The sequence below is a fragment of the Conexibacter sp. W3-3-2 genome (assembly GCF_009707605.1).
GTDB classification, from domain to species: domain Bacteria; phylum Actinomycetota; class Thermoleophilia; order Solirubrobacterales; family Solirubrobacteraceae; genus Paraconexibacter; species Paraconexibacter algicola.
The window spans coordinates 4,720,656-4,775,333 of sequence record NZ_WLYW01000001.1; the positions used below are offsets into that span (position 1 = coordinate 4,720,656).

The following is a 54,678-nucleotide window of genomic DNA, read 5'->3' on the forward strand; positions in this document are numbered from 1 at the left end:
CGGCAACCGGATGGTCATCGCCGGTCTCGCGATGCTGCTCGTGGCGATGAACAGCGCGGTGTTCGTGGTCACGAGCTTCATCCTCGACGGACGGACGCCCGCGGTCCTCGCCGGGACGACCACGGGCGTCTTCGTGCTGCTCTGGTTCGTGCTCGGCCTCGCTCGGGGCCGCGCAGCGGCGGACGACTAGGCCAGGCCCTCGGCCTCGTACTCGCGCAGGAAGCCCTCGAACAGGCGGCGGTGGCCCTCCTCGTCGCGGAGGATCGCGATGACCATGTCCTCGGTGACCGGGTCGTGCTCGCCCGCGAACTCGATGATCTGGTTGTAGTACTCGATGGCGCCGGACTCGGCCTCGATCACGCCCTTGATGACGTGGACGATGTCGGTCTGCTGCTCCGGCGGCTGCAGGAAGCTCTGCTCGGCCGAGAACTCCAGCGAGCCGGGGACGACGCCGTAGAGCTCCTTGATGCGCTTGGCGAACTCCTGGGCGTGGCCGAGCTCCTCCTGGATGTCGCCGCGGAGGCTCTCGATGACCTCCTGCGCGCGGATGCCGTCGGGGTTGGTGGAGTTGGTGATGTAGCTCATCACCGTCTCGATCTCCATCCAGTAGGCCTTCTTCAGCATCTCGACGAGCTGCTCACGGGCCTCGGCCTTGTCGTCGGACAGGATGCCGTGGCCGGCGGTGCGGGTGGCGGGTGTCATGGTGGGGTGGTCCCTCCGGATTCGTGGGGTGCTCCCTCCGTGATACCCGCCTCCCGCCGCGCGGAACGTCGGCGTGCGTCAGCGCACACGCCGGGCGCGCAGGAACGCCAGCAGCGGCCGGTCGGCCTTGCGGCCGTTGCACCGCTCGCAGGCGCCGACGACGTTCGTCCAGCCGTGCGCGCCACCGAGCCCCCGCGTGCTCCGCGAGCGCGGCTCGACGTGGTCGACGGTGCCCGCCGGCACGACGCCGCAGTACGCGCACGGGTCGAGCCGCACGAGCGCGAGCCAGGCGTCGTAGTGGCGCTCGCCGTCCCGGCGCAGCGGCCGACCGCCCGGCATGCCGGGGCCGAGCGGGGTGCCGGCGTCGTCGCGCAGGTAGGTGGTGAGGAGGGCGTCGCGGGTCATCGGGATCGGGGGTCCGGGTCGGGCGGCCGGACCCGAGGGACCCCGGTCGCCCGGGATCCCTCAGATCCGCTCCTGCCACGTGACGGCGGCCTCCGCGACGCGCCGCAGCGCGGCCGCGAGCCGCTGCTCGCCGCCGTGCCTGCGCGCGGCGGCGAGGTCCTGCAGGGCCGCCGCGAGGACGGCGGGGCCGGCCGGGCCGTCGGCCCGGAGCTCGGCGAGCTCCTCGGGAGCCAGGCGACGCGGCTCGCCGCGCACGGCGGCGACCGTCTCGCGCAGCTCGCGATCGGCCCGGGCCGCCCGCGCGTCCGCCTGCTCGGCGGCGCGGCGGGCGGCCGCTGCGTCGGCGAGCGCCTCGCGCACGACCGCGGCCTCCGGGGCCTCGGCCTGCACGACGACGGTCTCCGCCGCGGCTGCGGCGCCGGCGGCCCGCGCCTCCGTGAGCAGCCGGTCGAGGCCCGCACTCTCGTGCAGGGCGTCGTCGAGCTGCGCGCGCAGGTCGCGCCGCTGGGTCCGCAGGTCGGCCACGGTCGCCTCCGCCCGCTCGAGGCGGGACGCGAGGCGTCCGGCGGCCGTCCGAGCCTCCGCCGCGTCCATGCGGGCGCTCGCCAGCTCGTCGCGGAGCGTCGCCACCCGGGCCGCGGCCTTCTCGGCCGCGGTCCGGGCACGGCGCAGCTCCGCGTCGTCGACGACGCGCTCGCGCACGACCTTCGGCGTGCGACGGGCCTCGCGGCGCGCGGCATCCCGCTGGTCGGCGAGGTCCCGGGCGCGCGCCTGCGCACGCTCGAGCTTCGCCTCCAGGGCAGCCACGCTCCGTCCGGCCTCGCGGGCCTCCGCCAGCGCCGCCTCGAGCATCGCGCGGCCCTCCGGGCTGATCACAGCTCGGTCGGCCTGCGCGAGGTCGACGTCGGTACGCCGCTTCGGTCCCGGCTTGGCCGGCTCGAAGCCCGCGGCCCGCACGGCAGCCACCAGGGACCCGCCGAACGGCCGCTTGGCCGCGTTGAGCGCCGGCCACGGCGTGCCGTCGGCACGGCCGGCCCGGTAGCGCTCCACGCGCCACTCCTGGCCGGACCACCTCGCCGAGGACGGGTTCCAGTCGGCCGCACGGGGCGGCTCGCCATAGAGGGCCACCCACTCCTGGATGGCCTGGATGATGGTGTCGCGGTCCCACAGCGCCTTCCGGCCCACCCGGGCCTTCGGCGTCTGCACTCCCGCGAAGCTCGCGGGAGTCATGTGGACCTCCCGGCTAGCTCAGCTGGAGCTGGTTCGGCGACGCGACGATGTCCGTGTCCACGGTCGGGCACACGGGCACGAAGAGCCGACCGCGGAACGCGGCGCTCTTCGAACGCGTGGGGGTGTGCCAGGTGGTGAACATGGTTCGATCAACCTAGGGGAGCGACCCGTCTCCCGCAACCCCTCTTCCACGTCCGCGGACGCGGTTCGCGGTTCGAATCTCGAATGCTCGTCACGTTCCACAAGCCCGATTCCGGCACCCGCTACCGGGCGACCGACCGCACCGCGGACGGGCTGCTCGTCGAGCTCGACGGCGGCGGCTACAACAAGGTCGGGGCCCGGGAGGGCCCGGTCCCGCACGACCTCGCGCACCTGCTCGTCGAGCGCGAACTGCAGCTCGACCAGGGTCTCTGGGGCGTCCTCGAGCGCGGCGGGATGTTCGACCACTGCTTGGTGCTCGAGGGGCGTCGCAAGCCACACGCCGACCGCCGCGCGCTGGAGATCGTGCGCGCCGCCGGCACCGGTCTGGCGCACGCGGAGCTGCTCGTGCGGGCCGTGAGCGACGCGGCGCTGGAGCGACGCCTGCGTGACGTCTCGACGTTCGTGCCCCTGCTCGGCGACCTCGGCGCGCCACCGGGCCTCGACGCCGACCGGCTCGAGCGCGCCGGTCGTGCGCTGCAGGCGGGCGCAGCCCGATGGGCGGCCACGCCGCCGAACGCCACGGTCGCAGAGGAGTGGAACCTCCGCGGTTCGGGTCCGCGGCGCCGCTGAGGGCGTGGCGCACCGCACGCCGCCGACCGCGAGGATCGACGCATGAGCAGCGAGATGAGGATCGAGGTCCGCGGGGACGTGGACGCCCGCGCGATCGAGCAGCTGCGCCGCTGCGCGCAGGCCGGTGACGCCGTCGCCGGCGTGCTGTGCGCCGACGGCCACGTCGGCTACTCGCAGCCGATCGGCGGCGCGATCGCCTACCCGGACCACATCAGCCCCTCGGGCGTCGGCTACGACATCGGCTGCGGCAACAAGGCCGTGCGCACCGATCTCCTGACCGAGGACGTCCGCGCGGACGTGCCGCGCCTGATGGACGAGGTCGCAGCCCGCGTCAGCTTCGGCATGGGCCGCAAGAACGACGAGCCCGTCGACCACCCGGTCCTCGACCAGATCCTCCACGCCGACTTCCGCCCGCAGCGGAAGCTGGTGCAGAGCGCCCGCAACCAGCTGGGCACGGTCGGCGCCGGCAACCACTACGTCGACCTGTTCGCCGGCGACGACGGCCACGTGTGGGTCGGCGTCCACTTCGGCTCCCGCGGGTTCGGGCACAAGACGGCGAGCGGGTTCCTGTCGATGGCGCAGGGCGGCCGCTTCGACGAGCGGGGCCGCGACGGCGAGATGGACTCCCCGCCGGTGCTCTTCCACGTCGATTCGGAGATCGGGCAGTCGTACATCGCGGCGATGGAGCTGGCGGGCGCGTACGCGTACGCGGGCCGCGACGTCGTCGTCGACAAGGTGCTCGAGATCCTCGGTGCGCGCTCCCTGCACGAGGTCCACAACCACCACAACTACGCCTGGCGCGAGGAGCACCACGGCGTGGACTGCTGGGTCGTCCGCAAGGGCTGCACCCCCGCGTTCCCGGGGCAGGAGGGCTTCGTGGGCGCGAGCATGGGCGAGGACGCGGTGATCCTGCGGGGCACCGACGCCGCGGCCGGTGCCGGGCTCCTGCACTCGACGGTCCACGGGGCGGGTCGCGTGATGTCGCGGACGCAGGCAGCGGGCAAGGTCGGGACCCGGGCGGAGTGCAACGCGCGGGACTGCTCGTTCTGGGTGACCTGGGGCGAGTTCCGCCACGAGCGCGACCGGGCGGGCGCGACGAACGACCGGTTCACGCTCTGCCCCGACCACCCGGACGGGCGGATGAGCAAGCGCCGCGGCCGGATCCGCGACGGGCTGATCGACTTCGCCGCGGTCCAGGCGGACCTCGCCACGAAGGGGATCGAGCTCCGCGGCGGCGCCGCCGACGAGGCTCCGGACGCCTACAAGCGCCTCGACGTGGTGCTGCAGGCCCACGCCGACACGGTCGAGATCCTCCATCGCCTGACCCCCATCGGGGTTGCGATGGCGGCGGCGGACACGGTCGACCCGTTCAAGGACTGAACGCCGTGGCGCGTACCCACTAGGGTGCGCGCCATGGCCTTCTCCTGCGCGCCGACCGACGAGTCGTTCCTCACCTCCGCCCCGAAGATCTACCGGGACAGCTTCGCGATCCCGCTGCCCGCCGCCGCGGTCTGGGCCGACCTGACCTCCGACAGCGCGCTGCACTGGTGCAAGGCGCTCACGACGGTGCGCTGGACCTCGCCGCGCCCGCACGGCGTCGGCGCGACGAAGACCGTCAAGGTCCTCGGCCTCATCAGCCTCGACGAGCGCTACATCGCCTGGGACGAGGGCACGCGCAAGGCCTTCGTCGGCGACCGCAGCAACCTGCCGCTGATCAAGCGGATCGCCGAGGACTACGTCGTGACCCCGACCGGCGACTCGAGCTGCCGCTTCGACTGGACGATCGCCGTCGAGCCGACCGCGGCCGGCCGGCCCGGCGGGCCGCTGAACGGCGCGATCTTCGGCAGCCTGTTCAAGGACACGCGCCGGCACTACGGCGCATAGCCGCGTGCACGTGTAGGCATCGGGCGCTGCGCCGGGAAGACTCCCTCCATGCCCCGCGCGATGTGGAGTGGCGCGATCAGCTTCGGGCTGGTCACGGTGCCCGTGAAGATGTACCCGGCCGTCCGTGCCAAGACGGTCCGCTTCAACCAGCTCGACGGCGCGGACAACTCCCGCATCAAGCAGCAGCGGATCAACGCCGCCACCGGCGAGGAGGTCCCGTACGACCGCCTCGTCAAGGGCTACGAGCTGTCCCCGGACCGCTACGTCGTGATCGAGCCGAAGGAGCTCGAGGCGATCCAGCCCGAGAAGACGAAGACGATCGAGATCGAGGACTTCGTCGACCTGGCCGACATCGACCCGGTCCACTTCGACACGCCGTACTACCTCGCGCCCGCGGTCGGGGGCGCCAAGCCCTACAAGCTCCTGCTCGACGCGATGAACGAGACCGGCAAGGTCGCGATCGCCCGGGTCGTGCTGCGCACGAAGGAGGCGCTCGTCGCGATCCGCCCGATGGCGGCCGGCTCGGTCATCGGCTGCTCGACGATGGTCTTCGCCGACGAGGTCGTCCCCGCCGACTCGCTCGAGGAGCTCGAGGCCGCCGGCGAGGTGAAGACGACCAAGCGCGAGCTCGACATCGCCAAGCAGCTGGTCGAGTCCCTCGCCGCCGACTGGGAGCCCGATCGCTACGAGGACAGCTACCGCGAGGAGGTCCTCAAGCTCATCGAGGCGAAGGCCTCCGGCGAGGAGATCGCGGTCGTCGAGACGCCCGAGGAGGCGCCCGAGGAGGTCCCGGACCTCATGGCCGCGCTCAAGGCGTCCCTGGACGCGGTGCGCGGCACCGAGGCACCGGCGAAGCCGAAGGGCCGCGGCGGCAAGGCCGCCGCCAAGCCCGCCGCGAAGAAGAAGACGGCCGCCGAGAGCACCTGAGCAGGGGGTTCGAGCCCGCGGGCGGGTCCCTGCGCGGGCGCGTCCGCAGCCGTCGCCGACGCGCCGCAACGGTGATCGTCGGCCCCCTCGTTGCTACCCTTCGGCGCTCGCTCCGCCTCCGGGCACCCCCGCGTCTACCGGGAGCCTTCTATGACTCTGCATCACCAGCGCCCACCGGCCCAAGGCCTGTACGACCCCGCGAACGAGCACGACGCCTGTGGCGTCGCGATGGTCGCACGCCTGGACAACACGCCCACGCACGAGGTCGTCGACCGCGCCCTGACGGCGCTCGAGAACCTCGAGCACCGCGGAGCGGCCGGGGCGGACGCCAAGACCGGGGACGGCGCCGGGATCCTCGTCCAGATGCCGGACGAGTTCTTCCGCGGCGTCTGCGACTTCGAGCTGCCCGACCTCGGCCAGTACGGCGTCGCCACGTGCTACCTGCCCCGCGACGCGGCGCTGCGCGCCAAGGTCGAGGGCCTGCTGGAGCTCAACGTCCGCGTCGAGGGCCAGATCGTCCTGGGCTGGCGCGAGGTCCCGATCGACGAGGACCACGTCGGCGTCACCGCCAACCAGTCGCGCCCGCACATCGCGCAGCTGTTCATCGCCGCCGGGCCGGGCTTCACGCACGACCAGATGGCGTTCGAGCGCAAGCTCTACGTCATCCGCCGGATCGTCGAGATCGCCGCCGGCCCCGACTTCTACGCGCCCTCGTTCTCCTCGCGCACGTGCGTGTACAAGGGCATGCTGATCTCCGACCAGGTCCGCACGTTCTTCCCGGACCTGCAGGACGAGCGGTTCAAGAGCGCCCTGGCGCTCGTCCACTCGCGCTTCTCGACGAACACGTTCCCGTCCTGGGAGCTCGCGCACCCGTTCCGCGTGATCGCCCACAACGGCGAGATCAACACGCTGATGGGCAACATCAACTGGATGCGCGCCCGCGAGTCGCAGCTCGCCAGCGAGCTGTTCGGCGGCGACCTGCAGAAGGTGCTGCCGGTCGTGCGCGTCGGCGGGTCGGACTCGGCGACGTTCGACAACGTCCTCGAGCTCCTGATGCTCGCCGGCCGCTCGCTGCCGCACGCGATCATGATGATGATCCCGGAGGCCTACGCCGACCGCGACGACCTCCCGGACGACCTCAAGGGCTTCTACGCCTTCCACTCGTGCTTCATGGAGCCGTGGGACGGCCCCGCCGCGGTCTGCTTCACCGACGGCAAGGTCGTCGGCGCGACGCTCGACCGCAACGGCCTGCGTCCCGGCCGCTGGGTCGAGACGACGGACGGCCACGTGATCCTCGGCTCGGAGACGGGCATGCTGCCGGTCGCCCCGGGCGAGGTGAAGCGCCTCGGCCGCCTGCAGCCGGGCAAGCTCTTCCTCGTCGACCTCGAGCGCGGCCGCATCATCGCCGACGAGGAGGTCAAGAAGGAGGTCGCGACCCAGCGCCCGTACGCGGACTGGTTCCAGGAGAACGTCGTCCACTTCGACGACCTGCCGGTGAAGGAGCCGCGCGTCGAGCGCACCGAGCCGCTGCGCGCCCGCCAGCTCGCCTTCGGGTTCAGCCAGGAGGACCTGCGGGTCCTGCTCGCCCCGATGGCCAACAAGGGCGAGGAGCCGATCGGCTCGATGGGCAACGACAACGCGCTCGCGGTCCTCTCCGACCAGCGCCCGCCGCTGTACTCGTACTTCAAGCAGCTGTTCGCGCAGGTCACCAACCCGCCGATCGACCCGATCCGCGAGGCCATCGTCATGTCGCTGGGCACCGGCATCGGCGCGGAGGGCAATCTCCTCACCGAGACGCCGGCGCACGCCCGCCAGATCGCGATGGAGCAGCCGATCCTGCGCAACCACGAGCTCGAGACGCTGAAGCAGATCGAGCACCCGGCGTTCCGCTCGGGGACGATCGACATCACCTGGCCGGTCGCCGAGGGCCCCGAGGGCATGCAGGCGCGGCTCACCAACGCCTGCGACGAGGCCCACGACCTCATCGAGGCCGGCTTCAACATCATCATCCTCAGCGACCGCAACCTCGGCGCCGACCGGGCCGCGATCCCGGCGCTGCTGGCGGTCGCCGCGATCCACCACCATCTCGTGCGCGAGGGCACCCGCCTGCAGGCGGGGCTCGTCCTCGAGTCCGGGGAGCCGCGCGAGGTGCACCACTTCGCGACGCTCATCGGCTTCGGCTGCAGCGCGATCAACCCGTACCTGATGTTCGAGTCGCTGACCGAGCTGCAGGACGAGGGCCAGCTCGCGACCGACACGCTCGAGGAGTCCGAGCGGCACGTCGTCAAGGCGATCGGCAAGGGCCTGCTGAAGACCATCTCCAAGATGGGGATCTCGACGACGCAGTCCTACTGCGGCGCCCAGATCTTCGAGGCCGTCGGTCTCGAGAAGCAGCTCGTCGAGCGGCACTTCACCGGGACCGCGTCGCGGATCGGCGGCGTCGGCCTCGAGGTCCTCGCCCAGGAGGCGCTGGACCGTCACGCCCGCGGCTACGGCTGGGCGGGCACCGAGGACGACGAGGAGCTCCTGCCGGTCGGCGGCGTCTACGCGTGGCGGCGCGACGGCGAGCACCACCAGTGGAACCCGCAGACGATCTCGCTGCTGCAGCACGCGGTCCGCACCGACGACGAGCTCGACGCGCGCGAGAAGTATCGCGAGTACGCGAAGGCGATCAACGAGGACGCCGCCCGCAAGGCGACGCTCCGCGGCCTGCTCACCTTCCGCACCGACGCCGAGGCGATCCCGCTCGAGGAGGTCGAGCCGGTCTCCGAGATCGTGAAGCGGTTCGCGACCGGCGCGATGTCGCTGGGGTCGATCTCCACCGAGTCGCACGAGACGCTCGCGATCGCCATGAACCGGATCGGCGGCAAGTCGAACACCGGGGAGGGCGGGGAGGACCCGCGCCGCTTCACCCGCGACGAGAACGGCGACCTGCGCCGCTCGGCGATCAAGCAGGTGGCGTCCGGCCGCTTCGGCGTGACCGCGCACTACCTCGTCAACGCGGACCAGATCCAGATCAAGATGGCGCAGGGCGCCAAGCCCGGCGAGGGCGGCCAGCTGCCCGGGCACAAGGTCGACAAGTACATCGGCAGCGTCCGGCACACCACGCCCGGCGTCGGCCTGATCTCGCCGCCGCCGCACCACGACATCTACTCGATCGAGGACCTCAAGCAGCTCATCTACGACCTGCGCTGCGCGAACCCGAAGGCGAGCGTGTCGGTCAAGCTCGTCTCCGAGGTCGGGGTCGGCACGGTCGCCGCGGGCGTCGCGAAGGCCAACGCCGACCACGTCGTCATCGCCGGACACGACGGCGGCACCGGTGCGTCGCCGCTGAGCTCGATCGTGTCCGCGGGCACGCCGTGGGAGCTCGGGCTCGCCGAGACGCAGCAGACGCTGCTGCTCAACGACCTGCGCTCGCGGATCACCGTCCAGACCGACGGCCAGCTGAAGACCGGTCGCGACGTCGCGATCGCGGCGCTGCTGGGCGCCGACGAGATGGGCTTCTCGACCGCCCCGCTGATCGCGACGGGCTGCATCATGATGCGCGCCTGCCACCTGAACACCTGTCCGGTGGGCATCGCGACGCAGGACCCGGAGCTGCGCAAGCGGTTCCGCGGCCAGCCGGAGCACGTCGTGAACTTCTTCTTCTTCGTCGCGGAGGAGGTCCGGGAGATCATGGCCTCGCTCGGCGTGCGGACGTTCGACGAGCTGATCGGCCGCAGCGACCTGCTGATGGCCGACGCGGCGATCGACCACTGGAAGGCGCGCGGCATCGACCTCACGCACATCCTGCACCGGCCGGAGCTGCCGGCGGGCACCGCGCTGCACCGCATCGAGGCGCCGCCGTACGCCCTCGGGGACCATCTCGACCACGAGATCCTCGCGGCGATCGGCGACCAGGTCGACGCGGGCGAGGCGTGCGAGCTCGACATCGCGGTCCGCAACGTCAACCGCACCGTCGGCGGCATGCTGTCGTCGAGGATCGCCGAGAAGCACGGCGTCGAGGGGCTGCCCGCGGACACGGTCCAGGTCCGCTTCACGGGCTCCGCCGGCCAGAGCTTCGGCGGCTGGCTCGCCCCGGGCGTGGTGTTCACGCTCTCGGGCGACGCCAACGACTACACCGGCAAGGGCCTGTCCGGCGGCACGCTCGCCGTGCGGCCGCCCGAGGGCGTGACGTTCGCCGCCGAGGAGAACGTCATCGTCGGCAACACCGTGCTGTTCGGCGCCACGAAGGGCAAGGCGTTCTTCCGCGGTCTCGCGGGCGAGCGGTTCTGCGTGCGCAACTCGGGGGCCTCCGCGGTCGTCGAGGGCGTCGGCGACCACGGCTGCGAGTACATGACCGGGGGCCGCGCGGTCGTGCTCGGCCCGACGGGCCGCAACTTCGCGGCGGGCATGAGCGGCGGCCTGGCGTTCGTGTTCGACGAGTTCGGCGGCTTCAAGCACCGGATCAACCCGACGATGGTCGACCAGATCGAGCCGCTGGACGAGGCGGACCGCATCGAGGTCCGCGAGCTCGTCGAGGAGCACCTCGCGCGCACCGGCTCGGCCGTCGCGCGGCGGATCCTCGACGACTGGGACACGCTGAGCACGAAGTTCGTGAAGGTGTTCCCGACCGACTACAAGCGCGTGCTCGCCGAGCTCGCGAAGGAAGAGGCCGCGAACGCGGGCTCGGAGGTGACGGCCTGATGGGCGAGCTGGGAGCGTTCCTGAAGATCGAGCGGTCGGGCGTCAGCTACGACGACCCGGGCGAGCGGCTCGAGCACTACAAGGAGTTCATCACCCCGCGGCCGGTCGAGGAGGTCGCCGAGCAGGGTGCGCGCTGCATGGAGTGCGGCGTCCCGTTCTGCCACAACGGCTGCCCGCTGGGCAACCTGATCCCGGACTGGAACGACCTCGTCTACCGGGGTCGCATGAAGGACGCGATCAAGCAGCTGCACAGCACGAACAACTTCCCGGAGTTCACCGGGCGCCTGTGTCCCGCCCCCTGCGAGGCGGCCTGCGTCATGGAGATCCGGGAGGGTGAGGCGATCACGATCAAGCAGATCGAGAACACGATCATCGACACCGCCTGGGAGAACGGCTGGGTCGTGCCCGAGCCGCCCGAGAAGGAGACCGGGCGGACCGTCGCGGTCGTCGGCGCCGGCCCGGCGGGCCTCGCCGCCGCCCAGCAGCTGCGGCGCGCGGGCCACACCGTCACGCTCTACGAGCGCGACGAGTCGCCCGGCGGCCTGATGCGCTTCGGCGTCCCGGACTTCAAGATCGAGAAGGGCGTCATCGAGCGGCGCGTCGAGCAGCTGGTGGCCGAGGGCGTGCAGCTGCGCTGCGGCGTCGAGGTCGGCACCGACGTCACGCTCGAGCAGCTGCGCGCCGAGCACGACGCGGTCGTCCTGTCGATCGGCTCGCGCGTCCCGCGCGACCTGCCGGTCGAGGGCCGCGAGCTCGACGGCATCCACTCGGCGATGGAGTACCTGTACGTCCGCAACCGCTGGGTCGCGGCCACGCAGCCCGACCAGCCGTCGCCGCGCTCGCAGGCGCCGGAGCCCGACGCGATCAGCGCCGCCGGCAAGCACGTGGTGGTGATCGGCGGCGGCGACACCGGCGCCGACTGCGTCGGCAACTCGCTGCGCGAGGGCGCCCTGTCGGTCACGCAGCTGGAGCTGCTGCCCGAGCCGCCCGCCAAGCGCCCGGACGACCGCACCCCGTGGCCGCTGTGGCCGCAGAAGTTCCGGCTCTCCTACGCGATGGAGGAGGGCCTGGCGGTCGACAAGGCCGAGCAGGACTTCTCGGTCGTCACGACCCGCTTCGTCGGCGAGGACGGCAAGGTCACGGCGATCGAGGTCGCCGACGCCCAGCCCGCCCCGCCGTTCGGCCCCGTCGAGGGGACGACCCGCGAGATCAAGGCCGACATCGTGTTCCTCGCGATGGGCTTCCTGCACCCCGAGCCGGAGCTGGTGGACGGTCTCGGCCTCGCGAAGGACCAGCGCGGCAACATCAAGGCCCCGACGTACGCGACCTCCGAGGAGGGCGTGTTCGCCGCCGGTGACGCGCGTCGCGGCCAGTCGCTGATCGTGTGGGCGATCAACGAGGGCCGCCAGGCGGCGCGCATGGCGGACCGCTACCTGCACGGCCTCGGCCCGGTCGAGGGCTCCGACCAGCCCGGCCCGGGCGACCGGGACCAGGCGGCGGGCGACGCCCTGCCGCACGCGGGCGCCGAGCCGCCCGAGCAGGCCGAGCCCGGCCTCTGACGCCGCCGCCGGTCAGGCCTGTGGGCCGGCCGGCAGCCAGACCTCGACGCGGGCGCCCTCACCGGGGGCGCTCGCGAGCTGCAGCCGACCGCCGAGCGCCTCCGCGCGCTCGGCGCACGAGGCCAGTCCGATGTGGCCGTGCAGCGGCGCGTCACGCGCGCGCCCGCGGTCGATGCCGCGCCCGTCGTCGCTGACGGTCAGCGCGATCCCGCCCTGCCGCCGGCGGACCTCGACGGCGACGCTGCGCGCGTCGGCGTGCCGGACGGCGTTGGTCATGAGCTCGCGGGCGATGGCGAACACGACCTCGTCGGTCGCCCCCGTGGCGTCGTCGGCGACCGTGATCTCCCAGGCGACCGACCGGTCGGGCAGACGGTCGGCGAAGCGGTCGGCGACGGCCTGCAGCGCGGCGGCGAGTCCGGCGTGGCGCAGCAGGTGCGGGTGCAGGTCGAAGATCGCGTCGCGCAGCTGCGACACGGTCCGGTCCAGCCCGGTGCGCACGAGCCCGAGGTCCGCCGGGCGGTCGTCGTCGCCGCTGCCGAGCGCCTGCCGGGCGGCGAGCAGGTTCTGGATCGCGTCGTCGTGCAGCGCCTCGGCGAGGCGGCGGCGCTCCCGCTCCTCGGCCTCGATCGCGCGCGCCACGAGCCGACCGCGCTCGTCGGAGAGGCTGACGATCTGCCGCTGGCGGCGCACGAGGACGGCGCTGAGGAGCGTCGAGGCCATGACGAGCCAGACGAAGTACAGCGACTGGGTCGCCTCGAAGGCGACCGCGTCCTGGCGCGAGTCGGGGTAGGCGATCGTCGCGACGAGGTAGCAGGTGAGGGCGGCCGCGGAGGCGATCGCGGTCTCGCGCGGGCCGCGCAGCAGCGCGGCGGCGACCGGCACGACGAAGAACCCGTAGCGCAGCTGCGAGAACGGGCCGCCGGAGGTGTACGTCAGGCCACCGAGGAGCGCGAGGTCGATCGTGGCGGTGACGCGCAGCGGCAGCGGGCGACGGCCGGGGGCGAACGCGATGCCGGCGAGGACCGCCGCGTAGACGACGCCGAACGCGAGGACGAAGCGGAACGCGCCGCTGTGCGCCTCGGGGTGGTCGATCAGCCGCTCGCCGAAGAAGAAGACCGGGACGGCGGCGAGGCGCACGAGCGCGACGACGCGCGCCGGGTGGTCCAGGAGCGCCGCGGACCTCATTCGAGCAGGCCGCGCCGCATCGCCTCGGCGACCGCCGCGGCCCGGTCGGAGACGCCGAGCTTCTCGTAGAGGCTCTGCAGGTGGCCCTTGACGGTGGCGGGGGAGAGGTAGAGCTGCTTGCCGATGTCGGGTGCGCTGTGGCCTTCGGCGACCAGGGCGAGGACCTCCTGCTCGCGGGGGGACAGCGCCGGTCGCGAGGTCGTGCCGCGGCTGCGGATCTCCTGCGCGATGCCCGCCTGGATCTCGGGGGCGAGCACCGTCTCGCCGCGCGCGACGGCCGCGATGGTGTCGCAGACGCGGTCGCGGTCGGCGTCCTTGGAGAGGTACGCCTCGGCTCCGGCCGCGACGGCCTCGTAGGCGATCGCCCCGTCGAGGAAGGCGCTGAGGAGCACGACCTTCACCGGGCTGCTCTCGCGGCGCAGCGCGGCGAGCACCTGCAGGCCGTCGAGCTCGGGCAGCTTCAGGTCCAGGACGATGACGTCGGGCCGGGTCTCCCGGGCGCGCTCGAGCGCGGCGCGCCCGTCCGCGGCCTCGCCGACCAGCTCGAAGTCCGGGCGGCTGCGGATCGTGGCCACGAGCGCCTCGCGGAACAGCGGATGGTCCTCGGCGACGAGGATCCGGATGCGGTCGCCGACGGGGCTCATCGCCAGAGCGTACGGCGTGCGGGGGCCTGCGGTTCGCCGCCCGACGATCGGCGGGGAACCGATCGACGGGGCGCGATCGGGTCGCGGCTCCCTCCGCCCGGCCCGTGGCGGTGCGGGCGGTGCGGCGGGACACTTCTCCCGTGCGCTGACCCGACCATCGCCCCGGCGCTCCGGCGCCGGGGCGGGGTTGTGCTCGAGACCAGAGACGGGCGGCCCGCCCTCTCCCGCCCGACCCACGGAAGGACAGACCGCTCCGTGCCCGCGCACTCCGAACCACCTGCGGCCGACCTCGAGCGCTCCGCGCCGGTCCCGGTCCTGCTGCTCGGGGGCCTGCTCGCCCTCGTGGCGGCGATGCTCGTGGTCGTGGGCACGCCACCCGTCGTCGCGGTCCTGCTCGCCGCCCTCGCCGGGGCGGTGCTCGTCGGACGCGCCGAGCACGTGATGCTGCGCGAGCTCCGCGCCCGGGTCGGCCTGCCGGCCGAGCGCGCGCAGCTGCGGTCGGTGTCCGTGCAGGTCGGGGCGCTGTGCGCGGCGGCCGACGTGCCGGAGCCCGAGCTCCTGATCGGGGGCGAGGGCGTCGCGGACGTGACGCCGGTCGCGCGGACGCGCCGGGCCTCGACGCTCGTGCTGTCGGAGTCGCTGCTCGCCCAGGCCCCGGCGGACCGGGCGGCGCCGCTGGCCCGGGCCGTGGCGGAGGTCGCGCTCGGCCACGCCGAGGTCCGGACGGTGGCGGGTGCTCCCGGGGCCCTCGGCGCGACGCTCGTCTCGCGTGCCCTGCTGGCGGTCGGGCGCCGCCGCCGTGACGAGGCGGCCGATCTGGTGGCGGGCCGGCTGGTCGGCGCGGCGCGCTCCGGTGCGCCCAGTCGCCCGGCGGTGCCGTACCGCGACTTCGTGAAAGCCTGACCCGGCGTCCGCCGGGCATACTGAAGGACACCTATGGACGCCGGATTCGCCCTCTGGGCCGGGCTCATCGCCTTCGTGCTGATCAGCCTGGCCGTCGACATGCTGCTGTTCGAGAAGCGCGACGAGGTCGCGACGATGCGGCGGTCGGTGGTCTTCAGCATCGTCTGGATCGCCGCGGCGATCCTCTTCGGGCTCGGCCTGATCGTCGCCGGGGAGTCGGACGCGGGCACCGAGTTCCTGACCGGCTACGTGCTCGAGCGGTCGCTGTCGCTCGACAACGTCTTCGTCTTCGCGATCATCTTCGGCGCGATGGCGGTGCCGACCGTCGTGCGCTCCACGGTCCTGCTGTGGGGCATCATCGGCGCGCTGATCCTGCGCACGATCTTCATCGTGGCGGGCGCCGCGCTCGTGGAGTCCTTCCACTGGGTCCTGTACGTCTTCGGGGCGATCCTGCTGTTCACCGGCATCCGGATGGCGATCACCGACGACTCCGAGCCGGATCCGGAGAAGCTCCCGGGCGTCAACCTCGTGCGCCGCTTCACCCCGGTGACCGAGGGCTACCGTGGCGACAAGCTGTTCGTGCGCGAGGGCGGGCACCGCATGGCGACCCCGCTGCTCGTCGTCGTCGTCGCGGTCGCGACCGCGGACGTCATCTTCGCGGTCGACTCGATCCCGGCGATCTTCGGCATCACCACCGACACGTTCATCGTGTTCGCCGCGAACGCGTTCGCGCTGCTCGGCCTGCGCGCGCTGTACCGCCTGCTCGACGGCGCGCAGGAGCAGTTCCACTACCTCAAGTACGGCCTGGCGTTCCTGCTCGTGTTCATCGGCGTCAAGATGCTCATCGAGGACCTCTGGCACATCCCGATCGGCCTCTCGCTCGGCGTGATCGTGCTGACGCTCGTCGTGTCGGTGGTCGTGTCGCTGCGCAAGCCGCCGGAGGACGGGCACGGGGGCGACGGCGGCAGCGGCGTCGTGGCGCCGGGTCCGCCCGAGCCGCGGATCCCGGTCGCCGGCTGACCCGCGACGAAGTTGACGCAGGCGTCACGATCGCTAGGGTGGCGATCGTGACGACCGCCGAAGGACCCCCCGCCGGCAAGCGCGAGCGCACGAAGGCCGCCAACCGCCGGGCGATCCTCGACGCCGCGCTCGAGGTCTTCGGCGACCTCGGCTACGGCGCGGCGACCGTGCGCGACATCGTGCGCCGGACCGAGCTCGCCACCGGCACCTTCTACAACTACTTCCCCGACAAGGAGAGCGTCCTGCGCGCGCTCCTGGAGGACGCGGCGCCCGCGGCCCGCGCGCGCGTGCGGCAGGCCCGTCTCGAGGGCACCAGCGTCGAGGAGTTCATCTCCAACGGCTACCGCGCCTACTACGCGTTCCTCGTCGAGGACCGGCGGCTGCTGGCCGTGCTGCGCCGCAACGCCGGGACGATCCGCTCGATGATCGACGAGCCCGCGCTGGGCTCCGCGACCGAGGACCTCGCCGACGACATCCGCCGCGGGATCGCCGCCGGCTACCTGCCCGACGTGGACCCCGAGGTGCTCGCCGGAGCGATGGTCGGGGCGGGCTTCGAGATCGGCGTGCGGATGCTCGACGACGACGCGCCGGACGTCGAGGCGGCCGTCGCCTTCGTGTCCGCGATCTTCGTCGGTGGGCTGCGGGAGCTCTCCCGGCGCACCACCTGACGGTCCGTCGACGGACGGCCCGTCCGTCCATCGGACGCGGCACGCCGCAACTCCGCCGCCGCTAGGCTGTTGGCCTCGTTCGACGGACCGACCGACCCGACCCCAGAAGAGGTACCCCACCCGTATGCGCCGCATCGCCCTCCTCGCGAGCCTCGCCGCCACCGGCCTGCTCGCCGTCCCGGCCACCGGCCAGGCCGCGTTCACCACCGGCATCGGTGATCAGCAGCCCAGCATGTTCTCCAGCCCGTTCTTCCCGGCGCTGAAGGTCACGCACGTCCGCTACATCGTGTCCTGGGACGCGATGAACCACCCCCAGGAGGTCCGCGAGGTCGCGACCTTCATGGCCGCCGCCAAGTCCCGCAACGCGAAGGTCCTCGTCGCGTTCAACCACTCGCGCTTCGGCAAGAAGTCCGCCGCGCCCTCGCCCGCCGCCTACGGCAAGGCCGTCGCGAAGTTCCACGCCGCCTTCAAGTCGCAGGTCGAGGCGTACCAGACCTGGAACGAGATCAACCACTGCGGCTCGCAGCCCGCCGCGCTCTGCAAGGGCGCGACCGGCGCCAAGCGCGCCGCCGCGCTCTTCAAGGAGCTGAAGAAGCGCGCGAAGGGCAAGACGATCGTCGCGGTCGACCTGCTCGACGGCAACAACGCCAAGGCGTACCGTGGCACGGCCGCCTACGCGAAGAACTTCGTGAAGTTCGCGAAGAGCAGCAAGCCGACCGTCTTCGGCCTGCACAACTACTCCGACACGAACCGCAGCAGCGCCACGCGCACGAAGTTCATCGTCAAGAACGGCCTGCCGAAGAACGCCAAGGTCTGGGTCACCGAGACCGGCGGCATCGCCCAGTTCGGCGGCAGCTTCCCGTTCGACCTGCAGCGCCAGGCCCGCTCGGTCAAGCAGGCGTTCAAGATCGCGGGCCAGGTCAAGCAGATCAAGCGGCTCTACCTCTACAACTGGACCGCCAACGAGGGCGGGCGCTTCGACTCCGGCCTCGTCGACGCCTCCGGCAACCCGCGCCCGGCGTACACCGTCGCCGTGAAGCGCGGCAAGTAGCCGCCTCGACATCCGTCACACCGCGCCCTCCCCAGTTCTGGGGAGGGCGCTCGTGCGTCCGGGTCCAGTTTTCGCCCGGCCCCTTGCGTGGGCGCGGACGGTCGCCGATCCGCTTCGCATGTCACGGATGACGGGGAGGACCGGAGAGGACCGAGGTCACGTCGCGGCGGAGCCGCGGGTCCGCATCGGTGCGCCCGAGAACGGGCGCACCGGCGCCGACCGTCGCTCCGTGGCACCCCGTGTCCTGCTCAACGCCGCCTCGTGGGGCGACGTGCGTGACGCGGGACCCGCTCCGGTGGCGCCCGAGCTGGCGGCCCGGAGCGTCCCCCTCGACCGGCTCGCCGACGTGCTCGGCGAGCGGGCGTCGACGCTCGCGGAACTGGGTCCCTGGGACGACCCGCCCCGCGGGCGGTGCGCGTCCGGCGCGCCGGTCGGGATCGGGCGCGCACCCACCGGCCCGCATGCGGCCCGGGGCGTGGTGCGCCGCTGCGGCGCCCGTCGCCGCGGCCAGGACGCCACGCTGCTGGCGGCCTGCTGGGAGACGGCGGACCTCGCCCGGCGCCACGCGCGGCACGCCGCGCTGGCCCCGGTCGGCCACCCGCCGTCGCCTCCCGCGGGGGCGGTCCGGGCCCGCGTGGCGCGGCGCCGGCGCCCCGCGCTCCCACGGCCCGCGACGGTCCTGCGGGCCGTCGTCGGGCTCGTCCGGCGGCTGCCGCGTCCGCGTGCGGCGACCGTCGCGTCCATCGTGCGCTGGGGGCTGCTGGCCCTCGGCGTCCTGCTCGGGGTTCGCTGGGCGCTGCCCCTGCAGGGCGTCGAGGGGCGTTGCCCGCCGTCCGGCGAGGGCTACGGCTACTGCTACCTGCAGAAGTCCGTGCTGCCGTCGGTGATCCTGCTGCTGGCGCCCGTGCTCGGCGCCCAGCTGCTCGGCTCCTTCTCGACCCGCACCGCGCCGGAGCTGCGCCGGCGCTGGCGGGCCGGGGAGCGGCCGACCCGCAGGACGCGCGCGCAGGTCGCCCCGCCGTATGCGGAGGATCCGACGCTCCTGGCCGCGAGCTGGGGCGTGCGGACCGGGGCCGACGACGACCGCTGAGCACCGCCCGGGGAGGGCCGGGCGGGCCGGACTCCTAGACTGCGGGGCATGCCGACCTTCTGCCGCCACGGCCGTCTCGAGGAGCGCTGTCCCGTCTGCGTCGCGAAGGCGAAGAAGGCGAGCGGCGAGGCCGCGCCGCGGCGCACGAGCAGCGCCCCGCGCCGCCCGCCGCGCACCGCGTCCGGCGGCGCGACCCGCACGCGTCCCGGTGTCGTGGTCCGCAAGGAGGCCCGCGCGGCCGAGGACGGCTACGCCAACGAGCTCGTGCCCGGCCTGCGCGCGACCGCGGACGCCGCACGGCTGGCGGAGGAGCTCGGGTTCGCCGTGGCCCGGGTCGAGGAGCTGCAGCTCGCCGCGCCCGGCCGCTACGGCGAGGTCGCGCGCCTCGCGGGCGAGGACCGCGAGGAGGCGTTCTGGCTCGCGTTCCAGATCGCGGCGCTCGGCCCGCTGGAGACCGACGAGCCGTGGGCGACGATCGACGCCGTCCGGACCACCTGGGCGGACGGGGCGGATCCCGAGCCGGGGGAGCTGCCGCTCGGTCCGCGGGCCGGCATCGACCGCCGTCGGGGCGCCGCGGCCACGTTCGCGGCGTACCGGGCCTGGGCGCAGCGTGCCGGCTCGCAGGAGGCGGCGTTCGCCGGGGACGCGGCGTGGACGCCGCAGCGGCGCTTCGACCGGGCGTTCGAGCGGCTCGGGCTGCCGGGCTTCGGCCGCTCGCCGCGGTTCGAGCTGCTCGTGCTCGTCAGCCGCCTCGGGCTCGTCGAGCTCGAGCCCTGGACGCTCATGTACGGCACCGACGCGACCGATCCGGTCGTCGTCGCCGCCAAGCGCGTGTTCGGGATCGGGGACGCGATCAACCTCTCGCGCCGGTCCTCGGAGCTCTGCGCGGAGGCCGGCGTGCCCGCCGCGGCACTGGACCTCGCGCTGCGCAACTTCGGACAGCCGGCGACGGCCCCGCGGCTGCGGGCCGCGGCCACGGTCGGCGTCGACGACGAGGTCCGCGCCCGCGTCGCCCGGGTGCTCGGCGCCGCCCCGGCCCCGGAGGAGCCCTCCGACGCTGCATCCTGACGCGGCGTTCCCCGCCGCGAGGTTTCCGGCAGCCGTGCCGGCCGTCGACTCGGAGGGGGTGCAGGGACCGTCGTGGGGGCGGTCCCGGGACCCGGAGGACGGCAGGACGTGGCGACGACGGAGGACCGGCAGGACGCGGCGCAGGCGCTGATCGCGCGGACGCTCGCCGCACACCACGACGAGCTGCGGCGCACCGCGCGCCGGCACAGCCTCTGCGAGGACGACGCCGCCGACGCGCTGCAGCGCGCGCTGGAGCTGTTCCTGCGCCACGCCGCCCGGCTGGAGCCTGCCGACGCGCACCGCTGGCTCTTCACCGTCACCAAGCGGGAGGCGTGGGCGGTCCGCGCCGAGCGCCAGCGGCTGCTGCCCGGGGGCAGCGCCGACGAGGTCGACCGCAGCGACACCCGGCACGTCCCGCCGCCGGACGAGCGCCTGCTCGAGCGCGAGCGCCTGGACCGCACGACCGAGGCGCTCGGGCACCTCAAGCCGGCAGAGCTGCAGGCGCTCTGGCTGAAGGCCGCGGGTGCGAGCTACGAGGAGATCGCCCGCGATCTGGGCTGGACGCGCACGAAGGTCAACCGCTCGCTCGCCGAGGGCCGCGCGCGACTGCGCGCCCGGATCGCGGGGATCGAGTCCGGGGAGGAGTGCGACCGCTGGCGACCGCTGCTCGGGGCGCTGCGGTCCGGACGCGCGGCCCCGGAGGACCTCGTCGCCGCCCGGCGTCACGTGCGCAACTGCCCGGCCTGCCGCGCGGAGCTGCGCACGGCGCACCGCTCCCGCGGGCCGCTGGCGCTCGCCCCGCTGGCGGTCGGGCTCTGGGTGGCGCTGCAGGAGCGCGCGGTCGGCTCCGCCGCGCGGGCCCAGGCGGCGGTCGAGGCGCTCACCGGCGGCAAGGCCGCCGCGGTCGCCGCGTCGGCCGCCGCGATCGCGGGTGGTGGGGCGGTCGCGGTCGAGCGCGTCGTGGTCCCGCCGCGCGGGGCGCAGCAGGAGCGCGCCGCGCACCCGGGCCCGCCCACCGAGCCGCCGGCGCGAGCGGCCCGCGCGCGGCCGGTCACGGTGCCGGCCGCGACCGTGGCGACGGCGGCGCGGACGGCGGTGTCCCGCCCGGTCGCACCGACCGTGGACCCTGATCGGGGGCGCACCCGTCGGAGCGCCCGGCGGACCGCGGCCACCGCCTCTAGCGGTGGCAGCGGCGGCGGCGAGTTCGGCCCCGGCACGCTGGAGGACCCTGGGCCGGCCGAGCGCCCGGCGCCGGCCGTCGTGCCGCGCGCCGCCGTCGCGTCGGCCCGGGCCGCGCAACCGGCCCCGGCGGCGTCCGGCGCGGCGGTCGCGCCGGCCCCGTCCGCCGCGCGCGCACCCACGCGCCGCGCGCCGTCGGGCGGCGACTCCGGGGACCTCCTGCCGTGACGGTCCCCCGACCGCGCGCGACGATCACCCCGCATCCTGCGGGAAACGCCGTCGCGGCCCCGGCCGGCGGCGTTGTCGCAACGTGCGGGAATCCCGCCGCGACCGTACGGGTCCGTACCGATCTGCCGTCCGGTCCGCGGCCTACGGTGCAGCACGTCCGCACCGTCCCTCGAGCGCTTGAGGAAGCTGCAATGGCCCTCTGCTTCATCGAACCCCAGGACGCGATCCGCGTCATCGCCGAATCCGTCGGCCGCGAGGCCCGCCGGCAGCTGCTCGGCGAGCTCGTCCGCGCGTGGGTCGACGAGATCCCCGAGCAGGACCTCGAGGCCCACTACGCCAAGGCGGTCGCCGACCTCGACGAGCACGACCTGTCGATGCTCGCCGCGTGGCACGCGTCGCTGGAGGTCGGGCATCCGATCGCCAACCGCGAGTTCCTCACCGGCGTCTTCCCGAAGCTCGGGGAGAACCGGCGCGAGGCGCTGAAGATCGCCGCCGGCTTCCGCGGCGAGGAGGCGTTCGACGCCGGCGTCGCGGAGGAGCAGGCGCTGGAGACCGTGCTGCCGCGCCTGTCGCGCGAGCGCGCGACCGAGCTCGCGAGCGAGTGCCTCGAGCTCTACCTCTGGGACCGGCTGGGCTCCGACAACTAGCGTCCCAGGAACGCGTCGACCGCCGCGATCGTGGCGGGCACGTCGCCCTGGTACCAGACGGGATGCAGGCCGACCGCGGCGGCGGCCTCGCAGTTGTGCGCGAAGTCGTCGATGAACGCGCACGCCTCGGGCGGACGGCCGAACCGCTCGCACGTCATGCGGTAGATCTCCTCGTCCGGCTTGCGGATCCCGACGTACGCGGAGTCGACGACGACCTCGAACAGGTCGTCGACCGGGAACATCGCCCGCCAGTACGGGCCCCACTCGCGGACGTTGTTCGTCAACAGCGCCAGCGGCACGCCCTCTCCGCGCAGGACCGTCAGGTAGTCGAGCAGCTCGGCGTTGGGGTGCAGGTTCGCGAAGTACGTCTCGGTGAAGCCGTCCATCGTCACCTCGCGCCCCAGGTCGACGGTCATCTGCGCGGCGAGGTCGGCCTGGAAGGCCGCCTCGGTCACGCGGCCGCACTCGAGCTCGTACAGCGGATGGCGGCCCGTGCGCTCCGTCAGCGTGGTCATCGCTATGCCGAGCGCGCTGAGCGGCACGCCCGACAGCCGCTCCCACGCCGTGAAGGCCTCCTGCAGCGGCGAGGTGAGCACGCCGCCGAAGTCGCAGACGATCCCGCGGCTCATGCGGCCACCCGGCGCACGACGTCGTAGCGGCCCACGCCGTGGCGGCCGTCCATCGACCAGGCGAAGAACGCGCAGTCCAGCCGCAGCCGCCCCAGGTCCAGGGACGTCCCGCAGAGCACCTCGCCCGCGATCCGGGCCGGGTAGCCCTCGGGATCGACCCACAGCTCCAGGCCGGCGCGTCGCTGGCGCAGCTCGCCGTCCATCGTCGTCGACAGCCGGGGCTCCTCGACCGCGAGGGCCACGGCGGGCCCGTCCCCGTCGGGCGCGAACAGTGTCGCGGCGAGCGCCTCGTCGGCGTGCGTCCGGGTGCCGCGGCGCCCGTCGCTGGGACGGATCGCGGTCAGCGTCGCGCCGTCGGTCGGCGTGATCCACGCGCTCACCGTCCGGGCCAGCGCCACGTCGTCCCAGTCCGGGGCGCCCCACGAGTGGCCGCGCTGCCCGAGGCAGTCGACGCGGCGCAGGCCGCCGCGCACCCGCGCCGACCCCGTCACGCGGCAGAGCTGGTCGTAGCCGGTCATGCCGCCCAGCCGTGCGGCGTCGCTCTCGGGATCGAGCTCGCCCGGCTGGCTGGCGGCCTCGAAGCGCAGCTCGAAGCCCGAGCTGCCGTCCTCGCTCTCGAACGACACGGTCCAGGCGGCGAGCGGCTCCTCGACGGTCGTCCGGACCCCGGCGGCGTCGACGCCCTCCCAGCCGTCCCCGGCGACCGGCAGGCCACCCGCGGCACGCACCGCGACCGGCTCGCGCCCGGAGAACAGGACCGCGAGGCCGCTGCCCTGCGGGGCGCCGTCCTCGCCGGGGGAGCGGCCGATGCGGGCCAGGCCGTAGACGTCCGCGGCGGGGTCGCCGAACGCGAACGTCACGGCGTCGCTGAACGCGGCGCCCTGTCCGGGCCGGGGGGTCTCGTGCTCGGCGGTGACGGTCACGGGAGCTCCTTGCGGGGGTCGTGGATCTCGTGCGCGGTGCCCTCGACGACGTCGTCCTCGGCGGGACGGCGCGGTCCCGGACGGCCGCGCATCGCCGCGTTCGCGCCGGCCGCGCCGAACGGGCCGCCGACCGTGAACGCGATCCGGTTCAGCGCGCCGCGCAGCAGGATGCGCCGCACGACCGCGCGCGTGGGCGGCAGCAGCAGCACGATGCCCAGCACGTCGGAGAGGAAGCCGGGCGTCAGCAGCAGCGCGCCGCCGAAGATGACGAGCGTCCCGTCGAGGACCTCGCGGGCCGGCGGCCGGCCCGCGGCCAGCGCCTCGTTGAAGCGCCGCCAGACCGCGCGGCCCTGCGAGCGCAGCAGCACGGTGCCGAGCACCGAGTCGAGGATCAGGATCCCGATCGTGTTGAGGACGCCGATCGCCTGCCCGACCTGGATGATCACGTAGAGCTCGACGATCGGGACGAGCAGGAACAGGAGGACCAGGAGGAGCGGCATGCGCACCGTCAAGGCTACGGCAGCGGGGCGCGCGACCACCCCGCGGCGTGGCGCCGCGCTCAGGCGGGCGCGGGCTCGACGCGGACGCCCGGCAGCCGGTGCAGTCCCACGAGCTCGATCAGCCGCGCGATCTGCGGCTGCGCGCCGCGCAGCACCATGCCGTGCCCGACCTGGCGCAGGCGGCGGGCGACCATCATCAGGTCGAGCATCAGCGACGCGTCGGCCCACGCGAGCTCGCTGAGGTCGACGACCAGCTCGCCGCGGGCGCGCAGCGCCCGCGAGAGCGCCCGGCGACGGCGGCTCTGCGTCGTGCGGTCCTCGTCGCCGGAGCAGCGCAGGAACGGGGGCTCATCGTGGAAGTCGACGATGGCGCGACCCTATCCCGGAGCCCGCCGACCGCTCAAGCTAGACTGGGCGCATGGTGACCGTTGACGACGTCGAGGCCGCGCTCGAGAACGTGATCGACCCGGAGCTCGGGCTGAGCTTCCCGGAGCTGGGTCTGATCTACGGCATCTCGGTGGACGGCGGGCACGTCCACGTGACGTTCACGCTGACCTCGCCCGGCTGCCCGATCGGCCCGCAGGTCATCGAGCAGATCGACGAGTTCGTCAGCGAGCTCGAGGGCGTCGAGTCCGTCGAGTCGGAGATGACCTTCACGCCGCCGTGGACGGCGGAGCGGATGAGCGAGGACGCCAAGTTCGCGCTCGGCTACTGAGCTGAGCGGTCGCGGGCGCGCCGCCCGCAACCGCTGCGGGACACCCGGCCGCGGAGTTATCGTGCTCGTGCAGATGCCCGGCCCGTCCCGACAGCGCGGAGGAACGCTCACGGTCCTCGCGCTGATCGCCATGGTCCTCGGGCCGGCGCCGACGGCCATCGCGAGCACCGCGACCGGCCGGGTCCTCGTGGCGCTCGACCGGCCCGCCGGGTCGGCCGAGGGCCCGCGCGCGACCGCCGCGGCGGTCCGGGCGCTCACGGCGCGCGCCGGTGCCCGCGCGACCGGGATCGCGGTGCCGCACCTGGACACCGTCGTCGTGCGCCCGCCGGCCGGGGTCGGCCCCGCGGCGTTCGCGGCCCGGCTGCGCGCCCTGCCGGGCGTGGCCCACGCGGAGGCCGAGCAGCGGCACACCCCGCGGTTCGTGCCCGACGACCCGGCCCTCGTGACGCCCGAGCCGCGGGCGTCACCGGACACGCCGCTGCAGTGGTGGGTCGCGCGGACCGGGCTGTTCGCGGCCTGGGACGTCACCCGCGGCGAGGGCGCGCGCGTCGCGGTGATCGACACCGGCGTGGACGCCGCGCACCCGGACTTCGCCGGCCGGATCATCGACGCCGTCGACCTCGACGACCGTGGCGGTGGGGACGCGCGCACCGACGAGACGGGGCACGGCACCCACGTCGCCTCGATGGCGTGCGCGGCCGGTGACGACGGGATCGGCATCACCGGCGCGGGGCTCGGCTGCCGGATGCTCGTCTACAAGTCCGACCTGTCGGACTCGAGCATCGCCCGGGCGATCGTCGCGGCCGCCGACGCGGGGGCGCACGCGATCACGATGAGCTTCGGCACCGACGGCCGGCAGCCCGCCGCACGCGTCCTCGTCGAGGCCCTGCGGTACGCGGTCGACCAGGGCGCGGTGCCGGTGGCCGCGGCCGCCGACGAGCCGGTGCAGGAGCAGGGCGACCCGAGCAACGTCCTGCAGCCCACCGGGACCGGGCCGGACATCACCCAGGGCCTGGGCCTGTCGGTGACCGCCGCGAACTTCCTCGACGAGCGGGCGAGCTTCGCCGGCTTCGGCTCCCAGATCTCCCTCGCCGCCTACGGGGCGTACAACGTCAGCGGCGGGCCGCGCGGCCTCTTCGGCGCGTTCCCCGGACAGACCACCGAGCTCGAGCGGGGCGGCCTGTTCGACGCCGGCTGCAGCTGCCGCGCGACCCTCAACGGGGACGACCGCTACGCCTACCTGCAGGGCACCTCGATGGCGACCCCGATCGTGGCCGCGGTCGCCGCGCTCGTGCGCGACCTCAACCCGGACCTGTCGGTCGCAGAGGTCGTGCGGCTGCTGAAGGAGACCGCGCGCCGGCCGGCCGGGACCGGCTGGACCGCGGAGCTCGGCTGGGGCATCGTCGACGCGGGAGCCGCGGTCACCGCGGCACGCCGCCTGGACCGTGCCGCGCCGACCTCGCGGCTGCGCCGCCCCGGTCGCCCGCGCGACGGCCGCCTGACCCTGCGCTGGACGAGCGCCGATCGCGCACCGGCCCGCCTGACCGCCAGCGGCGTCGCCCGGGTGGAGCTCTGGCGCTCGGCCAACGGGCGTCCGGCGCGGCGCGTCGCGAGCTCGCGCACGGGCAGCGCGCGCGTGCGGGTCGCGCGCGGCAGTCGCTACGCCTTCTACACCGTGGCGGTCGACCGGGCGGGCAACCGCGAGGCGCCACCGCCGCGCCCGGACACCCGCGTGCGCGTGCCCGCACGGGAGCCGCGCCGGTGAGCTTCAGCGACGAGCTCCGCGCGCGGAGCGCCGATCTCTGGGAGGCCCAGCACGCGCACCCGTTCGTCCGCGGGATCGCCGACGGCACGCTCGACCCGCGGTGCTTCGAGCACTACGTCCGCCAGGACTACGTGTTCCTCATCGAGTACGCGCGGTTGCTGGCCCTCGGCGCGGCCCGGGCGCCCGACCTGGAGACGATGCGCCGCTTCGCCGACCTCGCGCAGGCGATCCTGGGGGAGGAGATGGAGCTGCACCGGGGGTCGCCCGCGACCTAGGGATCGACGCCGCCGCGCTCGAGCGCGAGGAGCCGGCGGCCGCGACGCGGGCCTACACGGACTTCCTGCTGCGCACCGCGACGCTCGGGGACTTCGCCGAGCTCGCCGCGGCGCTGCTGCCGTGCATGTGGGGCTACGCGGAGATCGGGGAGCGCCTCGCCCAGGAGCCCACGCCCGCCGACCGGCCGGCCGCGTACACGGCCTGGATCGCCACGTACGCCGACCCGGAGTTCCAGCGGCTCGCCGCGTGGAGCCGCGCGCTCGTCGACCGGGCGGCCGACGGCCTGCCCGAGGCCCACCGCGCCCGGATGCACGCGGCGTTCGCCGGGTGCTCCCGCCTGGAGCTCGGCTTCTGGGAGATGGGATGGACCCGTGCGCGATGATCCGCCCGTGCCCCGCCCCCTGATCTCGACCGTGCTCGCCGTCCTGGCCGCGACGGCGGCGACCGTCGCGCTCGCCGCCTGCGGCGACTCCTCCGACGGGGAGGCGCGGGCGACGGCCCCGACGGCGACCGCGACCGCCGCCCGGTCCGCCGCGGACCCCGACCCGGCGGTCCCGACGGCGACGCTCACGCGGTTCGACGGCGCGCGGGCGATGTCGCTGCTGCGCTACCAGGTCTCGTTCGGGCAGCGGCCCGCCGGCTCGACGGCCCTGCGGAAGCTCGCGCCGCAGCTCGCCCGGCGGCTGCCCCGCGGGCGGCTCGTCCCGGTGCCCGGCCATCCGGGACTGCAGAACGTCGTCGGTCGCATCCCCGGCCGCCGGCCCGCGATCGTCATCGGCGCGCACTACGACACCGAGGCGCAGCCACCGGGGTTCGTCGGCGCCAACGACGGCGCCGCCGGGACCGCCGGGGTCATCGAGGTGGCACGGGCGATGCGCAAGCTGTCGCGGCCGAAGGACGCGCGCGAGCTGCGGTTCGTGCTGTTCGACGGGGAGGAGGAGCCGCTGGGGCAGTCCGACGCGGACTTCTACGAGGTCGCGCTGCGCGGCTCGAAGGCCTACGCGCGCGCCAACGCGCGCTCGACGCGCGCGATGATCCTCCTGGACTACGTCGCCGGGATCGGGCAGCGCATCCCGCGCGAGGGATCCAGCGACGAGGGCCTGTGGCGGCGGCTGCGGGTCGCGGCACGCCGCGCCGGGGTCCTCGACGTCTTCCCGGCGGGCACGGGCGCCACGCTGTTCGACGACCACACGCCGTTCCTCAACGAGGGCATCCCGGCGATCGACCTGATCGACTTCACCTACGAGCACCGCGACACGGTGCAGGACACGCCCGACAAGACCTCCGAGCAGGCGCTCGACGCCGTCGGCGAGACGGTCGTCGAGCTCCTGCGCGGCCTGGACGCCTCGGGCTACTGACGGCTCAGGCGAGGACCTTCTCGCGCGGCGCCGCGGGTGCCTGCGGGTCGACGCTCTCGACCGCGTGGCCCTCGAGCGAGACGTTCGGCAGCAGCCGGTCGAGCCAGCCGGGCAGCCACCAGGCGCGGTCGCCGAGCAGCAGCACGACGGCCGGGGTGATGACGAGCCGGACGATGAGCACGTCGATGAGGATCGCGAGGCCGAGCCCGACGCCGAACATCTTCGAGATCACGTCGTCGGTGGTCACGAAGGCGAGGAACACGGCGGCCATGATCAGGCCGGCGAAGAGCACGACCTTGCCGATGCGGGCCATGCCGTGCACGACGCTGTCGCGCGGGCCGTCGCCGCTGTTGTAGGCCTCGTGCATCCGCGAGAGCAGGAAGACGTTGTAGTCCATGCTCAGCCCGAACAGGATCGCGAACATGAGCACCGGCACGAACGACACGATCGGGATGCCGCTGTCGACGCCGATGAGGCTCGCGCCGAAGCCGTCCTGGAAGACCGCGGTCACGGCGCCGTAGGCGGCGACGATCGACAGCAGGTTCAGCACGGCGGACAGGAGCGGGATCAGCAGCGAGCGGAACGCCATCACCAGCAGCAGCACGGAGAGGCCGACGACGACGCCGATGAACAGCGGCAGCCGCGACGCGACCTTGGCCGAGAAGTCCTCGAACGTGGCGGTGGTGCCGCCGACGTACACGTCGAGCCCGGTGCCGCGGGTGGCCGCGGGCAGCACGTCGTCACGGAGGCGCTCGATCAGGTCGCTGGTGCGCGCGTCCTGCGGGGAGGTCGTGGGGACCGCGAAGATCGTCGCCATCTCGCCGTCCTCGCTGGTGATCGGCGGCTGGACGCTGGCGATCCCGGGCTGGGCGGCGACGGCCGCGGAGATCCGCTGCACCTGTGCGTCGGTCTGCGCGCCGCGGTCCGGGGTGTCGACGGCGAGCAGCAGCGGGCCGTTGGAGCCGGGCCCGAAGGCCTCGCTCAGGGCGTCGTAGGCGACGCGCTGGGTCTTGGAGGTCGGCTGGTTGCCGTCGTCGGGCTGGCCGAGGCGCAGGTCGAGTGCGGGGAACGCGAACACGAGCAGCGCGAGCGTGCCGGCGGCGATCGCCAGCCACGGGCGCGCCGTGATGATCGAGCCCCAGCGGGCGAAGCCGGGGGAGGGGTCGACGTGCGCGGCCTCCTTCGGGCGCAGGCGCTTGGCGATCGCGCCCATCATGATCGGGAGGATCAGCAGCGCGGAGAGGACGACAGCGAACACGCCGATCGCGGCGCCGAGGCCCATCTTGCCGATGGCCGGGATGCCGACGACGAGCAGGCCGGCGATGGCGACCATGACGATGAGGCCCGCGGCGACGACGGCGGTGCCGGCGGTGGCGGCGGCCTTCGCCGCCGCGTCGCGCGTCGAGTCGCCGGCGGCGAGCTGCTCGCGGAACCGTCCGATGATGAGCAGCGAGTAGTCGATGCCGGCGCCGAGGCCGAGCATGATCGCGATCGTGGTCGCGAAGCTCGGCAGCCCGAGCGGCTCGGCGAGCGCGGCGAGGAGCATCTGCCCGACGGCGACGCCGATGATCGCGCCGAAGAGGGTCGCGCCCATGGCGGCCTTGGAGCGGAACAGGAGCGTCAGCAGGATGATCGCGATGCCGACGCCGACGAGCTCGCCGACGGGGGCCTGGGCCTGCTGCTGGGCGGTGTCGACGACGATGCCGCGCTGGGACATCTGCACGCCGGATGCCTCGGGGACCTCGGCGGCCTTCTCGAGGTCCTCGCCGTCCTTCTTCTTGATGTCGGCGGCCTCCGTGGAGTACCGCACGTCGACCGACGCGAGCCGGCCGTCGCGCGAGAGCGCGCCGCCCTGGGCGAACGGGTCGGCGACGGAGATGACGCCGTCGAGCTGCTTGACCTTCGCCAGCGCGGCCTGGACCGCGGCCTTCGGGCGGGCGTCGGTGATGCGCCCCTGCTCGACGGTGTAGACGAGCGTCGCGTCGCCGCCGGCGAAGGCCGGCGTGTGGTCGCGGAAGAGGTCGTAGGCCTTCTGCGAGTCGGCGCCGGGGACGTCGAAGCTGTCGGCCGGCGGGTTGGCCGTGCCGGCGAGGACGCCGAGGACGACCAGCGTGGCCAGCGCGAACGCGAGCGAGCGCTTCCAGCGGTGGGAGATCGCACGGGCGATCCGCGCGAGGAGGGACGACATGTGGGCTCCTGAGGGGGGAGGGGTGGACGGCGACGCGGACAGTACCACACTCAGTGCAAGACTGCACTGAGTGCAGAATTACTGGGGCGGGCGGCGGTCGCCGGACTGCAGCGCGTCGAGGCCGCCGCGCAGGAACGCCAGGGCGACGTCGAGGACCTCGAGCGGGTCCTCGCTGCCGAGCAGTTCCCAGTGGTCGGCGTCCAGCTCGTCCAGCGACATCAGCGCGGCGACCGCCGCGGCGGCGACGAGCCGGGGGCGGATGCCGTCCGGGTCGTCCCCGAGGTCGCGGGCGATGCCCTCGCGCAGCACGTGCTCGAACTCGCTCATCTTCGACAGCCGCTGGGCCGCCAGCGACGGCGTGCCGCGGATCAGCTCCTTGCGGCACGTCTCCGCGGGGTCGTCGGGGTCGTGGTCGGCCAGCAGGTCGGCGATCCAGCGGCGCAGCGCGTCGATCGTCGACTCCGCGTCCTCGCGCTCGCGCAGGAGCGCGGAGAAGCCGTCGAGGGCCTGCTCGTGGTCGGCGAAGACCACGTCCTCCTTGGTGGGGAAGTAGGCGAAGAACGTGCGTGGGGCGATGTTCGCGGCGGCCGCGATATCGGCGACCGTGACGCCGTCGAACCCGCGCTCGCGGAACAGCTGGAGGGCCTCGCGCGCGATGGTCTCGCGCGTCTGGCGCTTCTTGCGCTCCCGCAGTCCGCCGGTGTCGCTCATCACCGTCACCGTAGCATCGTGCAGCGGCTGCAGACCTGCACTGAGCGCAGAAATGCCGCGGTGGTCGTGCCACCCCGACCCGTCCGTACACTGGGCACATGGCCACGAGCACCGTCGAGAAGCTCCTGCTCGCCGCCCCGCGCGGCTACTGCGCCGGCGTCGACCGGGCGGTCCAGACCGTCGAGCGCGCGCTCGAGCTGCACGGCGCGCCGGTCTACGTGCGCAAGGAGATCGTCCACAACAAGCACGTCGTCGAGCAGCTGCGCGAGCGCGGCGCGATCTTCGTCGACGAGCTCGACGACTCCATCCCCGAGGGCGCGATCACCGTCTTCAGCGCCCACGGCGTCTCGCCGATGGTCCACGCCGACGCCGAGCGCCGCAAGCTCCGCACGATCGACGCGACCTGCCCGCTCGTCACGAAGGTCCACCGCGAGGCCGTGAAGTTCGCATCCGAGGGCTACACGATCGTGCTCATCGGCCACGACGGCCACGAGGAGGTCGAGGGCACGATGGGCGAGGCGCCCGAGGCGATCGTCCTCGTCGAGACCGAGGCCGACGTCGACGCGCTCGAGGTCGCCGACCCCGACCGGCTCGCCTACATCTCGCAGACGACGCTGTCCGTCGACGAGACCCGCCAGATCATCAACCGGCTGCGCGAGCGGTTCCCGAACATCACCGGGCCCCGCACCGACGACATCTGCTACGCCACGACCAACCGGCAGGCGGCCGTCAAGCAGATGGCGCAGCACTGCGACCTCGTGCTCGTCATCGGCTCGCGGAACTCGTCGAACTCCAACCGGCTCGTGCAGGTCGCGCAGGAGCACGGCGCGGCCTCGTACCTCATCGACAACGAGTCCGAGGTCGACGAGGCGTGGCTCGACGGGCCGCGCACGGTCGGCATCAGCTCCGGCGCCAGCGCGCCCGAGGAGCTCGTGCAGCGGCTCGTCGCGTTCTTCCGCTCCCACGGGGTGCAGGACGTCAGCGAGTTCGAGGTCATGCAGGAGGACGTCCGCTTCATGCTCCCCAAGCCGATCCGCCAGGCGATGGCGGCGGCGAAGGGCTGACGGCCCGCGCGCGGTCGCCGCACCGCGCGCCCGCCACATCGGTCATCCGTCCAGGGGGATCGCACCGCGACCCGTCCGCGCCGACGACCGGGGCGTGACCGAGCCCACCGAGCGCCGCCCGTCCCTGGACCTCCCGTACGTCGAGACCGAGCACGAGCAGGTCGCGCGGCTCGGCGCCGTCGCCGGGCGCCTCGTCGCGCTCGTCTGGCTGCTGGCGCTCTGCGGCGCCCTGCTGGGCGGCGATCCCGCCCCGGCCGCGGACCTCGCGCTCGTCGTCGCCTCCACCGGCACGCTCATCGGCGCGCTGCTGTGCCGGGCCCGCACCGTCCGTCACGGTCGCGCCGCCCGCCAGGTGCTCGCGGGCACCGTCACGCTGCACGCCGCGGCCGCGGCGCTGGCCCTCGACGGCTCCGGGGCGGCCACCGTCGGCGGCTTCGTCCTCGCCGCCGCGTTCGCGGGCGCGGTCCTGCGCCCGCCGGTCCTCGCGGGCCTCCACGTGGCCGTCGCTACGACGGCCCCCGTCCTGATCGCCGGCCTCGCTCCCGAGCGCGCGCCCGACGCGCTGCCGACCGCCCTGGGCCTCGCGCCCGCGGTCGCCGCGGTCGGCGTGCTCATCGCCGTCCTGCACGAGCACGCCATCCGCCGCGAGCTCGCCTACCGGGCGCTCGCCCGGCGTGACCCGCTCACCGGCGTGGGCAACTACCGCCGGCTGCACGAGCGCCTCGCGGAGACCGTCGCCCGCGACCCGCGCCGCTTCGCCCTGCTGACGATGGACGTCGACCACTTCAAGGCGGTCAACGACCGCTACGGCCACCTCGAGGGCGACCGGCTGCTGCGGGAGGTCGGTCGCGCGCTGGTCGACAACGTCCGCGGCAAGGACGTCGTCGCCCGCCAGGGCGGCGACGAGTTCGCCGTGCTGGCCCCCGAGACCGACGAACACGGCGCGCAGCTGCTCGCGGCGCGGATCGAGCGCGCCCTGCAGGAGATCCGCGTCGAGGACCGCGAGGAGGTCCGCGCGTCGATCGGCATCGCGGTCTACCCCCAGGACGGCACCACCGTCGAGGAGCTGCTCGCGCGCTCCGACGACGCGCTGCGCCGCGAGAAGGCCCACCGGCGCGAGCCGGTCGCCGCACGCTGACCGCGCGCGCGATGATGCGCGCGTGGACGACGTCCTCCTGGAGGGCCTGCACGCCCTGAAGCACGCGCGGCGCTTCGGCGCGGCTATCACCGACGTGCGCGTCGCGGCGCGCCCCGCGGCGCTGGAGCTGGCCGCGACGCTCGCCCCGGACCTCGTGCCGCTGCTGCAGGCCGCCGAGGAGGTGGGGGAGGCGGGCATCGCCGCCGCCACCGCGCGGCCCGTCCCGACCGGGGTGCTGGCCCGCGCCCGGCGCCCGCGGCCGACGCTCGAGGACGCGCTGCGCGCCCCGGGGCCGGTCGTCCTGCTCGACGACCCGCGCGACCCGGGCAACGTCGGTGCCGCGGTGCGCGTCGCCGCGGCCGCCGGGGTCGCCGCCGTGCTCGTGGTCGGGCGGCTCGACCCCTGGCACCCGGTGTGCCTGCGCGGCGGCGCCGGGCTCCAGTTCGCCCAGCCGGTGCTGCGGCTCGACGCGCTCCCCGACGACCTCGCCGGACGGCCGCTCGTGGCGCTCGACGCCGACGGCGACCGGCGGCTCGCGGACGAGCCCGCCGGCCCGCCCGCCCCGGTCCTCGCCTTCGGCACCGAGCGCCACGGGCTCGGGGCGGCGGTCCGCGCCCGGGCCGACCGGACGGTCGCGATCCCGATGCGGGCCGGGGTCAGCAGCCTCAACCTCGCCACGTCCGTCGCCGCGGTCCTCTACGGGCGGTCGGGCGCCGCCGGGTAGCCTCCCTCGCCGCGTGCGCACCACCGTCATCAGCGACCTGCACCTCGGCGCCCATCGCGCGGTCGACGTGCTGCGCCGGCCCGGCCCGCTCGCGGGCCTGCGGGCCGCGCTCGCCGGGACCGACCGGCTCGTCCTGCTCGGCGACGTCGTCGAGCTGCGGCAGGGCCCGCTGCGCGACGCGCTCGCCGCGGCGCTCCCCGTCCTCGCCGCACTCGGCGAGACGCTCGGCCCGGACGGCGAGATCCTCCTCGTCACCGGCAACCACGACCACCACCTGATCGCCCCGTGGCTGGAGGCGCGCGCGGTCCCCGACCCACCGCCGCCGCTCGGGCTCGAGCGACGCCTGACCGTGCGCGAGCTCGAGCGGGTCCCGGCGCTGCGGGCGATCCGCGACGCGGTCCGGCCCGCCCGCCTGGTCGTCGCGTTCCCCGGGGTGGCGCTGCGCGACGACGTGTACGCCCTGCACGGCCACTACCTCGACCGCGTCACGACGCTGCCGAGCTTCGAGCGGCTGGCGCTCGGGGCGATGGCGCGCGTCGTCGGCGAGGTGCCCGAGGGGCGCGGCGCGGCGACCGCCGAGGACTTCGAGGCGGGCCTGCAGCCCCTCTACGCGTGGATGCACGCGCTCGCGCAGAGCCCGGCGGGCACCTGGTCGGCGGGCACCCAGAAGACCTCGGCCTCGACCTGGAAGGTCCTCGCCGGCGACCTCGGCGACCGCCGCCGCAGCCCGCGCGAGCTGCTGCTCACCCGCGCGTTCCCGCTCGCGGTCGGCGCGCTGAACCGGGCGCGGATCGGCCCGCTGAGCGCCGACATCTCCGCGCCGGAGCTGCGCCGCGCCGGCCTGGGCGCGATCGGCGAGGTCGTCTGGCGGCTCGGCATCACGGCAGAGCACGTGATCTTCGGCCACACCCACCGTGCCGGCCCGCTGCCCGGCGATCACCGTCACGAGTGGCTCGTCCCCGGCACCGGCGCGCGGCTGTGGAACGGGGGCAGCTGGGTCGACGAGCCGGTCTTCTCCGGCGGCGACCCCGACGGCCCGTACTTCGCGGGCCGCGCCGTCGTCCTGGACGACGACGCGCCGCCGCGCCTGGAGCGGCTCGTCGCCGCGCTCGACTGACCGTCCGGCCCGGCGGCCCGGCGGCCCGGCGCTCAGGCGGCGAGGCCGGCGCCGAAGCAGGTGGCGTGCACGGTCACGCCGTCGCCGGGCTCGAGGGCCAGGACGCCCTCGGTGTGGCGGTCGTGCTCGACGAGCAGGACCGCGCCCGGGTGCTCGACCGCGACCGTGCGTCCGTCGACGTGCAGGGCGCCGGCGCCCGACACGACCGCCCAGACCTCGCCGGCCTCGTAGGGGCCGCTGTAGGCGCCCTCCACGTCCGCCGTGGGCACGACGACCATCGCCGCCGGGTCGTCCTGCGGGCGGACGTAGGGGACCGGCTCGCGCTCGACGCCGAGCAGCTCCTGGATCGCCCGCTCGGTGCCGTGGTAGTCGCCCTCGCCGTGGTGGTACTCGAACAGCTTGCCCTGCTGGTCGAACAGGTAGCGCGACGGCCAGCCGCGGTTGGCGAACCACGTCCAGATCTCCAGCTGCGGGTCGAGCACGACCGGGTGCTCGATCCCCAGGCGCGCGACCGCCGCGCGCACCGCGTCCTCGTCGTGCCCGGGCGGGAAGCCCGCGGCATGCACCGAGATGACGCGCAGGCCCGCGGCCTCGTAGCGCTCGTGCCAGGCCTGCACGTACGGGAGCGTGTGCAGCGAGTTGGGCCGGCAGAAGTCCCAGAACTCGATGAGCACGGGACGGCCGATCTGCTTGTCCATCCGCAGCGGCGCGACGTTGACCCACGGCAGGCGAGCGGGGAACGGCGGGGCGGCGATGGTGTCGACGGGGGCACGCATGGGAGGGCCGGGACCGTAGTACATCCGTCCGCGCGGGCCGGGGCCCGCAACACGGACGCGGTCGGGGCGTTCAGGATGCAGCATCTCGCCCGTGGGCGCCGTGCTCTGGATCCGCGCTCAAGGTTCTTGGACGCATGTCCGATACGGAAGCAGCGGGCCGGCCGGCGGGATTTCCCACCGGGGTCTCCCACCCTGGTAGAGCTGGTCACCCACCCCATCCCCATCAGTCCCCAGTAGCAGGAGGAAGAATGCGCAAGTCCGCGCTGCTCGCGACGGCCCTCTCGGTCGTCGCCGTCCCCGTCGCCGGCGTCGCCTACGCGGCGACCGTCGACCAGTCGATCGACGTGACGGTCAGCCCGTCGAAGGCCGGCACGGCGAAGAAGCCGGCCGCCGTGAAGCTCAAGGTCGACATCAAGACGAAGAAGAAGGTCGCGTCGGAGACGTTCGCGACCCGTTCTGCGGTCATCTCGTTCGACAAGAACCTCGTGTTCAACCCGTCGTCGTTCGCGACCTGCACCCAGGCGACCGTCCAGGCCAACGAGGCCGGCTGCGCGAAGGGCTCGAAGGTCGGCAGCGGCACCGCGGTCGGCGAGGCCCTCGGCCAGGTCGCCAACCTCAAGGTCTCCGCCTTCAACGGCCCGAAGAGCACGCTGAACCTGCACGTGACGGGCTCGGCGCCGCTGGCGATCGACTCGGTCATCGTCGGCAAGCTCGGCAAGGCGTCGGGTAAGTACGGCACGAAGCTCACGGTCACGATCCCGACGACCCTGCAGCAGCCGCTGCCGGGCGTGTTCGCGACGCTGACCTCGTTCGTCACGACGATCGACAAGAAGACCTCCAAGGGCAAGCCGTACGTCGGCCTGAAGGGCTGCTCGGGCGGCAAGCTCGCGTTCAAGGGCGACTTCGTCTTCAGCGACGGCACGAAGGCCTCCGCGACGGACTCGGTGGCCTGCAAGAAGTAGCGACCGCGCGCCGGGCCCCGAGGGCCTGACGCACCGAGGGGGCGGGGTCGGCGCGACCCCGCCCCCTCGCGCTTCCTAGAATCGGGTGGATGCGCCGGCTCCCGACGACGCTCGTCCTCCTCGCGGGGCTGCTGCTCCTCTCCGTCCTCGGACCGGAGGTCGCTGCCGCGCACGGCCTCGTCGGCAAGCAGGACCTGCCGATCCCGCGCTGGCTGTTCACCTGGGCGGCCGCGGTGGTGCTCGTCGTGAGCTTCGTCGCGCTCGCGGTCCTGTGGCCCAAGCCGCGGCTCGAGCGCCAGGACGCGGACGGCACGCGGGTCCTGTCGGTGCCCGTCGTCCTCGAGGTGCTCGCGGGGGCGGTCGGCGTGCTGCTGTTCGTGCTGGCGGTCTACGCGGGCCTGGCGGGCACGCAGACGGAGTCCGCGAACCTCGCCCCGACGCTCGTCTACGTCTACTTCTGGGTCGGGATCCCGGTGCTGTCGCTCGTCCTCGGCGACGTGTTCCGGGCGCTGAACCCGTGGCGCGCGATCGCCCGTGCGGCGTCCTGGGTCGCGGGCCGGGTGGCCGGGAGCGGCGAGCTGCCCGAGCCGACCGCCTACCCGGCGCGGCTCGGCCAGTGGCCCGCCGCGGTCGTGATCCTCGCGTTCACGTGGGTGGAGCTCGTGTACGGCAACGGCGGCGACCCGTCGACGCTGGCGCTGCTCGCGCTCGCCTACGCGGCGCTCCAGCTCGTCGGTATGAGCCTCTACGGCATCGAGCCGTGGACCCGCAACGCGGACGGCTTCTCCGTCTACTTCTCGCTCTTCGCGACGCTCTCGCCGCTGCACTGGGAGGGCCGCACGCTGCGTCGCCGCCGGCCGCTCGTCGGCGCGACGCGGATCGTCGCGGTGCCCGGGACCGTCGCGCTGCTCGCCGTCATGATCGGCACGACGAGCTTCGACGGGCTCAGCGGCGGCGAGGTCTGGACCGACCTCGCGCCCGACCTGCAGCAGGCGTTCATCGACCTCGGCCTGTCCAGCGGGGCGGCGCTCGAGGTGGCGTTCTCGATCGGGATGGCCGCGGTCGTGCTGCTGGTCGCCGGGCTCTACCGCCTCGGGGTCGTCGGCATGCGCTCGATCGGCGGCGGCATGGACGCCGAGATGCTGTCGCGCCGCTTCGCCCACACGCTCGTGCCGATCGCGCTCGCGTACGTCATCGCCCACTACTTCTCGCTGCTGGCCTACAACGGGCAGTCGATCGCCTACCTCGCCTCCGACCCGCTGGGCGACGGCTCCGACCTCTTCGGCACCGCGACCGCGACGATCGACTACGGCATCCTGACCGCCAACGCGATCTGGTACGTGCAGGTCGGGGCGCTCGTCCTCGGGCACGTCGCGGGGCTCGTGCTGGCGCACGAGCGGGCGCTCGTGCTCTATCGGCGCGCACGCGATGCCACCCGCAGTCAATACTGGATGCTCGCGGTGATGGTCGGATTCACCAGCCTGGGGCTCTGGCTCCCTCTCCGCGCAGGCCTCATGACCCTCCCGATCGCCCACGCGGGCCACTGGCTCGTCTCGCTGCTCTACCTCGCGCCCGTCGTGATCCTCGTCGGTGCGCTGATGGTCGCGCGCGCCCGCGACGAGGGCCTCGAGGACGGCGACGACCCCGTCTTCGCGGACGGGGCCTTCGACGACGACCTCAGCCCGCGGGCGCCGCGCTGAGCGGCCGTACGGCCGCCGCGTACGCGTCGGCGGCGGCGTCGGCCCGGTCGGCCGCCGCGACGTAGACCGCGTAGGCGGTGCGGCCCGGGGACGCGGCCCAGGCGGCGTACGCGTCGAGCGCCTCGTCCTGCGCGGCGCGCCAGGCGTCGTGCAGCTCGCAGCCGGGGCGCCAGTGGCGCACGACGATCTCGCACGTGTCGTGCAGCTCGTCCAGCAGCTCGTGGATGGTCGATCGGCGCATCGTTCTTCCTCTAGAACGGATCGAACCCCGGGACGGTTCAGAAGTTGTGTCGCAGCTTCGCGGCGCGCGCCCGCGGTCCTGCCTGCGTACCCTGTGGGCATGCGGGTCACGCGCCTCCACCTCGCGCTCGCCACGCTGCTGGCGTGCACGTTCGCCGCCCTGTGCGGCGCGCTCCTCGCCACCGCCGGGCAGGACGACGAGCCCACGCAGGCCCTGGGCTTCCGCGGCGCGCTCGCGCCCGCGGACGTGCCGCCGAAGGACTTCCGCCTGCGCGACCAGGACGGCCGCGTCGCGTCGCTGAAGGAGTACCGGGGGAAGGTCGTCGCCCTCACGTTCCTCTACACGACCTGCGAGGACACCTGCCCGATCGCCGCCGACCAGATCCGCGCGGCGTTCGATCGTCTCGGCCACGACGTCCCGGCGCTGGCGGTGTCCGTCGACCCGGCCAACGACGACGCCGACCAGGCCCGGAAGTTCCTGCTCAAGCGGCGCCTGACGAACGGCCGCATGCGGTTCCTGCTCGGCGACCGGCAGACGCTCGCGCCGATCTGGAAGTTCTACGGCGTGGCCCCGCAGGGCGACGAGTTCGACCACACCGCGCGTGTCCTGCTGATCGACCGCAGCGGCCGCCAGCGCATCGCGTTCCCGATCGACCAGCTGACCCCCGAGGCGCTGGCCCACGACATCGCCAAGCTCGAGGCCGAGCCGTCCTGAGGACGGCCGCTCAGGGCTCGACGAGCCCGCGCCGGATCGCGTAGCGCACGAGCTCGACGCGATCGCGCATGCCGAGCTTGCGCAGCAGGTTCCCGCGGTGGGACTCCACGGTCTTCTCCGACAGGTGGAGGATCGCCCCGATCTCGCGGTTGGTGTGCGCCTCGGCGATGAGCTTCAGGACCTCCTGCTCGCGCGGCGAGAGCGGCTCGCTCGGCCCGGACCCGGGGTCGGCGAGCCACTCGCGCACGAGCCGCCGCTGCCCGGCGCTGGTGAGGAACGGCTCGCCGCGCGAGACGGCGCGCACGGCGTCGACGAGGTCGTGGTCGGCCTCGGTCTTCAGGACGTAGCCGCCCGCGCCGGCCTTCAGCGCCTCGAAGAGGTAGCGCTCGTCGTCGTGCATCGACAGCACGAGCACGTGGACCGCGGGCGCCTGCGCCTTGATCTCGCGCGTGGCCTGCAGCCCGGTGAGCTTCGGCATCGACACGTCGAGCACGCAGAGGTCGGGCCGGTGGCGCAGCGCCTGCGCGACCGCCTCGGCGCCGTCGGCCGCCTCGGCGACGACCTCCATGTCGGGCTGGCGGTCCAGGAGGAGGCGCAGGCCTCCGCGGACGACGCCGTGGTCGTCGGCGACGAGCAGCTTCACGGGGCTCCGATCGGGATGGGGGTGGGGGCGCGGACGGCGAGGGCCAGCTCGACGGTGGTGCCCGCACCGGGGCGCGAGCGGACCGACAGGCGCCCGCCGACGAGCCGCGCGCGCTCGCGCATGCCCTCCAGGCCGGTGCCGTCGGCGTGCCGGGGCGCGAAGCCGCAGCCGTCGTCGCAGACGCGCACGACGGGACCGGCGGCGCCCGGGGTGACCTCGACGGTCACGTGGCGCGCGCGGGCGTGGCGGAAGACGTTGGAGAGGCTCTCCTGGACGACCCGGTAGACGACGAGCTGCTCGTCGGGGTCGAGCGCGTCGAGGTCGACGGTGGGGGCGAGGTCGAGCCGGGCGCGCGCCCCGCCCGGCGTGCGGAAGCGGTCGACCTGGCCGTGGAGCGCCTCGTGCAGTCCGTGGTCGTCGAGCGCGGCGGGCCGCAGCTCGCGGGCGAGCCGCAGCAGCTCGTGCATCGCCCGGGAGGCCAGCTCGCGCGTCTCGGCGAGCTCGGCCGCCAGCGCCGGCGGCGCGTCGTGCGCGGCGGCCTGGAGCCGCAGCAGCAGGCCGGTGAGCGACTGGTTGGCCTCGTCGTGCAGGTCGCGGGCGATGCGGGCGCGCTCGGCCTCCTGGCCGCGCAGGACGGCGCGCGAGGTCGTGGCGCGCTCCTCCTCGACGCGCGCGAGCATCCGGTTGAACGCCTGCTGCAGTCGGGCGACCTCCTCGGTGTCCGCGTGCCCGACCGTCGCGCGGACGCCCGGGTGGGCGAGGTCGACGCGCTCCATCGTGGCGATGAGCTCCTCCAGCGGGGCGAAGCGGCGGCGCAGGACGAGGCCGTTGACGAGGATCGACGCGAGGATCGCGGCGGTGAGCAGCAGCTGGCTCTGGGTGGAGGCGAGGTCCTGGATGCGGACGTCGTCGCCGACCGCGGAGGCGAGGATGGCGGCGCAGACGAGCAGCGCGTTGACGGCGAGGGACCTGGGCCGCCAGGGAGGGGCGGCGGCGGGTGGGGGAGCGGCGGAGCATGGGATGGGGTCTGCACCCCATATCGGCGCCGCCGCCGCGGTCCGATACCCCTGGTGGGCGCGCCACGGAGATCGCGCCCCCCCACCACCCGAGACCTGCCCGTAGCGGACCGGGAGGCGCCCGCCGGATTGCGGCCGACGGAGACGCGCGTGGGCCTGTGGACACGACGAGCCCGGAGCGCCGGAAGGACCGGCGCTCCGGGCTCGTGTCGTTGGCGCAACGGTGTCGCTATACTTTCTGAAGTCGAATACCCGACCGCGATTCAGGTGATTAACGGGATGACCCCCTCGGGCAGCGAGTTCATCAAGCAGGTCAAGAGCGAGATCACGGAGGTCGACCCCTCCGAGGTCGCCCAGCTCCTCGGAGAGGACGTCGCGATCGTCGACGTCCGCGAGACCGACGAGGTGAGTGCCGGCAAGCTGCCGGGCGCCGCCCACGTGGCCCGCGGGTTCCTCGAGTCGCGCATCGAGTCGGTCGCCCCCGACCGCTCGCAGCGCGTGATCCTCTACTGCGCCTCCGGCAACCGCTCGGCGCTCGCCGCCAAGACGCTCATCGACGATCTCGGCTACGAGCACGTCGAGTCGATGACCGGCGGCTACACCCTCTGGAAGGACCGCGGCTACGACGTCGAGGTCCCGTTCCAGTGGACGGGCGACCAGCGCCAGCGCTACTCCCGGCACTTCCTGCTCCCGGAGGTCGGGGAGGACGGCCAGCAGAAGCTGCTCGAGTCGAAGGTCCTGCTGCTCGGCGCCGGCGGGCTCGGCTCGCCGACCGCGTTCTACCTCGCCGCCGCGGGCGTCGGCACGCTGGGCATCGTCGACGACGACACCGTCGACGTCTCGAACCTGCAGCGCCAGATCATCCACCGCACCGACACCGTCGGCGTCGCGAAGGTCGACTCGGCCGAGCAGGCGATCAACGCGCTGAACCCCGACGTGAAGGTCGTGAAGTACGAGACGCGCCTGGACGCCTCGAACATCGTCGACATCATCAAGGACTACGACATCATCGTCGACGGCGTCGACAACTTCCCGACGCGGTACCTGCTCAACGACGCGACCGTGCGGCTGAAGATCCCGGTCGTCAGCGCCGCCATCCTCGGCTTCGAGGGCCAGCTCAGCGTCTTCAAGCCCTACGAGGGCCCGTGCTACCGCTGCCTCTTCCGGCAGCCGCCGCCGGCCGAGCTCGCGCCGTCGTGCGGGGCCAACGGCGTCCTCGGCGTCCTGCCGGGCACGATGGGCCTGCTCCAGGCCACCGAGGTCATCAAGCTCATCCTCGGCGCCGGCGACCCGCTGATCGGCCGCCTGCTCATGTACGACGCCCTCGACGCGTCGACGACCGAGCTGAAGGTGCGCCGCGACCCGGAGTGCCCGATCTGCTCGCGCGACCCGGAGGAGATCTCCGACGACGAGCTCGGTGTCTTCCCCGACTACGAGGCGTTCTGCGCCGCGGCGGGCTGACCGCCCGGCGCCCCCCCCGCCGGCCCCGGCCGGCACTCCGACCCCGACTCCGGAATCATCTCCTGAACCTATGGCCACGATTCGCATCCCCCCGGTCCTCCGTCCCGCCGTCGGCGGCGAGCGCGAGGTCGTCGCCGAGGGTGCCGACGTCGGCGCGGTGCTCACCGCGCTGACCGAGCAGCACCCCGAGACGAAGGCGCAGATCTTCGGCGCCGACGGCGACCTCAACCGGTACGTCAACGTCTACCTCAACGACGAGGACGTCCGCGTCCTCGACGGGCTGCAGACGGCCGTCGGCGCGTCCGACAGCCTCGTCATCCTGCCGGCGATGGCCGGCGGCGCCGCCTGATCAGCCGCTCGCGGGCCGTCCGCCGTCGCGGGCGGCCCACCGAAAAGCCGCACCTGTCGCAGCTGAACCCGTAGACTGCGCCGCGGGCAGGGTCGAACGTTCCCGTTTCGACTCGTGGAGGCACCCCCCGTGAAGGGTCATCGCAGGAAGCTGACGGGCGTGGCGCTCACCGCCGCCGCGCTCGCTCTCGGCGTCGCCGGCAGCGCGCACGCCGCCCCGTATCCCCCGCAGGCGCTCGGCGTCGACACCGAGGGCAACGCCTACGCCGGGCTCGACGGCGTCGTCAAGGTCCTCAGCCCCTCGGGCGCGCTCCTGCGCCAGTGGGGCAGCAGCGGCGACGCGCCCGGCCAGATCAGCGGCGGCATCGCCGCGATCAGCGTCGACCCGCAGAACCGCGTCTGGACGCTCGACGGCGCCAACCGCGTGCAGGAGTTCACGCGCGACGGCGTCTACCAGCGCGGCTTCACCCTGTCCCCGTGCACCGAGCCCGCCGAGACCTGGAGCCGAGGCGGACTCGACGTCTCGAGCGCGTACGTGTTCGCGGCGAGCGTCTGCTCGGACGAGGTCGTGCGCCTCGACAAGGCGACGCTCGCCGGTCGCCGCTCCGTCACGCTGGACAACCCCGACGGCATCTCCTACAACCAGTACGCCTCCTGCGGCTACCGCGTCGCGGTCGCCGGCCACGGCAGCAAGGAGGTCACGCTCTACGACACCGACCTCGACCGCGTCGGCAGCCGCGTCATCGGCGGTCGCGTCCCGGACGTCTACCTCGACGACTTCGGCGTCGTCTTCGCGTCGGACATCGACAGCCACACGGTCCGGCTGATCGGCTGCGACGGCGTGGAGTTCCGCACCCTCGGCGGCTTCGGGTCCGCGCCCGGCAAGCTCGACAACGCGCTCGCGATCGACGTCTTCGGCCAGTACGGCGGCGACCTCGCGGGCAACGTGTTCGTCGGCGAGTACTCCAACGCGCGCGTGCAGCGGTGGAGCTCGGGCGGCTACACGTTCTACGCGACGCCGCTGGACACGACCTCGACGCCGGGGCCGACGCCCACGCCGACGCCCGACCCGACGCCCACGCCGACCCCGACTCCCACGCCCGACCCGGGCACGGGTGCGGGCCGCCCCGTCGGCGTCACGATCGAGTTCCACGCCGCGTACGTCAACAGCCGCGACGTGGAGCTGCGCATCAGCCCGCCCGCGGGCGCGACCTCGGTGCTGATCTCCAACGATGGTGGCTTCGACTTCGCCGAGCAGCGGCCGATCGCCGCCGACCAGCGCTACGCCTGGCGGCTGCCCGTCAGCGGGCTGGCGGAGCGCCTGCCACGCACTGTGTACGTCCGCTTCCCGGGCTCGGCGAACCCGACGCAGACCTTTACCGACGACATCGTGCTCGACACCACGGCGCCGGCGGTGCGGACCGTCTCGCTGCGCGGGACGACGCTGCGGGTCAGCGCCCGCGACGCGGTCTCCGGCGTCGGCTTCGTCCAGGTCGCGACCGGCACGACGGCGCGCTCGCGGCGCCTGACCGCGCGCTACGGCAAGGCCGTGAAGGTGTCGCGCAAGCTCGGCCGCCGGCCGTACGTGCGGGTCGTCGACCGCGCGGGCAACGCGGGCCGCTGGGTGCGCGTCAGGCGTCGCTAGGTCGCGGGCCCCGGAGGTGGCGCGCCGCCGCCTCCGGGGCCGCTTCCGGAGCCCCGCTACACTTCGTGAAGTCATGGCTCTCCCGCCCCTGGAGACCCGACCCTGCGGCGGTCGCTACGGCGACATCGTCGAGGCGATCGGGAACACCCCCCTCGTGGAGCTCAAGCGGCTCTCGCCCAAGCCGGGCGTCCGCATCTGGGCCAAGCTCGAGTCGGCGAACCCGACCGGGTCGATCAAGGATCGCGTCGCGAAGTCGCTGATCGAGGACGCGGAGGCCAAGGGCGCGATCAGCCCCGGCCAGACGATCCTCGAGCCGACCTCCGGGAACACCGGCATCGCACTGGCGATGATCTGTCGGCGCAAGGGCTACAAGCTCAAGGTCGTGATGCCCGACAACGTCACGCCCGAGCGCACGCAGCTGCTGCAGATGTACGGCGCCGAGATCGTCTACTCGCCGGGCAACCAGGGCTCCAACGGCGCGGTCGCGATGGCCGTCGAGATGGCGAACGCCGACGCCTCGTACTACATGCCCTACCAGTACGGGAACCCCGCGAACCCGCTGGCGCACTACAACGGCACCGCGCGGGAGATCCTCACCGAGCTCGACGGCAACGTCGACGCGTTCGTTGCGGGTCTCGGCACCGGCGGCACGCTGATGGGCAACGCCCGCCGCTTCAAGGAGGAGCTCGGGGACCGCGTGAAGATCGTCGCCGCCGAGCCGATGCAGGGCGAGCCCGTGCAGGGGCTGCGCTCGCTCGACGACGGGTTCATCCCCGAGATCATCGACCTGACCCTCCTGGACCGGAAGATCTTCGTCACGAACCGCGACGCGATCATCTGGACGCGCAAGCTGCTCGACGAGGAGGGCCTGTTCGCGGGCGTCTCCTCGGGGGCGATCGCGCGCGTGGCGGTGCGGATCGCCAACGAGATGGACGAGGGCAACGTCGTCTTCATCATCTGCGACGACGGCTGGAAGTACCTGAGCAGCGGGATCTACACGCTGCCGGTCGACGAGGTCGAGAACCTCGACTCAACCGTCTGGTGGTAATCCACGTAGGAACCCGGGAAGTCCGTCCGCGCACCCCCCTCACCCACGGAGAACTGAGCCAGTGATGCCCAACGTCGGTCCCATGGAGCTCGTGATCGTCCTCGCGATCGCCCTCATCGTCCTCGGCCCCAAGAAGCTCCCGGAGGTCGGCCGCTCGGTCGGCAACGGCCTGCGTGAGTTCAAGGAGTCGATCTCGGGCGAGCGCCGCGACGACGAGGACGACCGCCGCGCCCTCAAGGCGGACTGAGCGCCCCGACGGATGCAGATCGCTCCCGCCCTGCTCGAGCAGATCGTCGAGCACGCGCGCCGCGACGTGTCCGAGGAGTGCTGCGGCGTCGTCGCCACGCGCGACGGCGTCGCGGTCGCTGTGCACGAGCTCGAGAACACCGCGCACGACAAGCGCCGCTTCGAGATCGACGGCCTCGTCCTGCTGCGGCTCGTCGACGAGCTCGAGGACCGCGGCGAGGAGCTCGGCGCGATCTACCACTCGCACGTCATGTCGGCGCCCGAGCCGTCCCAGACCGACCTGAACTTCGGCGCGCTGTGGCCCGGTGTCGAGTGGATCATCGTCGGCCTCAAGGACGCCGAGCCCGAGGTCCGGTCCTGGCTGATCGAGGACGGGGACTACCGCGAGGTCGCCCTCACGTCGGAGTAGCCGGTGGACGGCGGCGGCGCGCCCCCGCTCGTCTGCCCGCGGTGCGGCGCCCTCCACGCGCCGCCCGCCCGCTTCTGCGCCGCGTGCGCGATGCCGCTCACGTGGGCCGGGGCGCCGGACGACCCGCAGGTCACCGACCGGCACGCCCGCGCCCGCAAGATCAAGCCCCAGTACGCGGAGGGCGAGCTCGTCCGCGTCGCCGGCGGCCGGCACCAGGCGGAGGCGGAGTTCCTCTGCGGCCTGCTGCTGGAGGAGGGGATCCCCAGCCTCGTCCGCCGCTCGCGCGGCTTCGATGTGCCCGACATGCTCGCGGCCGGTCCGCGCGACGTCCTGGTCCCGGCCTCCGGCGTCGACGCCGCCCGCGAGGTGCTGCTCGAGGCCGAGCTGCTGGCCGAGCCGGGGCCCGTCGGCCCGACGCCCGCCCGCCTGATGGGCGGGCTGCTCGCCGTGCTGGGCGTCGTCGGCGTGATCGTCTGGGTGCTCGACCTCGCGACCGGCTGACGCTCAGGCCTGCCCGCCCATGGTGGCGAGGTGGGCGCGCCAGACGCCGCTGGTGTGGACGAGCTCGCGCCCGAAGGCGCGCTGCAGCGCGGCCCGCGGGCCGTCCTCGTGGAGGCCCAGGACGAGCTCGACCACGGCGTGCTCGCCGCGCTCACGGGCCAGCAGGTCCAGGACGGTGCCCCCGAGCAGGGCCGCGTCGCGCAGGCCCGGGGGGGAAGGACGGCTCGTCGCCCTCGCGCAGGCGCCGGCCGACCGCCGGCCGCGCGAACGCCGTCTGGCCGCCGAAGTACTGGCCGGCGCCGAGCGCGAGCCACGCCCACTGCAGCGTCCGGCGGGTCGGCCCGGGCCGCCAGGGTGGCGCCAGGCGCGGGTTCGCGAGCCCGACGAGCATCTGCGCGTAGAGGCCCGCGGGGGCCAGCAGCGCCATCTCGCGGGACCCGGGGACCGAGGACGCGCGCGCCTCGAGCCGGCGGGGGGCGAGCAGGTGCAGCTCGCGCGCGCCCGGCCAGCCCGCGAGGTAGCGGCGGGACGCGGGGGCGGTCAGCCGCTGCAGCAGCGGCAGGTACGGCTGGGCGAGCGCGAGCGAGCCGGTCGAGCCGTGCACGACGACGGTGATCTCGTGCTCGGGCTCCGGGAACGTCTGCACGAGCCGCTCGCGGGTGTCCTCGAGCAGCTCGAGGACACCGGCGACGTCGTCCTCGTCGCGCAGCTCGTGGCGGGCCGCGAAGTTCGGGCTGCTCGTCTCGACCCAGGGCATCCCTGCGGACTTCGCCGCGCACGGCGGCGGTCCTCTCGCGTGACCGGGGCGAGGGTCAGGCGTCGTCGGCGGCCGCGTCGAGCTCGTGGGCGAGCTCGGTCCGCACGCCCATCGCGGTCAGCCGCTCGTGGGCGGCGGCGAGGTCCTCGTGCGGGTCGAGGGCGGCGGCCAGCCGGGCGGCGCTGCGCATCGCGGTCACGGGGTCGACGCAGCGCAGGCGCCCGCCGTCGGCGGTCAGCTCGACGGTCCGGCGCCCGTCGCGGATCGTCGCCGTGCCGGTCTCGCCGCGCGCGCAGCGCACGGCCATCGCGCTCGCCTCGGTCACCACGGTGCCCATCGCGGACTCGAGGCGGTCGAGCATCGGGGCGGTGAGCTCGAGGTCGCCGAGGTCGCCGCCGGCGGCGGTCACCTCGTCGTGGCGGGTGGCGACCTCGTCGGGGCGCAGCTCGCCGTCGCAGCCGGCGCCGAAGACGGTGAGGATCGCCGGGATGCCGACCGCGGCGAGGACGGGCGCGGCGGCGAGCAGCACGGCGTCGGCCAGCGGGCTCGCGAGCCCGGCCTCGTCCCCGTGGGCGAGGACGTCGCCGCCGACGTCGAGCAGCACGACGAGGTCACAGCCGAGCGCCTGCGTCGCGGCGACGAGCCCGTCGCCGACGGCGGCGGGGCCGGGGCCCGGGTCGACGAGGACCGTGTCGGCCTGCAGGAACGCGGCCATGCGGCTCTCGGCGAACGCGAAGCCGCCCGGTCCGGTGGTCTCGGGCCCGGCGAGGGCGACGGTGGGGTGCAGGACGGTCCGGGCGTCGACGAGCTCGTCGATGCGCCGCGGGCCGGGGAGGGGGTCGACGGGGCGTCGTTCCCAGGTGAGGCCGCCGACGACCGCGGCGGTCCCGAGCGCCCGGGCGGCCTCGGCGACCGCCAGGGCGCCGACGACGTCACCGCCCCCGCCGATGCCGACGACGAGCAGGCGGTCGGCCGAGCGCACGCGGTCGGCGGCCCAGGTCGGGGCCGGAAACGCGCGATCCCCGCTCGTCACCGGGACGGGCGGGGATCGACGGGCACGGCTGCTGCGGTCAGGCGGATGCGGCTAGACCAGCGCGGGGACGCGGCCGGCGCAGATCTCGGCGATCGTCTCGGTCGCGCGCTCGAACTCCTCGTCGGACAGCACCGGGGTGCCCTCGAACGGGAGGTCGCGGTTGATCTCCAGCCAGGAGCGGCAGCCCCCGAAGTCGTCACGGACCTTGACGGTGACCGGGCGCGGGATGCGGTACGTGCGCAGGAGCAGCACGTGCAGCGGGTGGTGACGCTTCCACGCGAGGCGCTTCTCGGCGTAGTCGGTCGTCCACACGTAGAACGGCGACAGGTCGTTGACCGTGCGGGGGTCGTCGATCGTGAAGTGGCCGGCGACCTCGGCCCACGCGCGGATCCGGACGCGCTCGGGCTGGGCGATGCCACCGTCGCGCGTCAGCGCGTGCACGGGCGGCTCGCCGTCGGCCCAGACACCCTCCTCGAGCGCGCGGCGCAGCTCGGGCAGGTGGGAGTCGCGCACCAGGTCGTTCTTCTGGTGGTCGAACGTGGGGTAGAGGAAGAAGCGGTCGTGGTCGAGCGCGAAGTGCTTCTCCGGCTCGCGGATCCCGCCCTTCCGCAGGGTGAGCAGCTGCTCACCCTCTGCGAGGGCGCGGACGGTGACAGCCCATTCCTTGAACGCGATAGGCATAAGGGTTTCCGAGGGGGAGAGGAGGACAAAGAAGATCCCGCGAGAGCGCGTCCGAACCAGCAGGACGACGGCGCGGGATGTGAAGGATGTTCGCAAACGATCGTGCGAAGTTCAAATGTCCCTGCAAATAAGCAGTTTTGTGCCCCCTCGAGCTGGCGCGTAGACGCTCAAACTGGCGCATAGACGCTCTCGGGGTCGACCGAGTGGACAACCGCACCCCGACCGGATGGCAGGCGCTACAGACGTACCCCGGACGCCGCCTCGACCGCCTCCAGGAGGGCCGCGAAGTCCGCCTCGCCCAGACCCCGCTCGAGACCGTGCTCCAGCGCACCGCCCGCGGCCGCCGCGGCGTCGAAGCCGACCCCGGCGGCCCGCGCCTGCTCCAGGCACAGGCGCACGTCCTTGAGCATGTGCTCGAGCTTGAACAGCGTGGTGTAGTCGTGCTCCTGCATCACCGGCGCCTTGAGGTCGAGCATCGCGCTGCCGCCCGACCCCGCCGACATCACCTGCACGAGCGCGCCGAGATCGACGCCCGTGGCGCGTCCCACGACCAGCGCCTGCGCGACCGCGAGCGTGTTCGCCGCCGCCGTCGCGTTGTTGATGAGCTTGACCATCTCGCCCTGGCCGAGCCCGCCGACGTGCAGCACGAGCGAGCCCATCGCCTCGAACAGCGGCCACGCCCGCCGCACGTCCTCCTCCGCGCCGCCGGCCATGATCGTCAGCGTGCCGTCCTGCGCCTTCGGGCTCGAGCCGGTCACCGGCGCGTCGACGAACGCCACGCCCCGCTCGGCGAGCCCGGCGCCGATGCGCCGCGTGTCGTCCGGGGAGATCGTCGACATGTCCACGAACAGCGCACCGGGTCGCGCGCCGTCGGCGGCGCCGTCGGGCCCGAGCAGCACCTGCTCGACCTGTGCGCCGTCGACGACCATCGAGATCACCACGTCCGCCGCCGCGGCGGCCTGCGCCGGGGTCTGCGCGACGGTGCCGCCGTGCTCGGCGACCCAGGCCTGCGCGGTCGCGGTCGTGCGGTTGTAGACGGTGACCTGGTGGCCGGCGCGGGCGACATTCGCCGCCATCCGCAAGCCCATGATCCCCAGTCCGAGAAAGCCGATCTCCATCGGCCGATCCTACGCCTCCGGGCCCGCCGTCCCGTGGCCGCCGCCGCCCGGGGTCTCCAGCCGCAGCCGGTCGCCCGGGGCGAGCTCCCCGGTCCACTTGGCGGGCAGCTCGCGGCCGTTGAGCAGCGTGCGGCCGGCCGCGCCGGCGCGGCCGCCGGCGGCGCCGGGCGGGGCGTGGCGGCGACGCTCGGTGATGAGCGACGCGGTCATCGGCTCCAGCGCCTCGAACTCGCGCACCACGCCGTCGCCGCCCCGGTGGCGCCCGGCGCCGCCGCTGCCGCGCCGGACCGCGTACGTCGTGCAGCGCAGCGGGAACTCGAGCTCCAGCGCCTCCACCGGCGTGTTGCGGGTGTTGCTCATCGCCACGTGCACGCCGCTGGGGCCGTCGGCGTCCGGGCTCGCGCCCTGGCCGCCGCCGACCGTCTCGTAGTACGCGAACGTGTCGTTGCCGAGCGTGAGGTTGTTCATCGTCCCCTGGCCGAGCGCGCGACCGAACGCGGCGAGCACGAGGTCGGCCACCCGCGAGGACGTCTCGACGTTCCCGGCGGCGACCGCGGCGGGCGACCGCGCGTGCAGCAGCGAGCCCTCGGGGACCACGACCTCGATCGGCCGGTGCGCCCCGGCGCTGGCCGGGAGGTCCGGGTCGGTCAGGACCTTCACCGCGAACACGCACGCCGACCGGGTCACGGCGAGCGGGCAGTTGAGGTTGCCGTCGTGCTGCGCGGCGCTGCCCGTGAAGTCCAGGACGATCCGGTCGCCGTCGACCGTCGCGGCGAGCCGCAGCTCGAGATCCCCGTCGGCGGCCTCGAGCACGTCGGTGGCGTACCGGGTGCCGTCCGGGAGCGCGGCGAGCGACGCCCGGGCCCGGCGCTCGGCGTAGTCGAGGCTGGCCGCGGTGGCGGCGGCCAGCCCGTCGACGCCGAGCCGCTGCGCGAGCTCCTGCAGCCGTCGCACGCCCACGGCGCCCGCGGCGAGCTGCGCGCGCAGATCCGCCCGGCGCTGGCGCGGACCGCGCATCCGCGCGACGAGCTCGTCGATCGCGGCCTCGTCGAGCACCCGCGGGGCGATCACCACGCCCTCCTCGTCCAGGGTGCGCGAGTCCGCGGGCATCGAGCCGGGCACGCGCGCCCCGACGTCGGCGTGGTGGGCGCGGCTCGCCGCGAAGCCCAGCAGGGACCCGCCGTCCGTCCGCTCGAACACCGGCGTGATCACCGTGATGTCCGGCAGGTGCGTGCCGCCCCGGTAGGGGTCGTTGAGCACCCAGGAGCGCCCGGGGGCGTGGTCCTCCGCGAGCACCGCGGCGACCGCGGCGGGCATCGCCCCGAGATGGACCGGGATGTGCTCGGCCTGGGCGACCATCGCGCCGGCGGCGTCGAACAGGGCGGTGGAGCAGTCGCGGCGCTCCTTGATGTTCGAGGAGTGCGCCGCCCGGATCAGGACCGCGCCCATCTCCTCGCACGCGGCGCGCAGCGCGCCGCCGGTGACCTGGAGGGCGACGGGGTCGAGGCTCATGCCGCCCGCTCCAGCAGCAGCGTCCCGGTCGCGTCCGGCGCGCCGCTCCAGCCCGCCGGGACGACGAGCGTCGCGCCCGGGAGCCCGACGACCGCGGGCCCGCGGACCGCGGCGCGGTCGGGGTCCCCGGCGGCGAGGTCGATCGCCGGGCCCGGCTCGCGCCGCGTGCGCCGCACCGCGACGACCTCGAGCGCCGCCTCCGCGTCGGCGTAGCCGTAGCGGGCGTGGTGCTCGGTGTCGAAGGCGTGGCGCAGCGCCGCGGGATCCGGCGGGACGTCGGTGAGCGTCAGCTCGAAGGACTGGCCGGCGTAGCGGGCGTCCCACGCGACCTCCCGGGCGTCGCCCGCCGCGTCGCGCAGCGCGGCGGCGGTCACGTCCGGCCCGCGCAGCAGGACCGTGCGGACCTCGTCGGTCCGCCGGTCGGCCGCCGCGAGCCCGAGCGCGCTGAGGACGCCGCCGGCCCGGGGCACGACCACGCGGCGGATCCCGAGCTGCTCGGCGATCCCGACCGCGTGCAGCGGGCCGGCGCCGCCGAAGGCCAGCAGCGCGAAGTCGCGCGGGTCGACGCCGCGCTCGACCGTCATCACCCGGAGCGCGCGGACCATCTCCGCGTCCGCGACGCGCACGATCCCGGCGGCGGTCGCGCGCGCGTCGAGCCCGATCCGGTCCCCGAGCGCGGCGACCGCGGCGTGGGCGGCCTGCGCGTCGATCGTGAGGCCGCCCGGGAGCGGCGTCCCCCCGGGGAGGTGCCCGAGCACGACGTGGGCGTCGGTCACGGTCGGCTCGGTGCCGCCGTGCCCGTACGCGGCCGGCCCGGGCCGGGCGCCGGCCGAGCGGGGACCCACGCGCAGCGCGCCGCCGGCGTCGCACCAGGCGATCGAGCCGCCGCCCGCTCCGACGGTGTGGATGTCGACCATCGGCAACGCGATCTCACGGCCGCCGACCTCGCGCCCCGCGGTCTCGCGCACCCGGCCGTCCTGCACGACGCAGACGTCGCACGAGGTGCCGCCCATGTCGAAGCACAGGAGATCGCGCACCCCGGTCGCGCGCGCCACGAGCGCCGCGGCCGCCGCCCCGCCCGCCGGGCCGCTGAGCACGGTGAGCGCGGCGTGCCCGGCCGCGTGGGCGGCGGTCGTCAGCCCGCCGCTGCTCTGCATGATCGAGGGCTCGGGCAGCCCGGCGGCGCCGGCGCGGTCCAGCAGCCGCCGCAGGTAGTCGCGCAGCAGCGGCGAGAGCGCCGCGTCGACCTCGGTCGTGGCGGCGCGCTCGGCCTCGCGGAACGTCCCGACGACCTCGTGGCTGAGCGACACGTGCACGCCGGGCAGGCGGCGTCGCAGCGCCGCGCCGAGGCGCTGCTCGTGCGCGGGATGGCGGTCGGCGTGCAGCAGGCAGACGGCGACGGCCTCGGGATCGAGCGCGGCGACCGCCTGCGCGACCCGCTCGGCGGCGGCCTCGTCCAGCGGGCGCAGGACCGTGCCGTCGGCCGCGTGGCGCTCCGGCGCGGGGACGCGTCGCTGCGGCGGGACGAGCGGGGCGGGGTGCGCGGCGTCGAGCCGGTAGAGGTCGGCGCGGTCCTGCCGTCCGAGCTCGACGAGGTCGCAGAAGCCCTCGGTCGCCACGAGCGCCGTCCGCGCGCCGCGGCCCTCGAGGAGCGCGTTCGTCGCCACGGTCATCCCGTGCGCGAAGCCGGTGACCGCGCCGGGCGCGGCCGCGGCGAGCGCGAGCACCGCCTCGACGGCGGCGAGGACGCCGAGCGACTGGTCCTGCGGCGTCGTCGGGGACTTCGCGGTCAGGACGCGGTCGCCGTCCACGAGGACGGCGTCCGTGAAGGTCCCGCCGACGTCGACCCCGAGGAGCACCCCGGCAGCGTAGACCGGGGCGCCCGGAGGCGGGGCTCAGGCCGCGAGCGGGGCGGCCTCGACCTCTTCGGTCTCGGCGAGGTGCTGGTGCGACGGGCAGTAGCCGTTGTGCGCGAGCGGCTCCCGCTGGCACGCGGTGCCTCGGCGCGTCGTGGCGCGGCAGCGCAGCGGGTCGCCGTTGGCGTCGACCCCGTGGCGGGGCTGCCGGGCGACGAACTCCTCGGCGCAGGCGACGTAGCGCTGCACGACGAGCCAGACGCGCGCCTGGGCGGCCATCGGGAAGTGGATGCGGATGTCGTTGAACAGCGTCCGTGCCGGCCGCGCGAAGTAGTGGCGGTCGGTCGCGAGGCGGTTCATCGCGCTCTCGCACGAGCGCAGGACCGACGCGTGGGCGACGCGGGCGTCGCCGGCGTGGTCGTGCACGAGCGGCGCGAGCTCGCGGTAGATGGCTCGACTGAACTGGTACATGAGCGGACCCTTGCTCTCCTCGTCCGGCTGGCTCCCGTCCAACCCTGGTGCGACACGGATCGTGCCGAGGGTGTATGAACGCTGAAACCGGCCTTCTGTTGACTTCGCGTTAAGCGGCTGACCGGCCGTTCACCGACCTGCCCTCCCGAACACGCGAGGTCCGCCGACGTTGCGCACGCCTGCGCGCCACGTCGCAGCTGCGCTCAGGCCCAGTGCTCCAGGCGCGGCTCGTCATCGCCGCGCACGACCGCGTGGTGCCCGTCGAGCGCCGGATCGAGCTCCGGGAAGTCGGTGCGGCGGTGGGCGCCGCGCGACTCCTCGCGCAGCAGCGCGCAGCGCGCGACGAACCGCGCCAGCGGGTGGGGATCGTCCAGCAGCGTCCGCAGGCCCTCCGCGGTGCGCTCGATGCCGGCGTGCGTCCACAGGGCCTCCTGGGTGGCCCGCTCGGGCAGCACGATCGTCGCCTCACGGGGCGGGGCGGGCAGCGCCGTGGCCGGGCGCGGCGCGGGCTCCCCGAGCGCGGCCTGGGCGGCGCGGCCGCCGAGCACGAAGCACTCGGTCAGCGAGTTGGAGGCGAGGCGGTTG

At 74.3% G+C, this 54,678-nt stretch carries 59 protein-coding genes (2 of these 59 running past the window's edge); 34 read left to right on the forward strand and 25 right to left on the reverse strand.

The annotated features are described in order from the left end of the window. Positions 1–190 carry the 3' end of a DUF6328 family protein gene (locus GKE82_RS27405; protein ID WP_309233773.1) on the forward strand. It extends 380 nt beyond the left edge of the window, so only the last 190 of its 570 coding nucleotides appear in the window; the start codon falls outside the window, past its left edge; the stop codon is at positions 188–190. Here GKE82_RS27405 and GKE82_RS22615 read toward each other — a convergent pair. The 4 genes from GKE82_RS22615 to GKE82_RS30185 form a co-directional block, all read right to left on the reverse strand. Then, positions 187–702, reverse strand: coding sequence for a ferritin-like domain-containing protein (locus GKE82_RS22615; RefSeq protein WP_107570153.1), 516 nt, complete (start codon positions 700–702; stop codon positions 187–189). The two genes, GKE82_RS27405 and GKE82_RS22615, sit on opposite strands and share 4 nt — an antisense overlap. Positions 703–780: 78 nt before the next feature. Beyond that, positions 781–1,107, reverse strand: a complete 327-nt coding sequence (locus tag GKE82_RS22620) for an HNH endonuclease (RefSeq protein WP_107570152.1) — start codon at positions 1,105–1,107, stop codon at positions 781–783. Positions 1,108–1,167: 60 nt separating this feature from the next. Then, positions 1,168–2,337 carry a hypothetical protein gene (locus GKE82_RS22625; RefSeq protein WP_154734843.1) on the reverse strand — a complete coding sequence of 390 codons (1,170 nt, stop codon included), beginning with the start codon at positions 2,335–2,337 and terminating at the stop codon, positions 1,168–1,170. A gap of 13 nt (positions 2,338–2,350) precedes the next feature. After that, on the reverse strand, positions 2,351–2,479 hold the full coding sequence (locus GKE82_RS30185) for a hypothetical protein (protein ID WP_255450753.1): 129 nt from the start codon (positions 2,477–2,479) through the stop codon (positions 2,351–2,353). An 83-nt stretch (positions 2,480–2,562) separates the two neighbouring features. On the opposite strand from GKE82_RS30185, the gene GKE82_RS22630 reads away from it, so the two are divergent. The 6 genes from GKE82_RS22630 (at position 2,563) to GKE82_RS22655 (ending at position 12,164) form a co-directional block, all read left to right on the forward strand. Further along, a complete protein-coding gene (locus GKE82_RS22630; protein ID WP_154734844.1) occupies positions 2,563–3,108 on the forward strand; it encodes a hypothetical protein in 546 nt (181 codons plus the stop codon). Between the two features lie 42 nt (positions 3,109–3,150). Beyond that, entirely contained in the window at positions 3,151–4,488 is a 1,338-nt protein-coding gene (locus GKE82_RS22635; RefSeq protein WP_230316262.1) for an RtcB family protein, read from the forward strand. Between the two features lie 33 nt (positions 4,489–4,521). Beyond that, entirely contained in the window at positions 4,522–4,992 is a 471-nt protein-coding gene (locus tag GKE82_RS22640) for an SRPBCC family protein (protein ID WP_107570149.1), read from the forward strand. A 48-nt stretch (positions 4,993–5,040) separates the two neighbouring features. Continuing rightward, positions 5,041–5,919: a Ku protein gene (locus GKE82_RS22645; protein ID WP_154734845.1), complete on the forward strand. Its 879-nt coding sequence runs from the start codon at positions 5,041–5,043 to the stop codon at positions 5,917–5,919. A gap of 150 nt (positions 5,920–6,069) precedes the next feature. Beyond that, positions 6,070–10,605 (forward strand): glutamate synthase large subunit, encoded by a 4,536-nt coding sequence (gltB, locus tag GKE82_RS22650; protein WP_154734846.1) that lies wholly within the window; start codon positions 6,070–6,072, stop codon positions 10,603–10,605. Then, positions 10,605–12,164, forward strand: coding sequence for a glutamate synthase subunit beta (locus GKE82_RS22655; RefSeq protein WP_154734847.1), 1,560 nt, complete (start codon positions 10,605–10,607; stop codon positions 12,162–12,164). The genes gltB and GKE82_RS22655 overlap by 1 nt, the downstream gene beginning before the upstream one ends. 12 nt (positions 12,165–12,176) lie before the next feature. Here GKE82_RS22655 and GKE82_RS22660 read toward each other — a convergent pair whose 3' ends face one another. Continuing rightward, positions 12,177–13,349 (reverse strand): sensor histidine kinase, encoded by a 1,173-nt coding sequence (locus GKE82_RS22660; RefSeq protein WP_154734848.1) that lies wholly within the window; start codon positions 13,347–13,349, stop codon positions 12,177–12,179. Then, the gene (locus GKE82_RS22665; protein ID WP_107570144.1) at positions 13,346–13,993 is read right to left on the reverse strand and encodes a response regulator transcription factor; all 648 of its coding nucleotides are present in this window, start codon (positions 13,991–13,993) and stop codon (positions 13,346–13,348) included. Before GKE82_RS22665 ends, GKE82_RS22660 begins: the two co-directional genes overlap by 4 nt. A gap of 255 nt (positions 13,994–14,248) precedes the next feature. Between GKE82_RS22665 and GKE82_RS30440 the strand changes: the two genes are divergently transcribed. The 8 genes from GKE82_RS30440 to GKE82_RS22705 all read left to right on the forward strand — a co-directional run bounded on the left by GKE82_RS30440 (position 14,249) and on the right by GKE82_RS22705 (position 21,847). After that, positions 14,249–14,896, forward strand: coding sequence for a hypothetical protein (locus GKE82_RS30440; protein WP_154734849.1), 648 nt, complete (start codon positions 14,249–14,251; stop codon positions 14,894–14,896). Positions 14,897–14,929: 33 nt separating this feature from the next. Then, the gene (locus GKE82_RS22675) at positions 14,930–15,916 is read left to right on the forward strand and encodes a TerC/Alx family metal homeostasis membrane protein (protein WP_107570142.1); all 987 of its coding nucleotides are present in this window, start codon (positions 14,930–14,932) and stop codon (positions 15,914–15,916) included. A gap of 47 nt (positions 15,917–15,963) precedes the next feature. Beyond that, complete coding sequence (locus tag GKE82_RS29275) at positions 15,964–16,584, forward strand: TetR/AcrR family transcriptional regulator (protein ID WP_199223983.1); 621 nt, start codon at positions 15,964–15,966, stop codon at positions 16,582–16,584. A gap of 124 nt (positions 16,585–16,708) precedes the next feature. Continuing rightward, the gene (locus GKE82_RS22685) at positions 16,709–17,635 is read left to right on the forward strand and encodes a hypothetical protein (RefSeq protein ID WP_107570141.1); all 927 of its coding nucleotides are present in this window, start codon (positions 16,709–16,711) and stop codon (positions 17,633–17,635) included. A 229-nt stretch (positions 17,636–17,864) separates the two neighbouring features. Beyond that, the gene (locus GKE82_RS22690; protein ID WP_154734850.1) at positions 17,865–18,725 is read left to right on the forward strand and encodes a hypothetical protein; all 861 of its coding nucleotides are present in this window, start codon (positions 17,865–17,867) and stop codon (positions 18,723–18,725) included. Between the two features lie 48 nt (positions 18,726–18,773). Beyond that, the gene (locus tag GKE82_RS22695; protein ID WP_154734851.1) at positions 18,774–19,793 is read left to right on the forward strand and encodes a hypothetical protein; all 1,020 of its coding nucleotides are present in this window, start codon (positions 18,774–18,776) and stop codon (positions 19,791–19,793) included. A gap of 108 nt (positions 19,794–19,901) precedes the next feature. Further along, a complete protein-coding gene (locus GKE82_RS22700) occupies positions 19,902–21,200 on the forward strand; it encodes an RNA polymerase sigma factor (protein WP_154734852.1) in 1,299 nt (432 codons plus the stop codon). Positions 21,201–21,391: 191 nt separating this feature from the next. Beyond that, entirely contained in the window at positions 21,392–21,847 is a 456-nt protein-coding gene (locus GKE82_RS22705) for a hypothetical protein (protein ID WP_107570137.1), read from the forward strand. On the opposite strand, the gene GKE82_RS22710 is transcribed toward GKE82_RS22705, so the two are convergent. From GKE82_RS22710 to GKE82_RS22725, 4 genes are read right to left on the reverse strand one after another with little or no spacing between them, the layout of a single operon-like run. Then, on the reverse strand, positions 21,844–22,476 hold the full coding sequence (locus GKE82_RS22710) for an HAD family phosphatase (RefSeq protein ID WP_154734853.1): 633 nt from the start codon (positions 22,474–22,476) through the stop codon (positions 21,844–21,846). The genes GKE82_RS22705 and GKE82_RS22710 overlap by 4 nt on opposite strands. Next, positions 22,473–23,399, reverse strand: a complete 927-nt coding sequence (locus tag GKE82_RS22715) for a hypothetical protein (RefSeq protein WP_107570135.1) — start codon at positions 23,397–23,399, stop codon at positions 22,473–22,475. The genes GKE82_RS22710 and GKE82_RS22715 overlap by 4 nt, the downstream gene beginning before the upstream one ends. Further along, complete coding sequence (locus tag GKE82_RS22720) at positions 23,396–23,899, reverse strand: FxsA family protein (protein WP_154734854.1); 504 nt, start codon at positions 23,897–23,899, stop codon at positions 23,396–23,398. Before GKE82_RS22720 ends, GKE82_RS22715 begins: the two co-directional genes overlap by 4 nt. A 59-nt stretch (positions 23,900–23,958) precedes the next feature. Further along, positions 23,959–24,267 (reverse strand): STAS domain-containing protein, encoded by a 309-nt coding sequence (locus GKE82_RS22725; RefSeq protein ID WP_107570133.1) that lies wholly within the window; start codon positions 24,265–24,267, stop codon positions 23,959–23,961. Positions 24,268–24,317: 50 nt separating this feature from the next. On the opposite strand from GKE82_RS22725, the gene GKE82_RS22730 reads away from it, so the two are divergent. From GKE82_RS22730 to GKE82_RS22745, 5 genes are all read left to right on the forward strand, one after another. Next, a complete protein-coding gene (locus GKE82_RS22730) occupies positions 24,318–24,614 on the forward strand; it encodes a metal-sulfur cluster assembly factor (RefSeq protein WP_107570132.1) in 297 nt (98 codons plus the stop codon). Between the two features lie 73 nt (positions 24,615–24,687). Beyond that, positions 24,688–26,379, forward strand: a complete 1,692-nt coding sequence (locus tag GKE82_RS29280) for a S8 family serine peptidase (protein WP_154734856.1) — start codon at positions 24,688–24,690, stop codon at positions 26,377–26,379. After that, positions 26,376–26,654, forward strand: a complete 279-nt coding sequence (locus tag GKE82_RS30190; RefSeq protein WP_309233774.1) for a hypothetical protein — start codon at positions 26,376–26,378, stop codon at positions 26,652–26,654. The genes GKE82_RS29280 and GKE82_RS30190 overlap by 4 nt, the downstream gene beginning before the upstream one ends. 2 nt (positions 26,655–26,656) lie before the next feature. Beyond that, positions 26,657–27,037, forward strand: a complete 381-nt coding sequence (locus GKE82_RS30195; RefSeq protein ID WP_309233831.1) for a hypothetical protein — start codon at positions 26,657–26,659, stop codon at positions 27,035–27,037. 7 nt (positions 27,038–27,044) lie between these two features. After that, entirely contained in the window at positions 27,045–28,013 is a 969-nt protein-coding gene (locus GKE82_RS22745; protein ID WP_154734857.1) for a M28 family metallopeptidase, read from the forward strand. A 4-nt stretch (positions 28,014–28,017) separates the two neighbouring features. Here GKE82_RS22745 and GKE82_RS22750 read toward each other — a convergent pair whose 3' ends face one another. Both GKE82_RS22750 and GKE82_RS22755 read right to left on the reverse strand, forming a co-directional pair. Continuing rightward, a complete protein-coding gene (locus GKE82_RS22750; protein WP_154734858.1) occupies positions 28,018–30,201 on the reverse strand; it encodes an MMPL family transporter in 2,184 nt (727 codons plus the stop codon). A 78-nt stretch (positions 30,202–30,279) separates the two neighbouring features. Next, the gene (locus GKE82_RS22755) at positions 30,280–30,912 is read right to left on the reverse strand and encodes a TetR family transcriptional regulator (RefSeq protein WP_154734859.1); all 633 of its coding nucleotides are present in this window, start codon (positions 30,910–30,912) and stop codon (positions 30,280–30,282) included. Between the two features lie 98 nt (positions 30,913–31,010). Here GKE82_RS22755 and GKE82_RS22760 point away from each other — a divergent pair, with 98 nt between their 5' ends. The 4 genes from GKE82_RS22760 (at position 31,011) to GKE82_RS22775 (ending at position 34,955) form a co-directional block, all read left to right on the forward strand. Further along, positions 31,011–31,976: a 4-hydroxy-3-methylbut-2-enyl diphosphate reductase gene (locus GKE82_RS22760; protein WP_107570126.1), complete on the forward strand. Its 966-nt coding sequence runs from the start codon at positions 31,011–31,013 to the stop codon at positions 31,974–31,976. Between the two features lie 94 nt (positions 31,977–32,070). Beyond that, positions 32,071–33,114 (forward strand): GGDEF domain-containing protein, encoded by a 1,044-nt coding sequence (locus GKE82_RS31025; RefSeq protein ID WP_154734860.1) that lies wholly within the window; start codon positions 32,071–32,073, stop codon positions 33,112–33,114. A 22-nt stretch (positions 33,115–33,136) separates the two neighbouring features. Further along, entirely contained in the window at positions 33,137–33,838 is a 702-nt protein-coding gene (locus tag GKE82_RS31030) for a TrmH family RNA methyltransferase (protein WP_309233775.1), read from the forward strand. A gap of 13 nt (positions 33,839–33,851) precedes the next feature. Further along, complete coding sequence (locus GKE82_RS22775) at positions 33,852–34,955, forward strand: metallophosphoesterase (RefSeq protein WP_154734861.1); 1,104 nt, start codon at positions 33,852–33,854, stop codon at positions 34,953–34,955. 32 nt (positions 34,956–34,987) lie between these two features. Here the strand turns inward: GKE82_RS22775 and GKE82_RS22780 are convergent, their stop codons facing one another. Continuing rightward, positions 34,988–35,731, reverse strand: a complete 744-nt coding sequence (locus GKE82_RS22780; RefSeq protein ID WP_154734862.1) for a DipZ protein — start codon at positions 35,729–35,731, stop codon at positions 34,988–34,990. Between the two features lie 248 nt (positions 35,732–35,979). Here GKE82_RS22780 and GKE82_RS22785 point away from each other — a divergent pair, with 248 nt between their 5' ends. Together GKE82_RS22785 and GKE82_RS22790 are read left to right on the forward strand one after the other, a co-directional pair. Then, positions 35,980–36,693, forward strand: coding sequence for a hypothetical protein (locus GKE82_RS22785; RefSeq protein WP_154734863.1), 714 nt, complete (start codon positions 35,980–35,982; stop codon positions 36,691–36,693). A gap of 89 nt (positions 36,694–36,782) precedes the next feature. Continuing rightward, positions 36,783–38,393: a fenitrothion hydrolase gene (locus GKE82_RS22790; RefSeq protein WP_154734864.1), complete on the forward strand. Its 1,611-nt coding sequence runs from the start codon at positions 36,783–36,785 to the stop codon at positions 38,391–38,393. Here GKE82_RS22790 and GKE82_RS22795 read toward each other — a convergent pair. Beyond that, positions 38,371–38,634 carry a hypothetical protein gene (locus GKE82_RS22795; protein ID WP_107570118.1) on the reverse strand — a complete coding sequence of 88 codons (264 nt, stop codon included), beginning with the start codon at positions 38,632–38,634 and terminating at the stop codon, positions 38,371–38,373. The two genes, GKE82_RS22790 and GKE82_RS22795, sit on opposite strands and share 23 nt — an antisense overlap. A 99-nt stretch (positions 38,635–38,733) precedes the next feature. On the opposite strand from GKE82_RS22795, the gene GKE82_RS22800 reads away from it, so the two are divergent. Then, positions 38,734–39,348, forward strand: a complete 615-nt coding sequence (locus tag GKE82_RS22800; protein WP_154734865.1) for an SCO family protein — start codon at positions 38,734–38,736, stop codon at positions 39,346–39,348. Positions 39,349–39,358: 10 nt separating this feature from the next. On the opposite strand, the gene GKE82_RS22805 is transcribed toward GKE82_RS22800, so the two are convergent. Both GKE82_RS22805 and GKE82_RS22810 read right to left on the reverse strand, forming a co-directional pair. Continuing rightward, positions 39,359–39,991: a response regulator transcription factor gene (locus GKE82_RS22805; protein WP_107570116.1), complete on the reverse strand. Its 633-nt coding sequence runs from the start codon at positions 39,989–39,991 to the stop codon at positions 39,359–39,361. Beyond that, complete coding sequence (locus tag GKE82_RS22810; RefSeq protein WP_154734866.1) at positions 39,988–40,767, reverse strand: sensor histidine kinase; 780 nt, start codon at positions 40,765–40,767, stop codon at positions 39,988–39,990. Before GKE82_RS22810 ends, GKE82_RS22805 begins: the two co-directional genes overlap by 4 nt. A 519-nt stretch (positions 40,768–41,286) precedes the next feature. Here GKE82_RS22810 and moeB point away from each other — a divergent pair. From moeB to GKE82_RS22845, 7 genes are all read left to right on the forward strand, one after another. After that, positions 41,287–42,468, forward strand: coding sequence for a molybdopterin-synthase adenylyltransferase MoeB (moeB, locus tag GKE82_RS22815; protein ID WP_154734867.1), 1,182 nt, complete (start codon positions 41,287–41,289; stop codon positions 42,466–42,468). A gap of 70 nt (positions 42,469–42,538) precedes the next feature. Continuing rightward, on the forward strand, positions 42,539–42,817 hold the full coding sequence (locus GKE82_RS22820) for a ubiquitin-like small modifier protein 1 (protein WP_107570113.1): 279 nt from the start codon (positions 42,539–42,541) through the stop codon (positions 42,815–42,817). A 159-nt stretch (positions 42,818–42,976) separates the two neighbouring features. Beyond that, the gene (locus GKE82_RS22825; protein ID WP_154734868.1) at positions 42,977–44,461 is read left to right on the forward strand and encodes a hypothetical protein; all 1,485 of its coding nucleotides are present in this window, start codon (positions 42,977–42,979) and stop codon (positions 44,459–44,461) included. A gap of 73 nt (positions 44,462–44,534) precedes the next feature. Then, a complete protein-coding gene (locus GKE82_RS22830) occupies positions 44,535–45,509 on the forward strand; it encodes a PLP-dependent cysteine synthase family protein (RefSeq protein WP_107570111.1) in 975 nt (324 codons plus the stop codon). 64 nt (positions 45,510–45,573) lie between these two features. Next, positions 45,574–45,756, forward strand: coding sequence for a twin-arginine translocase TatA/TatE family subunit (locus tag GKE82_RS22835; protein ID WP_154734869.1), 183 nt, complete (start codon positions 45,574–45,576; stop codon positions 45,754–45,756). 12 nt (positions 45,757–45,768) lie between these two features. Then, positions 45,769–46,164 carry a Mov34/MPN/PAD-1 family protein gene (locus GKE82_RS22840; protein ID WP_107570110.1) on the forward strand — a complete coding sequence of 132 codons (396 nt, stop codon included), beginning with the start codon at positions 45,769–45,771 and terminating at the stop codon, positions 46,162–46,164. Between the two features lie 3 nt (positions 46,165–46,167). Continuing rightward, the gene (locus GKE82_RS22845) at positions 46,168–46,665 is read left to right on the forward strand and encodes a hypothetical protein (RefSeq protein WP_154734870.1); all 498 of its coding nucleotides are present in this window, start codon (positions 46,168–46,170) and stop codon (positions 46,663–46,665) included. Between the two features lie 3 nt (positions 46,666–46,668). Here GKE82_RS22845 and GKE82_RS30200 read toward each other — a convergent pair whose 3' ends face one another. From GKE82_RS30200 to GKE82_RS22885, 9 genes are all read right to left on the reverse strand, one after another. After that, positions 46,669–46,800 (reverse strand): hypothetical protein, encoded by a 132-nt coding sequence (locus GKE82_RS30200; RefSeq protein ID WP_255450755.1) that lies wholly within the window; start codon positions 46,798–46,800, stop codon positions 46,669–46,671. Positions 46,801–46,816: 16 nt separating this feature from the next. Further along, on the reverse strand, positions 46,817–47,422 hold the full coding sequence (locus GKE82_RS22850) for a hypothetical protein (protein ID WP_154734871.1): 606 nt from the start codon (positions 47,420–47,422) through the stop codon (positions 46,817–46,819). Positions 47,423–47,477: 55 nt separating this feature from the next. Further along, a complete protein-coding gene (locus GKE82_RS22855; protein ID WP_154734872.1) occupies positions 47,478–48,455 on the reverse strand; it encodes a DUF1152 domain-containing protein in 978 nt (325 codons plus the stop codon). A 51-nt stretch (positions 48,456–48,506) separates the two neighbouring features. After that, positions 48,507–49,136 carry a DUF1802 family protein gene (locus tag GKE82_RS22860; RefSeq protein ID WP_107570106.1) on the reverse strand — a complete coding sequence of 210 codons (630 nt, stop codon included), beginning with the start codon at positions 49,134–49,136 and terminating at the stop codon, positions 48,507–48,509. 236 nt (positions 49,137–49,372) lie between these two features. After that, positions 49,373–50,254 carry an NAD(P)-dependent oxidoreductase gene (locus GKE82_RS22865; protein WP_154734873.1) on the reverse strand — a complete coding sequence of 294 codons (882 nt, stop codon included), beginning with the start codon at positions 50,252–50,254 and terminating at the stop codon, positions 49,373–49,375. A gap of 9 nt (positions 50,255–50,263) precedes the next feature. Further along, positions 50,264–51,766, reverse strand: a complete 1,503-nt coding sequence (locus tag GKE82_RS22870; protein ID WP_154734874.1) for a hydantoinase B/oxoprolinase family protein — start codon at positions 51,764–51,766, stop codon at positions 50,264–50,266. After that, positions 51,763–53,625 (reverse strand): hydantoinase/oxoprolinase family protein, encoded by a 1,863-nt coding sequence (locus GKE82_RS22875; RefSeq protein WP_309233776.1) that lies wholly within the window; start codon positions 53,623–53,625, stop codon positions 51,763–51,765. Before GKE82_RS22875 ends, GKE82_RS22870 begins: the two co-directional genes overlap by 4 nt. 36 nt (positions 53,626–53,661) lie before the next feature. Continuing rightward, the gene (locus GKE82_RS22880; RefSeq protein WP_107570388.1) at positions 53,662–54,093 is read right to left on the reverse strand and encodes a hypothetical protein; all 432 of its coding nucleotides are present in this window, start codon (positions 54,091–54,093) and stop codon (positions 53,662–53,664) included. 203 nt (positions 54,094–54,296) lie between these two features. Further along, positions 54,297–54,678 carry the end of an FAD-dependent oxidoreductase gene (locus GKE82_RS22885; protein WP_309233777.1) on the reverse strand. Its footprint extends 1,082 nt past the window's final position, so 382 of the gene's 1,464 nt are visible here — the last part of the coding sequence; the start codon falls outside the window, past its right edge — the gene reads right to left on this strand; the stop codon is at positions 54,297–54,299.

What these genes read in the sequence shown, in the direction of transcription:
- GKE82_RS22615 (WP_107570153.1), bottom strand. Translation starts at nt 702, where the DNA reads ATGACACCCGCCACCCGCACCGCCGGCCACGGCATCCTGTCCGACGAC.
- GKE82_RS22620 (WP_107570152.1), bottom strand. Translation starts at nt 1,107, where the DNA reads ATGACCCGCGACGCCCTCCTCACCACCTACCTGCGCGACGACGCCGGC.
- GKE82_RS22625 (WP_154734843.1), bottom strand. Translation starts at nt 2,337, where the DNA reads ATGACTCCCGCGAGCTTCGCGGGAGTGCAGACGCCGAAGGCCCGGGTG.
- GKE82_RS30185 (WP_255450753.1), bottom strand. Translation starts at nt 2,479, where the DNA reads ATGTTCACCACCTGGCACACCCCCACGCGTTCGAAGAGCGCCGCGTTC.
- GKE82_RS22630 (WP_154734844.1), top strand. Translation starts at nt 2,563, where the DNA reads ATGCTCGTCACGTTCCACAAGCCCGATTCCGGCACCCGCTACCGGGCG.
- GKE82_RS22635 (WP_230316262.1), top strand. Translation starts at nt 3,151, where the DNA reads ATGAGCAGCGAGATGAGGATCGAGGTCCGCGGGGACGTGGACGCCCGC.
- GKE82_RS22640 (WP_107570149.1), top strand. Translation starts at nt 4,522, where the DNA reads ATGGCCTTCTCCTGCGCGCCGACCGACGAGTCGTTCCTCACCTCCGCC.
- GKE82_RS22645 (WP_154734845.1), top strand. Translation starts at nt 5,041, where the DNA reads ATGCCCCGCGCGATGTGGAGTGGCGCGATCAGCTTCGGGCTGGTCACG.
- gltB (WP_154734846.1), top strand. Translation starts at nt 6,070, where the DNA reads ATGACTCTGCATCACCAGCGCCCACCGGCCCAAGGCCTGTACGACCCC.
- GKE82_RS22655 (WP_154734847.1), top strand. Translation starts at nt 10,605, where the DNA reads ATGGGCGAGCTGGGAGCGTTCCTGAAGATCGAGCGGTCGGGCGTCAGC.
- GKE82_RS22660 (WP_154734848.1), bottom strand. Translation starts at nt 13,349, where the DNA reads ATGAGGTCCGCGGCGCTCCTGGACCACCCGGCGCGCGTCGTCGCGCTC.
- GKE82_RS22665 (WP_107570144.1), bottom strand. Translation starts at nt 13,993, where the DNA reads ATGAGCCCCGTCGGCGACCGCATCCGGATCCTCGTCGCCGAGGACCAT.
- GKE82_RS22675 (WP_107570142.1), top strand. Translation starts at nt 14,930, where the DNA reads ATGGACGCCGGATTCGCCCTCTGGGCCGGGCTCATCGCCTTCGTGCTG.
- GKE82_RS22685 (WP_107570141.1), top strand. Translation starts at nt 16,709, where the DNA reads ATGCGCCGCATCGCCCTCCTCGCGAGCCTCGCCGCCACCGGCCTGCTC.
- GKE82_RS22695 (WP_154734851.1), top strand. Translation starts at nt 18,774, where the DNA reads ATGCCGACCTTCTGCCGCCACGGCCGTCTCGAGGAGCGCTGTCCCGTC.
- GKE82_RS22705 (WP_107570137.1), top strand. Translation starts at nt 21,392, where the DNA reads ATGGCCCTCTGCTTCATCGAACCCCAGGACGCGATCCGCGTCATCGCC.
- GKE82_RS22710 (WP_154734853.1), bottom strand. Translation starts at nt 22,476, where the DNA reads ATGAGCCGCGGGATCGTCTGCGACTTCGGCGGCGTGCTCACCTCGCCG.
- GKE82_RS22720 (WP_154734854.1), bottom strand. Translation starts at nt 23,899, where the DNA reads ATGCCGCTCCTCCTGGTCCTCCTGTTCCTGCTCGTCCCGATCGTCGAG.
- GKE82_RS22730 (WP_107570132.1), top strand. Translation starts at nt 24,318, where the DNA reads ATGGTGACCGTTGACGACGTCGAGGCCGCGCTCGAGAACGTGATCGAC.
- GKE82_RS29280 (WP_154734856.1), top strand. Translation starts at nt 24,688, where the DNA reads ATGCCCGGCCCGTCCCGACAGCGCGGAGGAACGCTCACGGTCCTCGCG.
- GKE82_RS22750 (WP_154734858.1), bottom strand. Translation starts at nt 30,201, where the DNA reads ATGTCGTCCCTCCTCGCGCGGATCGCCCGTGCGATCTCCCACCGCTGG.
- GKE82_RS22755 (WP_154734859.1), bottom strand. Translation starts at nt 30,912, where the DNA reads ATGAGCGACACCGGCGGACTGCGGGAGCGCAAGAAGCGCCAGACGCGC.
- GKE82_RS22760 (WP_107570126.1), top strand. Translation starts at nt 31,011, where the DNA reads ATGGCCACGAGCACCGTCGAGAAGCTCCTGCTCGCCGCCCCGCGCGGC.
- GKE82_RS22780 (WP_154734862.1), bottom strand. Translation starts at nt 35,731, where the DNA reads ATGCGTGCCCCCGTCGACACCATCGCCGCCCCGCCGTTCCCCGCTCGC.
- GKE82_RS22785 (WP_154734863.1), top strand. Translation starts at nt 35,980, where the DNA reads ATGCGCAAGTCCGCGCTGCTCGCGACGGCCCTCTCGGTCGTCGCCGTC.
- GKE82_RS22790 (WP_154734864.1), top strand. Translation starts at nt 36,783, where the DNA reads ATGCGCCGGCTCCCGACGACGCTCGTCCTCCTCGCGGGGCTGCTGCTC.
- GKE82_RS22795 (WP_107570118.1), bottom strand. Translation starts at nt 38,634, where the DNA reads ATGCGCCGATCGACCATCCACGAGCTGCTGGACGAGCTGCACGACACG.
- GKE82_RS22800 (WP_154734865.1), top strand. Translation starts at nt 38,734, where the DNA reads ATGCGGGTCACGCGCCTCCACCTCGCGCTCGCCACGCTGCTGGCGTGC.
- GKE82_RS22810 (WP_154734866.1), bottom strand. Translation starts at nt 40,767, where the DNA reads ATGGAGCGCGTCGACCTCGCCCACCCGGGCGTCCGCGCGACGGTCGGG.
- moeB (WP_154734867.1), top strand. Translation starts at nt 41,287, where the DNA reads ATGACCCCCTCGGGCAGCGAGTTCATCAAGCAGGTCAAGAGCGAGATC.
- GKE82_RS22820 (WP_107570113.1), top strand. Translation starts at nt 42,539, where the DNA reads ATGGCCACGATTCGCATCCCCCCGGTCCTCCGTCCCGCCGTCGGCGGC.
- GKE82_RS22830 (WP_107570111.1), top strand. Translation starts at nt 44,535, where the DNA reads ATGGCTCTCCCGCCCCTGGAGACCCGACCCTGCGGCGGTCGCTACGGC.
- GKE82_RS22835 (WP_154734869.1), top strand. Translation starts at nt 45,574, where the DNA reads ATGCCCAACGTCGGTCCCATGGAGCTCGTGATCGTCCTCGCGATCGCC.
- GKE82_RS22840 (WP_107570110.1), top strand. Translation starts at nt 45,769, where the DNA reads ATGCAGATCGCTCCCGCCCTGCTCGAGCAGATCGTCGAGCACGCGCGC.
- GKE82_RS22850 (WP_154734871.1), bottom strand. Translation starts at nt 47,422, where the DNA reads ATGCCCTGGGTCGAGACGAGCAGCCCGAACTTCGCGGCCCGCCACGAG.
- GKE82_RS22860 (WP_107570106.1), bottom strand. Translation starts at nt 49,136, where the DNA reads ATGCCTATCGCGTTCAAGGAATGGGCTGTCACCGTCCGCGCCCTCGCA.
- GKE82_RS22865 (WP_154734873.1), bottom strand. Translation starts at nt 50,254, where the DNA reads ATGGAGATCGGCTTTCTCGGACTGGGGATCATGGGCTTGCGGATGGCG.
- GKE82_RS22870 (WP_154734874.1), bottom strand. Translation starts at nt 51,766, where the DNA reads ATGAGCCTCGACCCCGTCGCCCTCCAGGTCACCGGCGGCGCGCTGCGC.
- GKE82_RS22880 (WP_107570388.1), bottom strand. Translation starts at nt 54,093, where the DNA reads ATGTACCAGTTCAGTCGAGCCATCTACCGCGAGCTCGCGCCGCTCGTG.